The 57,671-nt window shown below is 40.0% G+C and carries 53 protein-coding genes; 13 read left to right on the forward strand and 40 right to left on the reverse strand.

Annotation, left to right across the window (positions count from 1 at the left end; genetic code table 11):
- Window positions 1–349: 349 nt before the first annotated feature.
- The 21 genes from ACPEH5_RS12375 to yceD all read right to left on the reverse strand — a co-directional run bounded on the left by ACPEH5_RS12375 (window position 350) and on the right by yceD (window position 20,441).
- Window positions 350–1,654, reverse strand: a complete 1,305-nt coding sequence (locus ACPEH5_RS12375; protein WP_042843456.1) for an NAD(P)/FAD-dependent oxidoreductase — start codon at window positions 1,652–1,654, stop codon at window positions 350–352.
- A gap of 410 nt (window positions 1,655–2,064) precedes the next feature.
- Window positions 2,065–3,684 carry a bifunctional metallophosphatase/5'-nucleotidase gene (locus ACPEH5_RS12380; protein ID WP_129466064.1) on the reverse strand — a complete coding sequence of 540 codons (1,620 nt, stop codon included), beginning with the start codon at window positions 3,682–3,684 and terminating at the stop codon, window positions 2,065–2,067.
- A 39-nt stretch (window positions 3,685–3,723) separates the two neighbouring features.
- Window positions 3,724–5,076, reverse strand: a complete 1,353-nt coding sequence (locus ACPEH5_RS12385; protein ID WP_281110785.1) for an OprD family outer membrane porin — start codon at window positions 5,074–5,076, stop codon at window positions 3,724–3,726.
- 1,379 nt (window positions 5,077–6,455) lie between these two features.
- The gene (gene nagZ / locus ACPEH5_RS12390) at window positions 6,456–7,478 is read right to left on the reverse strand and encodes a beta-N-acetylhexosaminidase (protein WP_042843453.1); all 1,023 of its coding nucleotides are present in this window, start codon (window positions 7,476–7,478) and stop codon (window positions 6,456–6,458) included.
- Between the two features lie 54 nt (window positions 7,479–7,532).
- On the reverse strand, window positions 7,533–8,384 hold the full coding sequence (locus ACPEH5_RS12395) for a phosphotransferase (protein ID WP_281110786.1): 852 nt from the start codon (window positions 8,382–8,384) through the stop codon (window positions 7,533–7,535).
- A gap of 13 nt (window positions 8,385–8,397) precedes the next feature.
- Window positions 8,398–8,976 (reverse strand): penicillin-binding protein activator LpoB, encoded by a 579-nt coding sequence (lpoB, locus tag ACPEH5_RS12400; protein WP_042843451.1) that lies wholly within the window; start codon window positions 8,974–8,976, stop codon window positions 8,398–8,400.
- Window positions 8,973–9,371 carry a YcfL family protein gene (locus ACPEH5_RS12405; RefSeq protein ID WP_042843449.1) on the reverse strand — a complete coding sequence of 133 codons (399 nt, stop codon included), beginning with the start codon at window positions 9,369–9,371 and terminating at the stop codon, window positions 8,973–8,975. The genes lpoB and ACPEH5_RS12405 overlap by 4 nt, the downstream gene beginning before the upstream one ends.
- An 18-nt stretch (window positions 9,372–9,389) precedes the next feature.
- Complete coding sequence (gene hinT, locus ACPEH5_RS12410; protein ID WP_042843448.1) at window positions 9,390–9,743, reverse strand: purine nucleoside phosphoramidase; 354 nt, start codon at window positions 9,741–9,743, stop codon at window positions 9,390–9,392.
- 48 nt (window positions 9,744–9,791) lie between these two features.
- Entirely contained in the window at window positions 9,792–10,583 is a 792-nt protein-coding gene (locus ACPEH5_RS12415; RefSeq protein ID WP_042843447.1) for a metal-dependent hydrolase, read from the reverse strand.
- Between the two features lie 12 nt (window positions 10,584–10,595).
- Window positions 10,596–11,588 (reverse strand): DNA polymerase III subunit delta', encoded by a 993-nt coding sequence (holB, locus tag ACPEH5_RS12420; RefSeq protein WP_272678032.1) that lies wholly within the window; start codon window positions 11,586–11,588, stop codon window positions 10,596–10,598.
- A 29-nt stretch (window positions 11,589–11,617) separates the two neighbouring features.
- Window positions 11,618–12,244 carry a dTMP kinase gene (tmk, locus tag ACPEH5_RS12425; protein WP_042843445.1) on the reverse strand — a complete coding sequence of 209 codons (627 nt, stop codon included), beginning with the start codon at window positions 12,242–12,244 and terminating at the stop codon, window positions 11,618–11,620.
- Between the two features lie 7 nt (window positions 12,245–12,251).
- On the reverse strand, window positions 12,252–13,274 hold the full coding sequence (mltG, locus tag ACPEH5_RS12430) for an endolytic transglycosylase MltG (protein ID WP_042843444.1): 1,023 nt from the start codon (window positions 13,272–13,274) through the stop codon (window positions 12,252–12,254).
- 52 nt (window positions 13,275–13,326) lie between these two features.
- Window positions 13,327–14,157: an aminodeoxychorismate lyase gene (pabC, locus tag ACPEH5_RS12435; RefSeq protein WP_071548161.1), complete on the reverse strand. Its 831-nt coding sequence runs from the start codon at window positions 14,155–14,157 to the stop codon at window positions 13,327–13,329.
- Between the two features lie 150 nt (window positions 14,158–14,307).
- Window positions 14,308–15,558: a beta-ketoacyl-ACP synthase II gene (gene fabF, locus ACPEH5_RS12440; protein WP_042843442.1), complete on the reverse strand. Its 1,251-nt coding sequence runs from the start codon at window positions 15,556–15,558 to the stop codon at window positions 14,308–14,310.
- A 77-nt stretch (window positions 15,559–15,635) separates the two neighbouring features.
- On the reverse strand, window positions 15,636–15,872 hold the full coding sequence (acpP, locus tag ACPEH5_RS12445) for an acyl carrier protein (protein WP_042843441.1): 237 nt from the start codon (window positions 15,870–15,872) through the stop codon (window positions 15,636–15,638).
- A 155-nt stretch (window positions 15,873–16,027) separates the two neighbouring features.
- Entirely contained in the window at window positions 16,028–16,762 is a 735-nt protein-coding gene (fabG, locus tag ACPEH5_RS12450; RefSeq protein WP_048607423.1) for a 3-oxoacyl-ACP reductase FabG, read from the reverse strand.
- Between the two features lie 7 nt (window positions 16,763–16,769).
- Window positions 16,770–17,702 (reverse strand): ACP S-malonyltransferase, encoded by a 933-nt coding sequence (fabD, locus tag ACPEH5_RS12455; protein ID WP_048607425.1) that lies wholly within the window; start codon window positions 17,700–17,702, stop codon window positions 16,770–16,772.
- 18 nt (window positions 17,703–17,720) lie between these two features.
- Window positions 17,721–18,671, reverse strand: coding sequence for a beta-ketoacyl-ACP synthase III (locus tag ACPEH5_RS12460; RefSeq protein WP_042844304.1), 951 nt, complete (start codon window positions 18,669–18,671; stop codon window positions 17,721–17,723).
- Window positions 18,672–18,680: 9 nt separating this feature from the next.
- Window positions 18,681–19,721, reverse strand: a complete 1,041-nt coding sequence (gene plsX / locus ACPEH5_RS12465) for a phosphate acyltransferase PlsX (protein ID WP_071548163.1) — start codon at window positions 19,719–19,721, stop codon at window positions 18,681–18,683.
- Window positions 19,722–19,733: 12 nt separating this feature from the next.
- Window positions 19,734–19,904, reverse strand: coding sequence for a 50S ribosomal protein L32 (gene rpmF, locus ACPEH5_RS12470; RefSeq protein ID WP_006660802.1), 171 nt, complete (start codon window positions 19,902–19,904; stop codon window positions 19,734–19,736).
- Window positions 19,905–19,916: 12 nt separating this feature from the next.
- Window positions 19,917–20,441, reverse strand: coding sequence for a 23S rRNA accumulation protein YceD (yceD, locus tag ACPEH5_RS12475; protein WP_048607428.1), 525 nt, complete (start codon window positions 20,439–20,441; stop codon window positions 19,917–19,919).
- Window positions 20,442–20,584: 143 nt separating this feature from the next.
- Here yceD and ACPEH5_RS12480 point away from each other — a divergent pair, with 143 nt between their 5' ends.
- A complete protein-coding gene (locus ACPEH5_RS12480) occupies window positions 20,585–21,169 on the forward strand; it encodes a Maf family protein (protein ID WP_129466068.1) in 585 nt (194 codons plus the stop codon).
- Window positions 21,170–21,224: 55 nt separating this feature from the next.
- Here ACPEH5_RS12480 and rluC read toward each other — a convergent pair whose 3' ends face one another.
- A complete protein-coding gene (gene rluC, locus ACPEH5_RS12485) occupies window positions 21,225–22,184 on the reverse strand; it encodes a 23S rRNA pseudouridine(955/2504/2580) synthase RluC (protein WP_129466069.1) in 960 nt (319 codons plus the stop codon).
- A 540-nt stretch (window positions 22,185–22,724) separates the two neighbouring features.
- On the opposite strand from rluC, the gene rne reads away from it, so the two are divergent.
- Both rne and ACPEH5_RS12495 read left to right on the forward strand, forming a co-directional pair.
- Window positions 22,725–25,994: a ribonuclease E gene (gene rne / locus ACPEH5_RS12490; protein ID WP_423727040.1), complete on the forward strand. Its 3,270-nt coding sequence runs from the start codon at window positions 22,725–22,727 to the stop codon at window positions 25,992–25,994.
- Window positions 25,995–26,196: 202 nt separating this feature from the next.
- The gene (locus ACPEH5_RS12495; protein ID WP_308809631.1) at window positions 26,197–26,568 is read left to right on the forward strand and encodes a colicin-like pore-forming protein; all 372 of its coding nucleotides are present in this window, start codon (window positions 26,197–26,199) and stop codon (window positions 26,566–26,568) included.
- Window positions 26,569–26,747: 179 nt separating this feature from the next.
- Here the strand turns inward: ACPEH5_RS12495 and ACPEH5_RS12500 are convergent, their stop codons facing one another.
- Complete coding sequence (locus tag ACPEH5_RS12500; protein ID WP_165568285.1) at window positions 26,748–26,921, reverse strand: hypothetical protein; 174 nt, start codon at window positions 26,919–26,921, stop codon at window positions 26,748–26,750.
- A gap of 178 nt (window positions 26,922–27,099) precedes the next feature.
- Between ACPEH5_RS12500 and ACPEH5_RS12505 the strand changes: the two genes are divergently transcribed.
- Window positions 27,100–27,390 (forward strand): putative quinol monooxygenase, encoded by a 291-nt coding sequence (locus tag ACPEH5_RS12505; protein ID WP_042843432.1) that lies wholly within the window; start codon window positions 27,100–27,102, stop codon window positions 27,388–27,390.
- 371 nt (window positions 27,391–27,761) lie between these two features.
- On the opposite strand, the gene ACPEH5_RS12510 is transcribed toward ACPEH5_RS12505, so the two are convergent.
- From ACPEH5_RS12510 to ACPEH5_RS12520, 3 genes are read right to left on the reverse strand one after another with little or no spacing between them, the layout of a single operon-like run.
- Window positions 27,762–28,577, reverse strand: a complete 816-nt coding sequence (locus ACPEH5_RS12510) for a dimethyl sulfoxide reductase anchor subunit family protein (protein WP_071548167.1) — start codon at window positions 28,575–28,577, stop codon at window positions 27,762–27,764.
- A 2-nt stretch (window positions 28,578–28,579) separates the two neighbouring features.
- Entirely contained in the window at window positions 28,580–29,128 is a 549-nt protein-coding gene (locus tag ACPEH5_RS12515) for a 4Fe-4S dicluster domain-containing protein (RefSeq protein ID WP_173424793.1), read from the reverse strand.
- A 2-nt stretch (window positions 29,129–29,130) separates the two neighbouring features.
- Window positions 29,131–31,461, reverse strand: coding sequence for a molybdopterin-containing oxidoreductase family protein (locus ACPEH5_RS12520; RefSeq protein ID WP_281110788.1), 2,331 nt, complete (start codon window positions 31,459–31,461; stop codon window positions 29,131–29,133).
- Between the two features lie 207 nt (window positions 31,462–31,668).
- Between ACPEH5_RS12520 and ACPEH5_RS12525 the strand changes: the two genes are divergently transcribed.
- On the forward strand, window positions 31,669–32,361 hold the full coding sequence (locus ACPEH5_RS12525; protein WP_042843428.1) for a helix-turn-helix domain-containing protein: 693 nt from the start codon (window positions 31,669–31,671) through the stop codon (window positions 32,359–32,361).
- Window positions 32,362–32,499: 138 nt separating this feature from the next.
- Here the strand turns inward: ACPEH5_RS12525 and tmaR are convergent, their stop codons facing one another.
- Together tmaR and ACPEH5_RS12535 are read right to left on the reverse strand one after the other, a co-directional pair.
- Window positions 32,500–32,832, reverse strand: a complete 333-nt coding sequence (tmaR, locus tag ACPEH5_RS12530) for a PTS system regulator TmaR (protein ID WP_042843427.1) — start codon at window positions 32,830–32,832, stop codon at window positions 32,500–32,502.
- 123 nt (window positions 32,833–32,955) lie between these two features.
- Complete coding sequence (locus tag ACPEH5_RS12535; RefSeq protein WP_042843426.1) at window positions 32,956–34,239, reverse strand: MFS transporter; 1,284 nt, start codon at window positions 34,237–34,239, stop codon at window positions 32,956–32,958.
- A gap of 333 nt (window positions 34,240–34,572) precedes the next feature.
- On the opposite strand from ACPEH5_RS12535, the gene sbcB reads away from it, so the two are divergent.
- Window positions 34,573–36,000: an exodeoxyribonuclease I gene (gene sbcB, locus ACPEH5_RS12540; protein ID WP_048607441.1), complete on the forward strand. Its 1,428-nt coding sequence runs from the start codon at window positions 34,573–34,575 to the stop codon at window positions 35,998–36,000.
- A 55-nt stretch (window positions 36,001–36,055) separates the two neighbouring features.
- Here sbcB and dld read toward each other — a convergent pair whose 3' ends face one another.
- From dld to yieE, 10 genes are all read right to left on the reverse strand, one after another.
- The gene (dld, locus tag ACPEH5_RS12545) at window positions 36,056–37,795 is read right to left on the reverse strand and encodes a D-lactate dehydrogenase (protein WP_048607443.1); all 1,740 of its coding nucleotides are present in this window, start codon (window positions 37,793–37,795) and stop codon (window positions 36,056–36,058) included.
- 163 nt (window positions 37,796–37,958) lie between these two features.
- Window positions 37,959–38,633, reverse strand: coding sequence for a hypothetical protein (locus ACPEH5_RS12550; RefSeq protein ID WP_048607444.1), 675 nt, complete (start codon window positions 38,631–38,633; stop codon window positions 37,959–37,961).
- Window positions 38,634–38,779: 146 nt separating this feature from the next.
- Complete coding sequence (locus ACPEH5_RS12555) at window positions 38,780–40,165, reverse strand: APC family permease (RefSeq protein ID WP_042843420.1); 1,386 nt, start codon at window positions 40,163–40,165, stop codon at window positions 38,780–38,782.
- Window positions 40,155–40,367 (reverse strand): hypothetical protein, encoded by a 213-nt coding sequence (locus ACPEH5_RS12560; RefSeq protein WP_042843419.1) that lies wholly within the window; start codon window positions 40,365–40,367, stop codon window positions 40,155–40,157. Before ACPEH5_RS12560 ends, ACPEH5_RS12555 begins: the two co-directional genes overlap by 11 nt.
- Before the next feature lie 371 nt (window positions 40,368–40,738).
- Window positions 40,739–42,721, reverse strand: a complete 1,983-nt coding sequence (locus ACPEH5_RS12565; protein WP_071548172.1) for a ligand-gated channel protein — start codon at window positions 42,719–42,721, stop codon at window positions 40,739–40,741.
- Window positions 42,722–42,982: 261 nt separating this feature from the next.
- On the reverse strand, window positions 42,983–43,771 hold the full coding sequence (locus ACPEH5_RS12570; protein ID WP_094301210.1) for an ABC transporter ATP-binding protein: 789 nt from the start codon (window positions 43,769–43,771) through the stop codon (window positions 42,983–42,985).
- A complete protein-coding gene (locus tag ACPEH5_RS12575; protein ID WP_370661204.1) occupies window positions 43,765–44,775 on the reverse strand; it encodes a FecCD family ABC transporter permease in 1,011 nt (336 codons plus the stop codon). Before ACPEH5_RS12575 ends, ACPEH5_RS12570 begins: the two co-directional genes overlap by 7 nt.
- 100 nt (window positions 44,776–44,875) lie before the next feature.
- Complete coding sequence (locus ACPEH5_RS12580) at window positions 44,876–46,015, reverse strand: ABC transporter substrate-binding protein (protein WP_042843416.1); 1,140 nt, start codon at window positions 46,013–46,015, stop codon at window positions 44,876–44,878.
- Between the two features lie 253 nt (window positions 46,016–46,268).
- On the reverse strand, window positions 46,269–47,759 hold the full coding sequence (locus ACPEH5_RS12585) for an amino acid permease (RefSeq protein WP_071548173.1): 1,491 nt from the start codon (window positions 47,757–47,759) through the stop codon (window positions 46,269–46,271).
- Window positions 47,760–48,041: 282 nt separating this feature from the next.
- A complete protein-coding gene (gene yieE / locus ACPEH5_RS12590) occupies window positions 48,042–48,905 on the reverse strand; it encodes a DNA-binding transcriptional regulator YeiE (RefSeq protein ID WP_042843414.1) in 864 nt (287 codons plus the stop codon).
- Between the two features lie 193 nt (window positions 48,906–49,098).
- On the opposite strand from yieE, the gene ACPEH5_RS12595 reads away from it, so the two are divergent.
- Together ACPEH5_RS12595 and nfo are read left to right on the forward strand one after the other, a co-directional pair.
- On the forward strand, window positions 49,099–50,178 hold the full coding sequence (locus ACPEH5_RS12595) for a YeiH family protein (protein WP_048607451.1): 1,080 nt from the start codon (window positions 49,099–49,101) through the stop codon (window positions 50,176–50,178).
- A gap of 100 nt (window positions 50,179–50,278) precedes the next feature.
- Window positions 50,279–51,124, forward strand: a complete 846-nt coding sequence (gene nfo, locus ACPEH5_RS12600; protein ID WP_042843412.1) for a deoxyribonuclease IV — start codon at window positions 50,279–50,281, stop codon at window positions 51,122–51,124.
- 95 nt (window positions 51,125–51,219) lie between these two features.
- Here nfo and fruK read toward each other — a convergent pair whose 3' ends face one another.
- Window positions 51,220–52,155: a 1-phosphofructokinase gene (gene fruK / locus ACPEH5_RS12605; protein ID WP_217008476.1), complete on the reverse strand. Its 936-nt coding sequence runs from the start codon at window positions 52,153–52,155 to the stop codon at window positions 51,220–51,222.
- Window positions 52,156–52,319: 164 nt separating this feature from the next.
- Between fruK and ACPEH5_RS12610 the strand changes: the two genes are divergently transcribed.
- From ACPEH5_RS12610 to yeiP, 3 genes are all read left to right on the forward strand, one after another.
- Window positions 52,320–52,757 (forward strand): nucleotide triphosphate diphosphatase NUDT15, encoded by a 438-nt coding sequence (locus ACPEH5_RS12610; protein ID WP_129466077.1) that lies wholly within the window; start codon window positions 52,320–52,322, stop codon window positions 52,755–52,757.
- A gap of 161 nt (window positions 52,758–52,918) precedes the next feature.
- Window positions 52,919–54,163: a tryptophan permease gene (gene mtr, locus ACPEH5_RS12615; protein ID WP_042843410.1), complete on the forward strand. Its 1,245-nt coding sequence runs from the start codon at window positions 52,919–52,921 to the stop codon at window positions 54,161–54,163.
- 151 nt (window positions 54,164–54,314) lie between these two features.
- Complete coding sequence (gene yeiP / locus ACPEH5_RS12620) at window positions 54,315–54,887, forward strand: elongation factor P-like protein YeiP (RefSeq protein WP_042843409.1); 573 nt, start codon at window positions 54,315–54,317, stop codon at window positions 54,885–54,887.
- A gap of 120 nt (window positions 54,888–55,007) precedes the next feature.
- Here the strand turns inward: yeiP and ACPEH5_RS12625 are convergent, their stop codons facing one another.
- Complete coding sequence (locus tag ACPEH5_RS12625; RefSeq protein WP_042843408.1) at window positions 55,008–55,352, reverse strand: hypothetical protein; 345 nt, start codon at window positions 55,350–55,352, stop codon at window positions 55,008–55,010.
- A gap of 326 nt (window positions 55,353–55,678) precedes the next feature.
- On the opposite strand from ACPEH5_RS12625, the gene ACPEH5_RS12630 reads away from it, so the two are divergent.
- Both ACPEH5_RS12630 and mepS read left to right on the forward strand, forming a co-directional pair.
- Window positions 55,679–56,278, forward strand: a complete 600-nt coding sequence (locus tag ACPEH5_RS12630; protein WP_042843407.1) for a YrbL family protein — start codon at window positions 55,679–55,681, stop codon at window positions 56,276–56,278.
- Between the two features lie 704 nt (window positions 56,279–56,982).
- A complete protein-coding gene (mepS, locus tag ACPEH5_RS12635) occupies window positions 56,983–57,567 on the forward strand; it encodes a bifunctional murein DD-endopeptidase/murein LD-carboxypeptidase (RefSeq protein ID WP_042843406.1) in 585 nt (194 codons plus the stop codon).
- The last annotated feature ends 104 nt before the right edge of the window (window positions 57,568–57,671 follow it).

Consider the following 57,671-nt stretch of genomic DNA (forward strand, 5'->3'; position numbering starts at 1 on the left):
TCGAAGTCGCCTGAAATGCATGATAAAATCATCGGCACATTCATAGAGCGGGAGTATTACCTATTGTGATGATCTCTATATTGAATACACGACCAGTAACTTAGACCTCTATAAGTAATGCCTGTAATATAATCGATCACCAACCAACTAAAATTGATCTAAATAGTTTTTATTACAAATATTAACGTTACTAAATAAAAATACTCTCATATACGATATCAATATGATTCTTTTATCATTGATTTTATTGGTTATTTTAACCACATTAAAAAATAATGCACCTAATCAAATTAATAACTAGGTGCATAAAATTTGATGAAGATCAATTAGATATGTTAACAAATCGCGGCTAGTGTAATTTCAACTTGGGTCGTATAATTCGGTTAATACTCCCTACTAACATCATTAAGCCCGTTTTGATATAACCATGTAAAGCTATCTGGTGCATACGATACAAAGAAATATACACAAAACGTGCAATACGCCCTTCGACCATCATATCTCCACGCATCAAATTCCCCATCAAACTGCCCACGGTACTAAAGCGTGATAGTGAGACTAATGAGCCATGGTCTTTATAAACATAATCTTTTAATGGTTTTTCTTTCATCATGGCTAAAATATTGTCATAACAACGACTTGCCATTTGATGTGCAGACTGCGCCCTTGGCGGTACAAAGCCCCCTTCAGGTTTAGCACAAGAGGCGCAATCGCCAATCGCAAAAATCATATCATCGCGTGTAGTTTGCAACGTAGGCTTAACTACCAGTTGATTTATACGATTTGTTTCTAAACCTGCGATGTCTTTCATGAAATCCGGCGCTTTGATGCCAGCAGCCCAAACCATTAGATCAGCAAATACTTTGCCGTCTTGTTTAGTATTCAAACCATCAGCATCAGCGCTAGTCACCATAGTTTTAGTCAATACATTGACACCAAGCTTGTTTAACTCCTGATGCGCAGCGCTAGAGATCCGCGGAGGTAAAGCAGGTAAAATACGCTCCCCAGCCTCAATCAGAGTAACATTGAGAGCATCGGTATCTAGCCCTTTAAACCCATAACTAGTGAGTTGCTCAACCGCATTATATAATTCAGCGGATAGCTCAACACCTGTAGCCCCGCCCCCAACTATGGCAATATTCACTTTTTCTTCTGCATTATCACGTACAGAATAGCGTAAGAACAGGTTTAGCATTTCATCATGAAAGCGATGAGCCTGCTGTGGATTATCTAAGAAAATACAATGTTCTTTCACACCTGGGGTACCAAAATCATTCGACTTGCTTCCCAGTGCCATCACTAAAATATCATATTCAAGCTCACGTAAAGGAACTAATAATTCACCATGTTTATCATATAGCTCACCAAGCACTATTTTTTTATTATCACGGTCAATATTAGTCAATGAACCTAACTGGAAATTAAATGCATTATGGCGCGCATGGGCAAGATAGCTAATCGCATCAACCCCATCATCCAATGAACCAGTAGCAACTTCATGTAACAATGGCTTCCATAAATGGCTTGGATTACGGTCAACGAGTGTGATATGTGCTCGTTTTTTCCGGCCTAATTTGCGCCCTAAACGTGTTGCCAGTTCCAAACCACCGGCACCACCTCCGACGACGATGATTTTTGGTTGAGATAAGGTCATAAATCCCTCGAAACAAAATATATTAATGTTATCTAAGCACTTTTATGATAAAAAACTTAGATAACATTAATTAGCCATGCCTTACACTATGAATGAAATAGAATAACATGACTGGGTAATTGGTAATACCAAATATTGATCCATATCAATTTAGTTGATTATTATGACAACCATCACATTCGTCAAATCATTTTTAACGAGGAATGAATCGAATCAGCTTGAGATCGTTCAAACAGTTAAGTTCACAACGAATTAACGATAATGAGAATTATTATCTCATTGTTTTTGATATAGACGCTACCGTTAATTGTTAACCCAAAGAAAAAGGGTCGAGATAAATGCTGAAACAAAGAAAAAACCCGAAGAGATTAAACACTTCGGGTTTTTAGTTGTTATATCGTTCGATTTAACTAGTTAATTTTTTTGATACGTACATCAGTTGGGACTGAAACTGGTGAGTTATCTTTAAAATAATGCATCAATGCTTCGTTATCAGGCACACTGTAAACGCGGTCTTTACCTTGATTAAACGCGCTGAATCGGCTACCACCCGTTGCTAAAAACTCATTGGCTGCAACTCGATAGCTTTTTTTCATGTCTAACGGTTTACCATTTAACTTCATTGATTTTTGAATGACTTTATCACCAACAGGTCGGCTATCATCCCATTCGTAATAAAAACCTTTAGAAACAGGCATTACTTGTGGACGCGCACGATCCCATTGTTGTTCTAACGCCTGTTTGATTTGCTCACCCGTTAAAGATTGAGTCACGACAACATTTGAGAATGGTTGAACAGTAAAAATATCACCATAGGTCAGTTCACCGGCTTTCAGATCAGCACGAATACCACCACTATTCATAAAGGCGATTTGCGCACCACCAGCTTCTTTACTTGAAGCGGCATAGAGTTGACCATCAGCGATAATTTTACCTAATGTAGAGTCACCCGCTGGCAATAATTTTTTGTCTGAACTCTCCGTCAAAGTTCCCATCACTTGTTGTGAAATAGGTAACGCAATTTGTTCATATCTTTGAACAAAAGTCGTTAACTCTGGGTTTTTCTCATAACGTTTTGTTTCAACAGGAATATTTTTCGCATTGATGCTAACAATATCTTTTGTATTTCTATCAATTTCAATATTTAACTGAGAAAGCAATGCGCCATTTGATTGTGCAGAAATCACGGTTTTACCATTGATTTCACAATTGTACGCTTGATGCGTATGACCACTGACCACAAAGTCTACAGCGCCATCTAGTTGGTTTACAATATCAACAATTGGGCCTTTGATATTATCACAACGGTTAATATCTTTAACTTTCGTATCAACTTGCTGTGTCGCCCCTTCATGGATCAGAACACCGATGCTATTAATACCTTGTGCCTTCAATAGCTTCACTTGGTTATTAATAGTTTCAACTTCGTTTTTAAACTCTAATCCAGCGGTACCGCTTGGCGTTACAATAGCAGGTGTGCCTTCTAAAGTTAGGCCAATAAACGCCATTGGAATACCATCAAATTCTTTAATGAAATATGATGGGAACAGAGTTTCACCTGTTTCTTTTACAATAACGTTAGCCGCTAAATAGTTAAAATCGGCACCTGCAAATGAGTCTTTACCAACACAACCCGCGGTTGGATGACAGCCACCATTTTGCTTTCTTAATAGCTCTTCTTTGCCTTTGTCAAACTCATGGTTACCAACTGCACTGGTTTCCATGCCTATTGCACTTAATGCTTCAATAGTAGGCTCATCATAGAACATCGATGACAATAATGGGCTTGCACCAACTAAATCCCCTGCACCAACAACAATAGTTTTATCATTCTGCGCTCTTAACTGGTTTACTAAGGTGGCGATTGATTCTATTCCACCTAACTTACCATCTCCTGGCGCTTTTAGTGCGCCATGGAAATCATTGATACCAATGACCTGAACTTTAACCGTATCCGATGTTTTCTGAGCACAACCGGCCAGTAAAGCACCTGAAATTAACAGTGTGAGTAGCCCAATTTTATGTTTCATTTATCTTACCTTTTATTGTAAATTTCACTCTGCTGGCAACTACATTTTGAACCGATAAGTGGTTGTCATTGAACCAGATAAGGAGTGCGCACGGCGTGAATGGCCATCATATAGCTTAGGCGTTGTATAATCGTTCTCTTGGCGGTGATGCCAACCTAAACCTCCGCTCAATGACACGGATAGGTTTTCAGTTGGTTTCCAATAGCTGAACAGACCCAATTGACCTTGTTTTAACCTTTCACCGTCATATTTAAATTCTGAGTAATTGGTACGAGCACCAACAGAAAGCTCTTTACTTACACGATATTCGGCAGCCATCGCGACCATAGTTTCCCCATCACGAACGTAATCGATATCCGCATATGCTGGCGAGTTAAAACGACCACGCGTATTACCAATTGGGTTACGTGCGAATTGACCGACACCATTTGCTTTTTTTGCTTGAGTGTAAGTTAAACCAGCGCGGAGTGTCCAAGGTGATTCTGGAATACGCCAGTCAGCGGTTCCTGCATAGTGCCATGCTCGTTTGTCGAAATTACGCTTACCGATAGCATCATTTTTTTCGGTGCGCTTACCATCACTACCATATTCATGATTGTAAATTTGCGTTCCAAGCGTAACATCTGAAGTTAACTTATATTTAGCTTCGAGACCTTGCTGACGAAATAAATCATCTGCCTGCCCATAGAAATAGTGAACAGTCAATGGCTTAGTATTGTAATTAATACCACCAGTGATCACATGATTAACCTTATGTCGTTTACCATTAGCATCAGTAAAATACATAGCATCAATATTTGGACTATCACGACGCATTACTTTTTTGTCGAGATAGAGTAAATCTAGGCTCCAGTCATCAATTGCTGTATTGGTGTAATAACCGCTATAACTGTTTAATGAAAGGCGTTGTGAATTAGTAAAAATACCTTTGTTTTTCAGTGTGAACCAACCCGCTTTACCGTGGAATTGAACAGGGTCAAGGTCGAATTTTACTTTCGCATAACGTTGTCCGATTTTGTTATAGCCTTTAGCGTGACCATCGTCGTTATATAAAATTGCACGGGAGGCGAAGTCTTTACTTGCACCGAGTTTAATACCACCATAGTAAGAAGCATCAAACCCGATTACGTCAGCAAAATAACCTGATTTGAAATCAGCTTGGAAGTTTTGCCCCCAAGCGTTAGCAACTTGTTTTCTATAGCGTTGCTCATTTTTATCAAAACGATTTTCGGTTTTTAAGTACTTCCACATGTTACGAGTTGACAGTTCTAACTCAGAATCCGCAATAAATGAATTTTCTTTAATTGTGTTTTCCCAATTGCTGGCATTTGCCATTGCGACTGCTAAACAGCAAGGAGAAAGCATTAATAGCGCAATATTTTTAACTTTCATTGAAATTAACCTAGTTAATGATTATTTGAATTAATTTTATGCTGCCTCATGTAACCATGAACAACAAAACACCATTTTTATTTTTAGCTTAATAAAACAACTTTACTTAAAGTCAAACTGATACATCCCTTTCAAACACATAAGTCAATTTTTAAAATAAAAAATTCAATACAGATATTTCACTGCATTAGTGTTTACTTAATTACCATAAATAAGGCGTTCTACTTATAGTAAAGACCTAATAGCCTTTAATAATTCACCACCATTACTTTACTCAAATTCCGCGTTAATTTTAGTTAAGAAACAATATTTCAGATATTATTTAAACAAGCGTTAATACACACGCCACTATATGTTGTGCTTCTATTTTCTTATTTAATAGGCAGAGTCATAGTCTGAGAAATGCTTATCTCAATCAAAGGAACATTATTTAACTTAAAACGCCACCATCCAGTTTATTGTTATTTTTATAATCGATTAGTTATTGCTCTAAATTGTCATAAAAAATTCATAATGTGGATGCTAACGTAATTTTACGTCAATTAAAACGATCACTGTCACAACACGTTACATAAGTTGCATTATTTAAACCAACTAATAGTGATTAAGATCACACTTGTTTTGGTGTTTATTTATCACTGTAAGCATTATTGACAATAAAGATAAGGGGACATTTGATAGCGCAGTACACCGTGAATAGTTAAAAAATAGACATTGCCCCTAAATAACCTTTAGATACTGATTAAAAAAAACTCATATGCATAGATTTTTTTAATACTTGTATAATTAATTTACTGTTAATTTATCTAGACATGAAAAATTTGAATAAAACTGTTTTTTTATACATTAGAATTAATGTTAATAATATTACAAAAAAGATAAGAGTATTTAAGCATTAGGGTTAATCGATTTTATTTAGCTATCCACTAATTTAAATTTATCTTAACTTTTATCATTAATAGCTATTATCACTTTCTTTTTACTTATAGGCGCTCTCACCAAAAGAAAGTGATACATAAGACAAATATCCGGCTGTTTATATTGAAAAAACACCTAGCAATATCAATATATGTATCCATTACAAATAAACTATGGATTATTATTTTGAGTTAACCTTTAAAAGACTACAGCTTAAATGAATAGAATAATTAATTATTTTTTTGAATGTAACCATTATGCTAGATACTTTACCATCACATTTTTAATATAATAATATGATGATTTAATCATTATATTAATAACGTTACGGGTAACTTTCAAAGTGGTTATACTTCCCTTTCATACTACTTATACGTCGTTATTTTTCACTTCAATGCGTATTTATGCAAAATAGCCGGTAAATAGTTTAATTTACCGGCTATATTTTATTCACCTTAATGTTATTGACGGTGTGCTTGCCATCTTTGGTGTAAATCCACTAATTGCCGATGACTTTCTTGCCAACGAGCCAACCCTTGTAACTCGGTCAAACTGTATTGACGGCCACTGTGATATAACTTAGAGGCTTGGCTATCATGCTGTTTAGGTAAGTTATCAAGTACACTTACCGCACCTTCGCGGTTATTGCACACCAAAACCATATCACACCCAGCATTTAAAGACGCTTGTGCTCTTTCTGGATAGCTCCCCATAATTGCTGCCCCTTCCATCGATAAATCATCAGAGAAAATGACACCATTAAAACCAAGCTGTTCCCGTAGCACTGATTTTAACCAAAATGGCGAACCACTCGCAGGGCGTTCATCAGCTTGAGTGTAAATGACATGCGCTGGCATAATTGCATCAAGTAATTCACGTTGGATAAAATCTTTAAAAATCGACATATCTTTACCTCGGATAGTTTCCAATGTACGGTCATCACGAGGTGTTTCTTTATGCGAATCAGCTTTAACTGCACCATGCCCAGGGAAATGTTTCCCTGTTGTCTTCATCCCCGCACTGTGCATTCCTTTAATAAAACGTTCTGCCATCATCATTGCCATTTCAGGATCTTTATGGAACGAACGCTCCCCAATCGCGATACTTTGATGGCCAAGATCCAACACTGGGGCAAAACTAATGTCAATATCCATCGCTATCATTTCTGCTGCCATTAACCACCCCGCTTCTTGTGCCAACTTAGCACCGTCCATAGGGTTATTTAGCTCAGCAAAAGCCTGTGCCGAAGGTAGCGCAGTAAAACCATCACGAAAGCGTTGTACTCGCCCACCTTCTTGGTCAACAGCAACCAGCAGACGGTGCCTTGACGCATCACGTATTTGGCGCACAAGCTCTCGTAATTGTGCAGCATCATGAAAGTTACGGGTAAATAAAATCAAGCCCCCCACTAATGGGTGAGCCAATATTTCGCGCTCTTCGTTATCTAATTCATAACTTTGAACATCCAGCATTATCGGACCCATAACATGCCTCACTTATTTAACTAAATCAAAAATTATTCGTTGATAACTTTATTATCAACCCAACAAACCGAAGTAGTGGCGTAATGACTGCGAGTGTACCAAAAAATGCGATAATTGACTTTTATTCCACTGCACTTCATACCACATTAACGTCATATATTTTACCCATGGTTCCCATAACTGGCAGTGCTGAGCTAATTGTTGTTTATCCCGATAAGCACTTCGCACATCACAGTATTGCATGAGAAAAAAATGACGCTGTTTATCTGTCAGACTATTAAATTGAAAATAGGTTTCTAACGAAAATGCAATATCAGTATTTGCGGCATATTCCCAATCCAATAGCATTAACTCCCCTGTATGAGTACTAATGATATTTTTAGGATGAACATCCATATGTGCAGGGGCCAACTTCAACGTTTTTGGCAATGCAGTAGAGAGGAAATGACGATGTAGTTTTTTCCAACGTGGTGACAAACGTTTGGTATCAACCAAATAACCATAATGCGCAATTTCATCGCGCAGTTGCAAGCGGTAGCCGAATAGTGCGCTGCAGTGTAATTGTGCAAGCGTATTTGCTAGTTGGCATTGAAAATCAGCGGATAAAAATGTGGATGGGCCCGGATGCAAGCCTTCACACCACGCCAACAATAACCATTGAGCGTTATAACCAACGACAGTCGGTGCAAATGTGTATGGTTGCAATTGTCTTAATATACGCGCTTCTTTCCGGCGATCCACATATAGACAAGACTGAGTCTCACCATTAGCACGAGCCACTAATTGAAGTGTGCGATTAGACTGCACACACTGCAATAAATAACTCCCACCTGACAACCCTGTTAACGGCGTTATTTCCCAGTGACTTGATTTAATCTCTGGGAAATAGGTAGATAACAGCGTCATAAGTGACTGTCTGTTAATCAATACTGTGCTTTCCAGTCCAAATAATTTCGCCTGTTTGCACTTCCATTAGTTGCATTTCAAGGCTCTTATCTTTATTTGAACCTGACATAACACTGTAAATCACGTAATCAGCTTGTACATAACGCCCTAGACCAATCGCCTTACTACGCGTCACTAAGCTATCTTCTTGTGATAAACCTAATGTTTTACGTGCAGAACTTACCACACTTTGAGGGACTACTTTGAAACGATTGGTATTTTCAACTGCGCTAGCCATTGTTGATGTAATAGTCTGTACAGGTAATGAGCCATTCGTATTGTTTTTCACTGAATCAACTAATAACACTTTGCCACTTTCCACGCCATCCGCAGCAACCATTTGGCCAACCAAAGGTGTTATCGATGCAGCCCAATCAGTTGTTTGCTGTTTTGGCGGTGTCGGAACGACATCCGTTGGCGGTGGTGTCACTTCTGGTGGTTGATCCGGCTCAACAGGAACAATCGGTGGTTGTGTTCCCGGCTGTTGAGGTGGATATGATGGGCAACCTGCTAAGATTAAAGCTGCTACCGCAACCATTAAGATCCGTTTCATTGTTTTTCTCCGGCCTTAGGTGATAAAAACACATGGACACGCACATTGCTAGCGCGTGATGAGGAGGTCATGGCTTGAATAGTTTCTGTTGAATTCGCTGCAATTTGCTGATGTAAGATACTCGAAGTATCCACCTTCAACCCTTGTTTATCGTACCAATATAAACGATACGCAATCTCTACGGCATCAGGCTGCAAATTACTCATACTAAGCGTGGCAACAGTTTGGTGGTTTTCAACACTAATCACGGGGGACTCAACAATGACCCCTTGGGCTAAAACTGCTGGTTCCATAATAACGCGCTGCTGCTCATTAAAAACTAACCCTTGAGGTTTGTTATTTAAACAGCCAGTTAATAACACAGCCATCAGCCCAAGTATTACTATGCGGTTCATTGTATGAGCCCCTTCCTATTATGATTTAGCCAATAAAGGCCCTAATGGGCGACCACCCACTAAATGCATATGAATATGGAATACCTCTTGTCCAGAATGCTCATTGCAATTCATAATCAAACGATAGCCATTTTCAGCAATGCCTTCTTCTTTGGCAATTTTAGCTGCCACCGTAAATAAACGCCCTAACGCCAGTTCGTCATCCACCGTCACATCGTTTACTGTGGGGATTAATTTATTGGGGATAATTAAAATATGTGAAGGCGCTTGTGGCGATATATCACGAAATGCCGTGACAAGCTCATCTTGGTAAACGACATCCGCAGGGATTTCGCGACGAATGATTTTACTAAAAATTGTTTCTTCTGCCATATCAATTCCCTTACTAATCCAATAGTTAGTTTATATATTGTTAACAAGTTACCCGTTATTCGAGCCAACATTCAAATGAAATAAACGATTGAAATTTTGTGTTGTAATTTCAGCCATTTGTTCAACGCTAACCCCTTTCAGCACCGCCATGTATTCAGCCACATCACGTACGTATGCAGGCTGATTTTCTTTTCCACGATGCGGTACTGGGGCCAAATATGGGGAGTCTGTTTCGACCAAGATTCTATCTAGGGGCACAATACGCGCCGCTTCTCTGATTTGTTCAGCATTGCGGAATGTCACAATCCCTGAAAATGAAATATACATTCCTAAATCGAGCAATTCGCTAGCTGTCGCTTTGTCTTCAGTGAAACAGTGTAATACCCCACCACACTCACTAACTTGTTCTTCACGTAAAATTGTTAGCGTATCCTTTTGCGCAGCACGCGTATGTACGATCACGGGTTTATTTACTGCTCGGCCGATACGGATATGCTGACGAAAAGACTCTTGCTGCAATGCAGCATTCTCTTGTTGATAGTAGTAATCAAGCCCTGTCTCACCCAGTGCCACAACCTCAGGGCCGGCGGCTAATTGCGCTAAGCGCTCAAAGTCATAGCCTTCGTCTAAATTAAGTGGATGAATACCACATGAAAAAGCAATATTGTCACGTAACCCAATGAGCTTTTTCATCTGTTCAAAACCGGGCAGCGTTGTTGCCACGGCAAGCATGAAACGGACATCACGAGCCGATGCCTTAGCGATAACATCATCGACATTAGTGTGTAATTTTTCATAATCTAAACAGTCGAGATGGCAGTGTGAATCAACAACAAACATATTTAACTCTTTTTAAAATGAAGGTGAAGCCAATAAGGCTTCCCATTGTAATAATTGATTGGTCAGAATAAGTTCCTGATTAAGCGCAGGAACTGTCAATAATTGATAACGACAATGTAGCCACTGTTCATAAGCCTCCAATAATTGAGAACGGTTCATGGTACTGGCCAATTGCATAACTTGTGCAAGATGATCTTGGTTAATACAGAACGTTGTCGCACCTTGCTGTACTTTAACTGCATCGGAAAGTAAGGTTAATAACCAACTTAGGGCAGCTGAAGCTTCTTCAATATTCAATCGTGGCAATAAACTTAGCATATCCCGCGTTTGTAATGCTGTAGAGATACTTTGGCATAATGCATTCCGTTTTTGCCAAAGATGTTCTTCTAACAGAGCCAGAGCGGCTACTGGAGCACCTTGACAAAGTTTCAATGCGGTTATTGCGTGATCAACAACTACATTTGGCTGTTGTTTTTGTAACCAATACAACGCAATTTGTGGCTCAGGAGCTGGCAAAAAATGACTTAAACAACGGCTACGAGTTGTGGCAAGTAAATTCTCTGGTTTGTCACTACTTAATAGAAAATAAGTGTCTTTTGCAGGCTCTTCCAGCGTTTTTAGTAACGCATTCGCCGCAGCATCAGTGAAAGCTTCAATTCTAGGAATATACACCACTTTATTGCCACCTTGTTGAGAATGACTACTCAAGGTTTCAATTAATTTCCTAACAGCATCAACACTGACCGTTGATTTACCTTTTTCAACGTCAATAACATGATAATCGGGGTGTGTTCCTGCTAGCATTAATCTGCAGCTATGGCACTTCCCACAACTTTTCAGCCCTTCACGCTCTTGGCAAATAAGCCAACGACTAATACCATAGCAAAGTGCATCGGCCCCATTTCCAGGCAAAGAATGAAGTAGTAAGGCATGGTGCCCTCGCCCACTTTGATAGTTCGCTATAATTTGCCGGTAAGGTTCATTTAACCAAGGATACCAATTCATGTTATTAACACCTTACTTTTTGCCTATCATTATTTAGCTAGCCATTGGGTCAGTGTTTGGCGAATATCATATTGTACTTGCTCAATATTTTGGCTCGCATCAACCGTCAGTATTGTTTCATCTTCCGCTGCCAGTTCAAGGTAGCGGTGACGGGTCCTTTCAAAAAAGGCTAACGATTCTTTTTCGATTCTATCTAACTCACCGCGGGACCTTGCACGTTGTAAGCCCAATTCTGGCGATAAATCAAGATACAAGGTTAATGATGGTTTAAACTCACCAAGTACCAAATCACGTAACGACTTCATTAACTGGTGGTCGATTTCCCTTCCGCCGCCTTGGTACGCCTGTGATGACAAATCATGGCGGTCACCAACAACCCATTTACCTGCGGCTAAAGCCGGTTTAATCACTGTTTCAACGAGTTGAACTCGCGCTGCATATAACATTAATAACTCAGCTTTATCAGTGACTTTATCGCCTTCAATCCCTTGTTTGATCAGCTCTCGTAGCTTTTCGGCTAGTGGCGTCCCACCCGGTTCCCGAGTGAAAACGATATCCGTAATACCCGCCTGATTAAGTGTATCTACCACCGTATTGATTGCAGTCGTTTTGCCTGCACCTTCTAATCCTTCAATAACAATAAATTGATTTTTCATTTTTTTATCATTTTTGCTGTTCAAATTGGCGATAAACTTTGACCGCCCGATTGTGTTCATTCAAGTTGCGACTAAAAGTATGACCGCCTTTACCATCTGCGACAAAATAGAGGTAATCCGTTTTAGCTGGGTGCGCAGCCGCTTTTATTGATGCCAAACTTGGCATTGCTATCGGTGTTGGCGGCAACCCATCAATTTTATAAGTATTGTACGGTGTGTAATTGTCTAAATCACTACGATAAATCTTACCATCATACTTATCACCTAGGCCGTAAATAACTGTTGGGTCGGTTTGTAAGCGCATATTTTTCTTCAAACGATTAACAAACACCGATGCAACTTGCGACCTTTCACTCTCTACACCGGTTTCTTTTTCAATAATTGAAGCCATAATCAGCATTTCATAAGCATTTTTATAAGGTAGGTCTCTATCTCGCCCTTGCCATTCTTCTTCAAGGCTACTTTGCATGCGCTTATATGCACGCTTTAAAATTTCCGTATCTTTTGTCCCCGCCGTATATAAATAGGTGTCAGGGTATAACCACCCTTCTAGTGTACCTTCACCTTTGAACCCGATAAACGCATGAAGTTCTGCTGGTGTCATCTCTGTCGATGTATGTTCTAAGTAAGGGGCATCACGTAAAATGTTACCCCAATCATTCAATCGGTTACCTTCAATAAAACGAATAGAAAATTGAGCTTCTTTACCGCTAACCACTAACGATAATAATTGTTCTACGGTCATGTCAGGTTGTAAACGGTATGTCCCCGCTTTTAATTGAGCGAGTTCCGGCCGTAATTTTAATAACCATTGAAACTCATTCCCCTGCTCAATCATATTTTCTTTGACTAGCAAGGCTTCAAATGCAACTCGCCCGGTCCCTGTAGGAACCGTTAAAATTTTCTCTTGAGTCAAGTTAATGGGGGTTTTCGCATAGTTCATGACTTGACGATATTGTAAATATACGGCAACGGCTACAACAGCAGTAAGAGTCACAGTAATCAGAATGATTTTTTTGGCTAATTTCATTTATTGACCATTTCAATAAGTGTTTAGGTAATAGTGATATAGTTTTTAGATACTAGATTTTGCAGCGCAAAAAGAGATACTCAAATAATTCACGCGACATGAATTGTAATGGCGACTGCCCTTTGCTTAACTGAATGCTTTGTACAGGTAACACTGGCATCAATGCATTACAAATAATCACTTCATCACAATAATTCAAAATAGAGGCAAACCGCTCAACTTCTTGAAAATGGTACTGACTATCTTGCAGTAGTGCTATGATCTTTTGTCTCATTAATCCATTCACACCACAATGAGATAATTTTGGGGTGTAGACTGTTTGACCAACTCGCCAAAAGACATTGGCACTACAACATTCAACGATAACGCCGTTGGTATCAAGTACGATGGCCTCATCCGCGTTATACTCATCAATTTCTTGTCTGATAAGAACTTGCTCTAACCGGTTGAGGTGTTTCATACCTGCTAATAATGGGCTACGTGCCAATGGGATCTCACTTAAGATTAACGCAGCCCCTTTACATTGTAGTTGAACATAGTTTTGTGGAAAGGGAGAAACACTGACAATCACTGTTGGTGAATTAAAGCCTCTAGAACTATAACCCCGTCCCCCTGCACCACGGCTAATTATCACCTTTAGCACCAGTTCATCTTCTACTTGCTGCGCGCAAATATGCAATAAATGCTGTTTCAGCATACCCCAGTCAGGCTGAGTTATTTTCAACCGCTGGCTGTCATGCTGCAAACGTGCAATGTGCTCATCTAACATTTTAGCTTGCTGATTAACGACATGTACGGTCGTAAAGCAGCCGTCCCCAAAAGAGACTGCACGATCAGTTACGCTTATTTGCTGGCAAACTTGCCCATTAACCCAATATGACATTGATAATACTTATAATAAAAGCTGATAAATCAGACAGTAAACAAGATGAGTCATCATAAACTAAAGCGAATGGCTGTGCAAAGAGATGGGCAAAATAAAGCCCTAGTCACTTTCAGCGACTAGGGCTAATTAATAACGGTGATAGATTATTTACTCGCCGTGATAACGACGGAAAATCAATGAACCGTTTGTACCACCAAAACCAAATGAGTTACACAGAGCATACTCCATGTTCTCAACCTTGCGTGCATGACCTGGGACAAAGTCCAGTTTGCATGCTTCATCTGGGTTATCCAGATTAATGGTTGGTGGAACAGTTTGATCACACAATGATAAGATGGTAAAGATTGACTCAATAGCACCCGCTGCACCTAAAAGATGCCCTGTCATGGATTTAGTTGAGCTAACGAGTACATCAGTACCCTCACCAAATACAGACACAACAGCCTGTGCTTCGGCTAAGTCACCCGCAGGTGTCGAAGTACCGTGAGCATTAATATACCCTACGTCACTTGCTTGAATACCTGCATCTTTCAGTGCGTTTTCCATTGCAAGCGCTGCGCCTTCCCCATTTTCTGGAGGCGAAGTCATATGGTAGGCATCACTGCTCATCCCAAAGCCTGCAATTTCGGCATAAATTTTCGCACCACGCGCTTTGGCATGTTCATATTCTTCAAGAATAATGATACCTGCACCATCACCAAGAACAAAACCATCACGGTCTTTATCCCAAGGGCGACTTGCTGCTTGTGGGTCATCATTACGAGTTGATAACGCTCTTGCTGCGCCAAAACCCGCAACACCAAGCGGGGTTGTTGCTTTTTCAGCACCGCCTGCAACCATTACTTCTGCATCACCATAAGCAATCATACGCGCCGCATGACCAATATTATGCACACCCGATGTACAGGCTGTAGCAATAGAAATACTGGGACCACGGAAACCGTACATAATACTTAAATGACCAGCCACCATATTAATGATGGTTGACGGTACGAAGAATGGGCTAACTTTTCGAGGACCACCGTGTAATAGAGATTCACAGTTATCCTGAATTAACCCTAACCCACCAATACCAGAACCAATCGCTGCACCAATCCGAGTAGCATTGGCTTCTGTTACTTCCAACCCTGCATCTTTAAAGGCCTGAAAGCCTGCTGCGATGCCGTATTGGATAAATGGGTCCATTTTTTTCGCATCTTTACGAGAGATGCCAAAATCTTCGTAATTGAAATCTTTTACTAAGCCAGCAAATTTAGTTGCGTGGTTAATAGTATCAAAATGCTCAATTAGGCTGATACCACTCTGTCCGTCACAAACAGCTTTCCATGATGACTCAACTGTGTTGCCGACAGGAGATAACATGCCCAGTCCGGTTACGACTACACGACGCTTAGACACGTATTTCCTCCAAGGAGGGAAAAGTTACAAAGGAAACATAGGCGATCGAGTGATCGCCTAGATAAGTTTTCGTACAATTATTTAGATGCGTTGCCGACGTAATCCAACGCTGCCTGTACTGTTGTGATCTTTTCAGCTTCTTCGTCAGGGATTTCGCAATCGAACTCTTCTTCTAGAGCCATAACCAGCTCAACTGTGTCAAGAGAATCAGCGCCCAAGTCATCAACAAATGAAGCTGTATTTACAACTTCTTTCTCTTCAACACCCAGTTGTTCAACGATGATTTTCTTAACGCGTTCTTCGATAGTGCTCATACTATTAAAATTCCTATCAAAACTCGCTTTCGCGATGGTTTTCGTAGTTTATGAAATACAGGAAAAGATACAACCCAATCCCGACTGTTGGAACCATTATTTTGCATTATTTAGCGTTGGATAACACTAATAATGCAAATAGTTCCATCATTTCTTTAGATCATGTACATGCCACCATTGACATGCAATGTTTCACCTGTGATGTAAGCCGCTTCATCAGAAGCTAAAAACGCTACAGCACTGGCAATTTCTTGTGCATCACCCAGTCTATCAGCAGGAACCTGAGATAAAATGCCTGCACGCTGTTCATCTGTCAATGCTTTAGTCATATCAGTTTCGATAAAACCAGGTGCAACGACGTTGACAGTAATACCACGAGAAGCGATTTCACGAGCTAATGATTTACTAAAACCAATCAGCCCAGCTTTCGCTGCCGCGTAGTTTGTTTGCCCCGCATTTCCCATCACCCCAACAACAGATGCGATAGAAATAATACGACCATAACGTTTTTTCATCATGGCACGCAAAACGGATTTAGACAAACGGTAAACGGATGAAAGATTGGTGTCAATAACATCTTGCCATTCATCATCTTTCATACGCATCAATAGGTTATCACGTGTGATACCTGCATTATTAATCAAAATGTCAATTTCACCAAATTCTTTACGGATCTTGGTCAAAGTTTCTTCGATTGATGCTGCATCAGTCACGTTTAACGCTAAACCTTTACCTTTACCATCAAGGTAAGCGGTAATAGCTTCTGCGCCTTTTTCGCTTGTTGCTGTCCCAATAACAGTTGCACCGCGTGCGATTAAGGTTAAAGCTATCGCTTTACCTATCCCACGGCTAGCACCTGTTACCAGTGCAATTTTTCCTTCAAAGCCCATGTCTTCCTCAGCTATTTTCTAAAGCAGTGCTCAATGATACAGGATCATTGATTGCTACGGCAGTTAAATTAGAGACAATTCGCTTGGTAAGACCAGTCAATACTTTACCCGGCCCTACTTCGATAAGGTGTTCAACACCTTGATCTGCCATCAATTCTACTGTTTCCGTCCAACGGACTGGATTATACAGCTGACGGACTAAAGCATCACGAATATTTTGCGCCGATTGCTCTATTTTAACATCAACATTGTTGATAACTGGATAGTCTGGCTCACAAAAATCAATTTTTTCTAACGCATCGGCTAATTTATCAGCAGCAGGCTTCATTAATGCACAGTGAGAAGGAACACTCACAGATAACGGCAATGCACGTTTTGCTCCTGCTTCTTTACATGCAGCCCCTGCACGTTCTACTGCAGCTTTTTCACCGGCGATAACGACTTGCCCAGGTGAATTAAAATTAACCGGAGAAACAACTTGGCCTTGTGCAGATTCTTGACAAGCTTTTTCAATGGATTCGTTATCTAAACCGATAATGGCATACATCGCACCCGTCCCTTCAGGAACAGCTTCTTGCATTAATTTGCCACGTAATTCAACAAGTTTAATTGCTTGTTTAAAATCAATAACCCCTGCGCAAACCAACGCGGAGTATTCACCTAAGCTATGACCCGCCATAATCGCTGGCATCGCACCATTTTTGTCTTTCCAAATACGGAAGATAGCCACGGATGCAGCTAACAATGCGGGCTGAGTCTGCCATGTTTTATTTAATTCTTCTTCTGGCCCATTTTGTACTAGTGCCCAAAGATCGTAACCCAATGCTTCCGATGCTTCAGCGAATGTCTGCTCAACTAGCTGATTTTCCTCAGCCAGTGCCGCTAACATACCTAAAGACTGAGAACCCTGTCCGGGAAATACCATAGCAAATTGTGTCATGTCTATTTTCTCAGTTAATTAAAAACGAACTAATGCAGAGCCCCAAGTGAAACCACCACCAAAGGCCTCTAAAAGCACCAGTTGACCACGTTGAATACGGCCATCTCGAACCGCTTCATCCAAAGCGGTTGGAACTGATGCTGCAGAAGTATTACCATGACGGTCAAGGGTGACAACAACTTTATCCATTGTCATATCTAACTTTTTAGCCGTCGCAGATATAATTCTTAAATTTGCTTGATGTGGCACTAACCAATCAAGTTCTTCTTTTGCAATACCACTTTCAGTCAATGTTTCATCAACAATATGGGCTAATTCGCGCACTGCAACTTTAAATACTTCATTACCCGTCATCGTTAAATACGCTGGGTCTTCAGAACAGCGACTGCGGTTAGGCAATGTTAATAAATCACCATAACGACCATCCGCATGCAGATGAGTAGAAATAATACCCGGCTCTTCAGATGCACCAATAACTACAGCCCCTGCTGCATCACCAAATAAAATAATAGTACCACGGTCTTCAGGGTCTAATGTTTTTGATAATGCATCAGCGCCAATCACCAAGGCTTTCTTCGTCATACCTGTTTTGACAAACTGATCCGCAATGCTGATTGCATAAGTAAAACCAGCACAAGCTGCGGCGACATCAAAAGCAGCGCAATCATTAATACCTAACAGTTGCTGTATTTGGCAAGCTGCGCTTGGAAAGGCATGCGTCGCTGATGTTGTTGCAACAATAATCAAGCCTATTTCAGCCGCCTCAATTTGAGCCATTTCTAGCGCATTTTTTGCAGCATGTAACCCCATCACTGAGACACTTTCGTCTTCGTTTGCAATTCTTCTTTCGTGTATTCCAGTGCGTGTCACAATCCACTCATCAGAAGTATCAACCATTTTCTCCAGATCAGCATTGGTGCGCACTTGCGCTGGCAAGTAGCTGCCTGTTCCTAAGATTTTACTGTACATAGCCATAGGTTATTGATCACTCCTGGGTAAAACAATATTTAGTCGCGCTGTTATTCTTTCTGGGACTTGCTTTTCAACAGCTTGTACTGCGCGGTCAATTGCGGCTTTAAAAGCGCCTTCATTCGCTGCACCATGACTCTTGATGACAATACCTTTTAATCCTAACAGAGTCGCACCATTATACTGGTCGGGGTTCATATCCCCAAAACGCTTCATTAAACGTTTTTTTAGCCATTTTTTCGCCAGTTGCATCAACCAACTGCGTTTTTTATTTTGATCACTTGATGATTTTATCAATGAAAGGATCACTCGGATGACACCTTCCATTGTTTTTAAAGAGACGTTACCTGCGAAGCCGTCACATACTAATACATCAGTTTTGCCTGTCAGTAATTCATTACCTTCTACATAACCAATATAGTTAATTGACGTTGTTTCTTTTAACACGGAGGCGGCTTCGCGGATATTATCTAGCCCCTTGCTCTCTTCTTCGCCAATATTGAGCAAAGCGACTCTAGGTTTAGAAATATTGACCACTTCTTCGGCCATAACTGAACCCATTACAGCAAATTGCACTAACATATCACTACTACAATTGACATTAGCGCCTAAATCAAGCACAACCGTTTGGCTTTTTTGCTGATTAGGTAAGATGGTCATTAACGCAGGACGTTCAATGCCGTCTATCGACTTTAACATCAATTTAGCTAACCCCATCAGTGCACCGGTATTGCCTGCACTCACGCACGCTTGTGCCTGCCCAGTTTTTACCAACTCCAAAGCCACTCGCATTGACGTCCCCTTACTTTGTCTTATGGCATTCGATGGCTTAGCATCATTTGCGATAACACCGTCCGCAGGGATTATTTCGACACGCGAAAGTTGCTCTGCACGGCATTGTGCAAGCAAAGGTTGAATGGCATCGGGTTGACCGACTAGCAGTAATTTTAGCGCTGGATTAGATGCCAGTGCCTGCAATGCAGCAGGCACCGTGACGCGGGGACCAACATCCCCGCCCATAGCATCTAACGCAATGGTTAGATTAGCCAAGGTAACAACAAATTACTTGCTGATAACCTTACGGCCACGGTAGTAACCATCTGCAGTCACGTGGTGACGCAGGTGAGTTTCACCGGAAGTTTTATCTACAGAAACTAGGGTAGCAGTCAGTGCATCATGTGAACGACGCATACCGCGTTTTGAACGAGTTGGTTTATTCTGTTGTACGGCCATTGACCTTACTCCTTAAGTACTTTTCTTTAAACTGGCTAATACGGCAAATGGGTTTGGTTTTTCTGCCTCAGGAGGCAGTTCACCAAAGACCATATCCGCTTCGGACACTTCACAGTGTTCAGAATCATGAACCGGAACCACTGGTAAGGAAAGAATTATTTCATCTTCTATCATTCCCAGCAAATCTATTTCACCAAATTCATCAATTTGAATTGGCTCGTAGAGCTCCGGTAATGCTTCGGCCTTTTCGTCATTGACGACAGGACTAAAACAATACGATACGTAGACATGATGCTTGAAATCAGTTCTGCAACGTTGACATTTTAAGGTGACATCCACTTGGGATTTCCCCTCAATGACAGTCAAACGCTGATTATCAATTTTAAATGATAATTCGGTTTCTACATCACTATCTACACTGACTACTGATTCGGCAATACGTGTAACTTGCTCAGGTGTATAACTCCCGACATAGTCGAGGTTTTTCTGAGCTGCACGCTGCGCATCGATAGTCAGGGGTAATTTTACCTTTTGCATAAGGCGCGCATATTAACTTTGTAATGAGCTATAGTCAAAGAAAAAGGCGGGGTAAACTCGCCTTTTCACCAAAAAATCGCAGGTTTTGCGTTTTATAGTTTAAAATGAGTTAACCCTTTTGGCTACGAGTTTCGAGAAAAATCATGAAATCGATTATTTTGGCGTCAACTTCAGAGTTCCGACAAACCTTGCTAAAAAAATTAGGATTACCTTTTTTAGCGGTTCCACCTAACATTGATGAATCGCCTATTTTACATGAGTCGGCTCAAGAACTGGTCATGCGGTTAGCCCATGCAAAAGCCGCCGCTTTAGCGAACCAATACCCACAACACCTCATCATTGGTTCCGACCAAGTCTGTGTCATTGATGGAAAAATAGTTGGCAAACCTCATAGCTTTGATAACGCCTTCAAACAATTACAAGCCGCATCAGGAAATAAAATTACCTTTTATACCGGTTTATGTTTACTTGATACTGAAATAGGTAAGTTTGATGTGCAATGTGAATTGTTCGATGTCTATTTTCGCCAACTAACGGATGACGAAATCACTCATTATTTGCATAAAGAAGAACCTTTCCAGTGTGCTGGTAGTTTTAAATCTGAAGGATTGGGCATTGCTTTGTTTGAACGGCTCGAAGGAAGAGACCCTAATACATTAATCGGGTTACCTATCATATTGTTATTAGAAATGTTGAGAAAGTGCGGTGTTAACCCCCTAAGCGATTAACTAAATAGAGCATGGCGCAGTGACAGGGGTTCACTCTCTGTCACTGCCAAAACTATTAAATTGCTGTTTTACGGTTACGCAACACTTTTAAGCAACGGGTTAACCCTGTATCCATAGGTGCCTGTAAGCGCATTTCTTCCCCTGTATTTGGGTGTGTGAATTTCAGCGCACTGGCGTGCAGAAATAAACGGTTTAAACCTGTATCCGCCAATTGGCTATCAAATTGCCTGTCACCATAGCGGTCATCAAATGCAATGGGATGCCCCGCGTATAAAGTATGTACACGGATTTGGTGAGTACGCCCTGTCACTGGGCTAGCCTTAATTAAGGTTGCATTTTCAAAGCGCTCTTCAACTTTGAAACGCGTTTCTGAAGGCTTACCTTCACTGTTAACTTTTACTACTCGCTCACCACTTTGGAGGATATTTTTTAGTAGCGGCGCTTGAACGACCTTAGTATGCGACTGCCAATTTCCTCGAACTAGCGCTAAATAATCTTTTTGCATTTGCTTTAAGCGCAATTGTTCGTGTAATGCCCTAAGGGCTGAGCGTTTTTTGGCCACCAATAAAATACCTGATGTATCCCTATCAAGGCGATGAACTAACTCAAGAAAACGAGCTTCTGGGCGTAGCGCTCTAAGCCCTTCAATCACCCCAAAACTGAGCCCACTTCCGCCATGTACCGCCGTTCCAGAAGGTTTGTTCAGCACTAAGATATAATCATCTTCAAATAAAATACAGTCAGCAAGCGCTGCCACTTTCCCTAATTTAGCTGATACTGGCGCTGTTTCACGCTCAGCAACCCTAACTGGCGGTACGCGAACTTGGTCCCCTTCCAGCAATTTATATTCTGGTTTTATCCGCCCTTTGTTAACACGCACTTCCCCTTTACGGATAATGCGATAAATCATACTTTTTGGCACACCTTTGAGTTTGGTGAGCAAAAAATTGTCGATGCGTTGCCCAGCTTCGTCATCGCTGATCTCAATAAATTGAACTTGGTTTTGTATATTCATTCGGGAATGCGTTAACTCTAATTGATTAAAATATGCTCTTATTCGCTCTCTCTATCATACCGACTCCACAAAATTTTTTATCTTTTTTTTTAATTTGTCTATTTTCTGCCTGATTTATCCTATTTCTAAATAAAATTTCCATATAACTTCCGTATCGACTTGCTATAATGTCTATGGCAATGGAATAATACGAAGTCGCCGAAATGTTTAAAAAACGAAAATTGGCGTTATATAGGATTTCTTATTTGATGACGTAACAATGCAGCAATGGCGTAAGACATTTAGCAACATCAAATAAATTAGCGAGCAACGAATTTTAGCTTATTGGGTTAGGAACTTCCGTTTTCAATAACATACGGCATCCTGATTAAGAACGCTGAATTTTTAATCTAAAAATCAGGTTCACCGAATACTGCGCGTCTCTATACGAACGACTGCCGCGAGGCAGACGGTTTTGTAAAAATCACGAGGCCATCGGTTTACAGTAGCTCATTCTTTCGCTGCTCTTTATTTAAAGAAAATAATTGAGTAAGTAATAACATGAAAAGAATGCTAATAAACGCAACTCAACAGGAAGAGTTGCGTGTTGCCCTTGTTGACGGGCAACGTCTTTATGATCTGGATATCGAAAGTCCAGGTCATGAGCAAAAAAAGGCCAATATTTACAAAGGTAAAATCACCCGCATTGAACCCAGTCTTGAAGCCGCATTTGTTGACTACGGCGCTGAAAGGCACGGTTTCCTTCCTATCAAAGAAATCGCTCGTGAATACTTCCCAAGCAACTATCACTCTCAGGGCCGTCCTAACATTAAAGATGTGTTAAAGGAAGGCCAAGAAGTTATTGTCCAAGTTGATAAAGAAGAACGAGGCAATAAAGGTGCAGCACTAACGACCTTTATTAGTTTGGCTGGGAGCTATTTAGTTTTAATGCCAAATAACCCTCGCGCAGGGGGGATTTCCCGTCGTATTGAAGGTGAAGACCGTACAGAACTTAAAGAAGCTTTGTCTTCTTTAGAAATTCCAGATGGTATGGGGTTAATTGTCCGTACAGCAGGTGTAGGCAAATCAGCAGAATCACTGCAACAAGATTTACTTTATCGCTTACGCCATTGGGATGCTATCCAAAAAGCGGCTGAAAACCGCCCTGCACCGTTCCTTATTCATCAAGAAAGTAACGTTATTGTTCGTGCGTTCCGTGATTATCTACGCCCTGACATTGGTGAAATTCTTATTGATAACCCGAAAGTGGTCGAAATGGCTCGTAACCATATTGAAGCTATCGGTCGCGGTGATTTCGCCAGCAAAATTAAACACTATAGTGGTGATGTTCCTTTATTTAGCCATTATCAAATCGAGTCGCAAATTGAGTCTGCATTCCAACGTGAAGTTCGTTTGCCTTCAGGTGGCGCATTAGTCATCGATACGACTGAAGCATTAACCGCTATCGATATCAACTCCTCACGGTCAACCCGTGGCGGTGATATCGAAGAAACTGCATTCAATACCAACTTAGAAGCGGCTGATGAGATTGCTCGCCAGCTACGTCTACGTGACTTGGGCGGTTTGATTGTCATTGACTTTATCGATATGACACCGGTTCGCCATCAGCGTGAAGTTGAAAATCGTCTACGTGAAGCCGTACGACAAGACCGTGCGCGCATTCAAATTGCACGTATTTCTCGTTTCGGTTTACTGGAGATGTCACGTCAACGTTTGAGCCCTTCTCTTGGTGAGTCAAGCCATCACGTCTGCCCTCGTTGCATGGGGACAGGGACAATTCGTGATAACGAGTCACTATCGTTGTCTGTGCTTCGTCTTATTGAAGAAGAAGCCTTAAAAGAGAATACCCATGAAGTACACGCGATTGTGCCAGTCCAAATCGCGTCTTATCTACTAAACGAAAAACGCAAAGCAGTCAGTGATATTGAACAACGCCAAAGCCATGTGCGTGTGGTGATTGTCCCTAATGACCAAATGCAAACGCCTCACTTCCATGTGATCCGTATTCGTAAAGGCGAAGAAGTTAACACTCTAAGCTACAATTTAGCGCAATATCATGAGACAGAAACGTTAAATCAAATTGATGAAACGACTGCAGAGCGTAAACTTCCTGAGCAACCAGCGATTTCGGCTTTTGCCCTGCAAGAACCTGTCGACATGCCTGCGGTGAAACCTAAAGAAACCGTTTCAAAAACCCCAGCAAAACCCGTGACAACAGAGCAGGCAACGCCAGGCTTATTCAGTAAAATTGCGGCCTTCTTCAAGAAGCTATTTGGTGAGGAAGAAGTAAAGGTGGTTGAGAAACCAGCACCGAAACCTCGCAATAATAATGACCGCCGCCGTAATAACGATCGTCGTCGTAACAATGATCGCCGTAATAATAACCGTCGTGACCGCGATGATAATGAAAATCGCGAAACTCGCGACAATCGCAATAATCGTAATGCGACTGCGGATGAAACCAACAATCGTAATAAAGGCCGTAATAATAAAAATACGAGCCAACAAGATGAGCAAACAACTGATAGCAACAATCGCGATAATCAGCAACAACGTCGTGAGCAACGTGCAGAGCGTCGTCGCCGTCAGGACGAAAAACGTCAGCAGCAAGCTGCAAAAGCACAACAAGATGCTCAACAAGATAACGTCGAAAATGTTGCGGAGAAAGAGGAACAACAACGCCCTGTTACACCTCGTCGCCAACGTCGCCAGTTATCACAGAAAATCCGTGTTACCGATAACGACCAAGTTGAAACATCACAGGAAGTGGTGGCTACGCAACCTCTTGCCGCATTGCCTGTCGTTGTAACGCCTGTCAATCAGTCTGAAGGTGAAGTTAAAACAGAAGACCTGCAAGGCGTAAACACTCATGCAGATGACGAAGAAAAGCAAGACACCATCATTCCTCGTCGTTCACGTCGTTCGCCACGCCACTTACGCGTAAGTGGGCAACGTCGTCGTCGCTACCGTGATGAGCGTCATTTGAATAAGTCGCCAATGCCATTAATCGCTGCGGTTGCCTCACCTGAACTAGCATCAGGTAAAGTATTTATTCATTATCCTATCGCCCAACCACAACAAGAAGGTATGGCGATCATTACTAATGAAGAAATGCTGGAACAACAAAGTGTTGATGAAGCCTCTTCGGCTGAAAAAACAAAAGTGACAGCGTCACAATCAGAGGTTATTGTTCCTGCTGTAACGGCTACCGCTGTTGAGGTTGCTCAGGTAGAAGTATCAGAAACGGTTGCATCCCCTGTTGTGGAAGCTGAAGTTAAAGCCCCTATCGATGAACAACCAGTAGAAGCAGTACCTGCTGAGATTGAGGCCGTTGAAGTGACTCAATCTGAAAACACACTAACTGAAACTACAGCAATCGTCGAGAAAGCGCCTGAAACAACAGAGCAAGTGATTGAGTCTCCTGTTGAATCTGTTGTTAAGTCAGAAACAACTGAGCTCGTTGTAGAAGAAGCTTCCGCTCAAACTGAAGCTGTTGATGAAACTGTGACTAAATTCGTTGAAGAAACATCAACGTCTGAGGTTATCGTTGAGACAGCAAAAGAGCCCGTAATAGTTAAAGAGGTTGAACCCGTTAAGGTCACCGAATCAACTGTTGTCGCTGTAAGCTTACATAAACGCCATGCGTATTCACCAATGACTAAAGCGCCTGCCCCTGAAACCTCGGGTGCGCCATTTGAAATTAAAGAATACCTACGCGATGCCTCAACCTTTGAAGGTAAAGGTGGCGCAGGTGGCCATGTTGCTTCAAACGTCGCAACCTCTGAAATGGCAAAACCTGCTGATTTCTAAGAACTAGCTAGCTGTAAACATAAAAGCCTTGATAGGAAACTATCAAGGCTTTTCTTATTTACAGCTGATTTTTATAAAGAAGTTTTTAATACTTACGGTGAAAATGCAGAGAAATTGGCTAAAGCTATGGAAGACAAGCTAAAGGAAAAAAGACCGTGATGTTGAGGATGCATTAAAAGCTTATAATAAGTATATCAATAATATCAGTAGGAAAATTGATGCAAAAGATCGCAAAGCCATTACAGCAGCATTAAAGTCAGTTAAAGCTGAAGATATTGCAAAAAATTTCAAAAAATCTAGTAAGGGTATGTTATACAAAAGCCGAGCAATTGACTTTATTGATTGGTCAAATGAATTAATAAAAGCAATCGACACTAATAATTGGAGACCTTTTTTTGTTAAAACAGAAACAATAGCGGCTGGAATGACAGCTACAGCTCTTGCTGGATTCGCTTTTAATGCATTGCTTGGCGGGCCTATTGGTATACTAGGATATGGCTTAATTATTGCAGGGACAGGCGCATTAATTGATGATAGTTTAGTCGAAGAAGCAAATAATTTGATTGGTATTTAGCCATAAAATAGATGCTATTTACTTCGCTGACAATCTTGTTATAAATAGAGTTATAATAAAAACCAACGTAATTGGAATAGATAATAAAAATACGACACCACCATATATGGCTAATCCTCCAGCCTTACCCGCTGTGTCCATAAATAAGCCTCTATTCCAAAATTCTCTAGTGGTAAACATTAGAAAAAGCTTTCAACTGCCCATTTTGCAAATGGGAAAATGATAATACCAACAACACTAATAAATAACATCAGTGACTTATATTTGAGTTCACTACCCAAATAAGAATATAAAAACAAATCCCCCATAAACCAGCCCCAACACATATTTTGAATATAATATTTTTTATTCATTAACCATTTCCTTACTTTACTTTGGAGTATGATGGCAAATCCCATATGAGAATAAGAACTCATATTAACTCTAGTTATTAGTATATATTGATATCTTAAAGTCACTGATTCATCAGCACTTAATAATTACTTTGTGTTAATGTGTGATTACCTATCATTCATTACAAAGGATGGCATTATGTTGAAAGTCATTGCAGAAGATTTTATCCAAAACGAAGCGATTGAGATTGTTATGCCGCTATACCGTGAATTGGTCGCTGCGACCAAACAAGAACCATTGTGTATCAGCTATGACCTTTATGTTGACCAAAAAGATCCTGGGCACTTTATTTTTATCGAGGAGTGGCCGAACCAAGAAGCGCTAGATATTCACTGTGCCAGCGAACATTTCAAACGTCTCGTTCCCCTAATCAACAGCTATAAACGTTCTGATCCTATTATCATACTGATGAATGGTGCCTTTGAATAAGTGCATGAGCTAAACATACCCCAGCATATGGCGAGAACCCATGCACAACACTACAGGCCGAATTCTAATATCGACAAAACCTAGATAATCCTCTATATAGTTCAACTTGTCCCTAGGCGGCAAACTAAACGAGGCCCTAAGAGCATACATCAGTATGTGATTAGGGCGAGCGTGTGAAGCCAACAACGCTACATCCCTAAATAAAGTACAAGTAGAATACCTAAATAAATTTCAAGTAAATTAATCCTCTATATAGTTCAACTTGTAGCTAGGCGGCAAACTAAACGAGGCCCTAGGAGCATACATCAGTATGTGACTAGGGCGAGTGTGTGAAGCCAACAACGCTACAAGGTGAAATATGACGAGGATTTTTAGAACCAAGGTGCTTGGATCATCACCGAACCATAGAACAGCGCACGGCCGGCCAATTCTCCGCTAAAAATCGCCAACATCACCAAAACCATTACCATAACCGATGGTCGTTCCTTATATGCTTTCATTGCCACAATACATGGCAATAGCATACTCATTACAACTTGCCACCACAGTAAATAGCTTCCTCCTTGGCTAGCGGGTAATTGCAAGCGAATGATTTGCGCAGCTAATACCAACATAACACCTATCAGCACCCCTACTTTGATAATGGATAGTAATGGTTTCCCTTGTCCAATAACGAATAAGGCAACTAGACTAAAACCAAGGACAATCGCACTACCAATGAACGCGATTTGCGTCGCTGGCGTGTGCCATAATGGATGCGCAACCATTTGATAATACACTTGTGCAGTTACAAAAATAGCCGCAATACCACCAAGAGCGCTTAACCAGCCAAGTAACTGATTTCGCACATTCACTTGGGGTGATACCCAACACGAGAGTGCCCATAACGTGACAAGACCATTTAATAAAATAAATGTCACCGCTTCACGGCTCAACCATGAATGGCTTAACCCAAGTATGGAGCGATACGCTTCTAGTGGTACTCCTAAATGCCCCATTGACATAGAAGAGCCGATCACCTCGATTAACCAAATCGCTAATACTGCTCTGCGTAGCACTCCGCCTGATAAAATATTTTCCTTGCTAGCATTCATTTGATAAATAGTTAATGCAAGAATAGCGCCAATTCCCCACTGGCTCATTACCGTAAAAAATACCAGAGGAAGTTCCATATATTTAATATCCATGATTAATCCTCCATACCAATAATCACAATATTTGGATTGCTGATAGTGTGGTCTGGCATATTGTAACGTTGTTCTAACAGCGTCCAATTTGTTGTGTGTTTTTTACGTAGTTCTGTAATTTCACCGAATTCGATAGCCCCTGTTGGACAAGATTCCACACACCTTGGTAATAACCCTTCATCTAACCGTTCCGCACACATATTACATTTGCTGGTTTTACCTTCTACTGGGTCAAATACAGGCGCGTGATATGGGCATGCCATAATACACATCTGGCAACCTATGCACTTTTCATGGTCTTGGACGACTATGCCATCTGCTCGTTTTGTATAGGTATCCGCAGGGCAAACCTTTAAGCATTGAGGGTCATCGCAGTGATTACAAGACATCGTAATAAATGCTTGGGTATTTGGAGCATCACTATTAAACTCACGAACTCGGCGCCAAAGTACTCCTGGTGGTGTCACATTTTCCGACTTACACGCCATTGAACAAGTACGGCAACCGTAACAATCTTTAGTATTGATTAAAAAACCATATTGTTTAGCCATGACTAAGCCTCCCTTCTCACATCAACCAACGTACTATTGCAGCAATGCCCGGTTCCTAAATGTTCCACTTGGTCATTCGTGACATGACTACTACTTCCCCCTTGCTGCTCCCACCAGCCATTATCGAGAGAAATAACCCCTTTTTTAATATGAGTAGTCACTACCGCGATAGCGCGATGCTCGCCTCGGTCATTGAATGTAATTGCCCATTCACCATTCTTAATACCTCGTTGTTTTGCATCTTCTGGGTGGATTAACACATTAGGCTGGTTGCGCTGAACCTCAAGTATCCATTCATTCATGCCATGGCTTGAGTGTACACTCCGCGCCAACTTACGTTGCACCGCCATTAAAGGATATTTTTTAGCTAACTCAGGGGAACCTTTCACCGATTCAGTCACTTGGTAGTAAGCAACGACAGGTGAGAAATTTTTCTTTTGCCAATCTTCAATAAACAAATGTGCTTTCTTGGTTGATGTTCTAAAAACACCATCTTTGAACGGTATCCAATCCCCTTCAACAGGCCGTACAGGCCCTTTTTCCAGCATCTGACGAGTGATCCCAGAACCAGCTAAACAAGCATCGATATAATGTTCAATCGGTTGATTAAATACCTCACCAAAACCAAATCGTTCTGCTAAGCGGGCAAAAATCCAATAATCAGGTTTTGCTTCCCCAGCTGGTTCAACGGCTTTTTCCATTAATTGTACATATTGGCTGCGAACTCCGGCCATTAGGCTGGTATCTTCGAAGATTGTAGTGACGGGTAATACAAGGTCTGCATACAGTGCCGTGGAGCTCATTAGATTATCCGCTACCACAACAAATGGGACTTTCTTCAATGCTTCTCGAACCTTATTCGTGTTAGGTAATTGCGTCATTACCCCCATGGTCATAATCCACCAAAAATTAATCGGATGAGGTTTATCATTCACAATATAGTCGCCGACTTTAGCAACAGGAATAGGGGTAATTTTTTTGGCATTCGGTGCAGGTGGCACTATCGGGCTAAAATTCGCCATTTGCCGAGCACCACCCGCATCACAAACACCTGCCCCGCGCTTACCTATATTCCCTGTCAGTAGTGCAAGATAAAACTGGCTAGCAGCCACATAAGCCCCATGTTCTGTGCGCTGAGCACCGGACATATTTTGTACAATCATTGAAGGTGTAATCGATGAATAATCACGAGAAAGGCGTACGATAGTTTCAACGGGAACATCGGTTTCTTCACTAACACGTTTGACATCCCAACCTTTTGCCTGCTGGTAAATTTGCTCAAAGACCGTGGTGTAACCCAGGTTATCCGGTAATTCATTTTGGAATAATGCGGGTTTGATATTCGGTGTGTCATGGCGAGCCAATTGCCCACTTAACAGGTCAAACACTAAGTAACTGTCTTTATCGTTATTATCTTGCCTAACTTGCTGTTGTTTATCATCAACTAAGTACACGGCTCCAGTATGAGCCCTGAGAAAATCCTCATCGATACGGTTTTCTTCAATGATAATTTTGATCATCCCCAAAGCAAGTGCGGTGTCAGTACCCGGTATAATCGGTATCCACTCATCTGCTTTTGCTGCGGTTTCATTAAAACGAGGGTCAATCACCACCAGCCGAGCTCCATTTTTTCGGGCTTGGTTATAGTTTTTAAAATAGGCTTGCATCGTCACTGCTGGGTTATTCCCCCAACACAAAATATAACGACTATCCGCGATGGTATCCCGCGTATCGGCATAACGTAGCCCTAGCATCGGTATCATCGCAGCAGTGACTGCCGAGCAACATAAAGAGCCCGCTTGCTTTGTTGAGCCACCTAAATAATCAAAAAACGCTTTACCCATATCATTTTTAATAGAATCCATATTTCCGGCATGGGTCGATATGAATAGCCCTTCATTTCCATATTTGGTAATCGTTTCTCTGATATTTTTTTCGATAAGGTCGAGAGCTTCATCCCAACTTATTGGTTTGAACTCAGCTTTCCCTTTTTCACCGACCCTTAATAGTGGTGTTGTTATGCGTTGGTCATGATAAACCCATTTAGTCCTGCTCATTCCTCTTAAACAACATTTAACATTAAACCCTTCAGTTGCTTGTATTTTCATCAACTTACCTTGGTATGTATACGCTGTAAGGTTGCAGTGCAAACATTCCATAGCACAAGTTGATCGAAAGGTTTTGTAGTCAGATAGTTTTAATCTCACCCTAGGTAAAGGTTGATTATTATTCGCCTCAGCGAAAGAACAAGGAGCTATGGTAGCTAAACCAACCACGCCGAGCCCTTTTAATAGAGTTCGGCGTTTTATTCGTAATTCATTTATTGTTTTCATTATAGTAAACCTCGACATTGCTTTTTAAAGTTCACTATATATATACCTCATTCACAAATGGTGAACTTGAGTAATATCAAATACACTCATTATTTATGAGTAAAAATTAACTACTTCTTTAGTATTAGTATTCTATGCGTGATGGTTGTTAGCGGCTTAGGGCAACTCATGGTAAAATATGAGGACTTGTTAAACTGAGGTTTATCTATGTATTCTCTGCAAGGTGTTAATTCTGTTGATATAGCGGTGAGCATTTTAAATTATATTGCTCAAAATGGGGGCATTGCGCGCGCAGCTGATATATCAAAAGGCTGTGACATATCGAAAAGCCGTTTACATAAATACTTGGTTTCATTGTGTCGCACACAAATGTTATATCAAGACACACAAACAAGCCGGTATGGCTTAGGGCGTAACTTAACTTTTTTAGCTAATTTTGTTAAACCTGAGAGTTCTTATCTAGAAACCATCAATAAAAGCTTGATTCAATTTCGTGATGAGCAAAACGTTTCGACTGGTGTCGCCACACGTTTAGGAAAAGCACTCTCATTAGTGACGTACAACCGTAGCTTTAAAAATGTTGAGATTGATTTTTTACCCAACACCCCATTACCGATAGAAAAAAGCGCGGCAGGGCTGATTTACTCTGCGTTCGATAACCAATTTCAATCAAATTATTACTCCCCGCAAGAGTTGGAAAAAATCATCAAGCAAGGCTATGCCGTGCGCTATCAACCAACAGAGGGGATCCCTGGGGCGCAATCAATCGCATGCCCTGTCTTTAATAGTGAAGGTCAGTTGATTGCAGCTGCGGTAACGATGGGTTTTATCGATAAAAATGAAATGGAGCGATTAGCTCAAGAATTGATTAAACAAGTTAATACTTTGATTTTACAGTAGTTCAACGATAAATACTTGGGGCTACTTAGTTTTTGACTCGCCCCCATGCTAAAGTGACCATACTGTAACATATTATTTATATTCAATATGTTACTTTGATAAGCCGAGGTTGCCTCGGCTTATCACTTATAATATCACTTACTTAACATCAATCCTCGGTAACTCCCCCATCTCTTTTAGCTTTTTAGAGATTTCACGGCGTTCTTTGGAGAGCTCTGCATTTTTGATGATATAATCATCAACACGGTCATCATAGTCGCTACGCATATTTGCAATAATTGCTTGGATCTCTTCAATTGACATCCCAGGCTTAATATATTCGCTTAAGTTATCCAGTAACAAAACTCGTTTCTGGTTATCACGAATTTTTTTCTCATTGTCAGTAATTTCACGACGGATCTTGTTTTTACGACGAAACATACGCACAAATTCCAGTACATTTTGGAAAGACGGCTTGCTAGCGTTGTCCATGTTTAAAACCCTCTAGTCAATATTTAAAACCTATTATCTATTAACACAATACATTCTAATCCTACCGCGTTACAAGTACGTTTCGCATATTTATCTAATTATTCGTTCGAAAAGTACCTTGATTTATACTTTTAGCACTAAATTTTCTTCATCGCTTTTATCTTGGGCGTTTAATTGTTGCGCATTATCTATGGGTTGATCGCCAATATCGTCACTTCTAAGACAAAAAGCAGACAATATCGTTGTCACCACCACAAAAGCCCCCATCACAAGATAAGTATCCGCAAAGCCAATTTTGTCATAGCCCCATCCTGCTAATGGCGATAAAATGCTTGCAACAATCGAAGTTACACAACTGAACCCAACTAAATACAATGTTGATGATAAACGTTTATCAAAATGGCGGCTGTTATATTTAAAAATAGCGATTAACAAGATGGGAAGCTCAACCGCATGTAATAGCTTCATTGCTGATATCATGATTGGTCCGTCAACTAAGCCAGAACCTATGATCCGCAAAGCCATCACTGAACTCGCAAATAACAAGCCATTTTTAGCACCAATACGGTTAACAATAAACGGCGCTAAAAACATCCCCCCAGCCTCTAGGAAAACTTGCAACGAATTTAGATAACCGTACATCTCATTGCCAAATTGCTCATCTGGAAATTGATGGGCAAAATACACCATAAATTGCTGGTCATAAACACTATAAATACAGGTCCCCAAGACAAACAGTATCAATGCCCAAAAACGGGGTAAAGCCAATAATTGCAATGCGTCACCTACCGTTATTGCTGAAGGTTTCCCATGTTCAAGGCTATTATATGCATCCGCATTAGCTGTCTTTAAATTAAGTAATATGGCTAAAAATATTAACCCAGAAATGGTCGCCATAATGAAATTATAGTCAGGGTCAATATTAATATTACGCCCCGCAAAAAAGGTCGCAGCAGCCCACCCTAAAGACCCCCACATTCTTGCCTTACCGTATTCAAAATTTCGTAAGCGCCCCACTCTTTCAGTGTATGACTCAAGAACGCCGATCCCTGCATGGAATGTCATCCCAATAAATAGCCCGCCAAGAATACTACCAAGCACTAGGTTCCATTTTAATAACGACCCAAAAACCATAAAAAATGGCCCAGAAGCGATTAATAATATAGCAATAAATAATAGTAAGTTTTTCCGTAGCCCTAGTTTGTCCTGTATAAAACCGTATAAAGGTTGAGCGCAGAGAGCGACAAGCGAGATACAAGAAAAAATAAACCCCGTATCTGACCCCTCTAAGCCCACATATTTACGTAGCCATATTGCAACCACCGAAAATGTAGATGACCATGTAAAAAAGAAAAAAAACAATAATGCACTCAAAGAGGCATAATACTTTTTTGAGCCACTATTCATATTTAATCACCTATCAATAATTTTTATTGCCGCAATGTTAAGGTTAACATTTTCATGAAACTACAAAAAACCTTGCCATTTGTGATGTTACTCACTTTTGTTAACGTTAACAATAAATATTCGTGACTAAACTCACAATAAAAATAGAATGAAGTTCGAGTACTAAATAGCATTATCCCATTGTGGCATGACCTCATTGTCCCACACTAAATCAGGCGGTCTGAGTTTAGCTTTCACAGCAGATAAGGTATCATTAACTCACAAAGCATAGTGAATACCAACAAAATCATCACTATCAGAACCAACTTATAACCCATCAAAACGGTGAAAACGTTGCAAGATAATAAAAAACAGCCCACTTTTTTTATTCATGACTATGAAACCTTTGGTAAACGGCCTGCATTAGATAGGCCGGCCCAATTTGCGGGTGTTCGTACCGATTTAGAGTTTAATATCATTGAAGAACCTGAGGTTTTCTATTGTGCACCTGCTGATGACTATCTGCCACAACCAGAAGCCGTCATGATCACAGGTATCACGCCACAACTTGCATTATCCGAAGGGGTTAATGAAGCTGAATTTGCTAAGCGTATCCACCATGCTTTCAGTGTGCCGAATACCTGTATTATGGGCTATAACAATATTCGTTTCGATGATGAAGTGACTCGTAATATTTTCTACCGTAATTTTTATGACCCATACGCTTATAGTTGGCAGCAAGGAAACTCTCGCTGGGACTTACTTGATGCCTTGCGAGCTTGCTTTGCACTTCGCCCTGAAGGAATTGAATGGCCAGAAAATGAAGATGGCCTACCAAGCATGCGCTTGGAGCACCTAACCAAAGCCAATGGGGTTGCCCATGAAAATGCTCACGATGCGATGTCTGATGTACTGGCTACAATCAATATGGCCAAGTTATTGAAAGCCGCTCAGCCTCGGATGTTTGATTATTTTTATCAGATGAGAAACAAAAACAAAATAAGCCAACTAATCGATATTGTTGATATTGCCCCGCTTGTTCATGTTTCTGGAATGTTCGGTGCATTACGCTCTTATATAAGCCTAGTTGCTCCTCTCGCATGGCACCCAGACAACCGCAATGCCGTGATTATGTGTGACTTATCTGCGGATATCTCCCCATTACTCGAATTAGATGTGCAGCAATTACGTACCCGCCTGTATACGCCTAAGGCCGAACTTGCGGGAGCGTCTCCTGTCCCAGTCAAACTTGTGCATATTAATAAGTGCCCAATATTAGCACCAGAAAAAACGCTTCGACCCAATGATGCACTACGCACAGGGATAGACCGTGACCTCTGCATGCGTAATTTAGAAACCCTGCGTAAAAACCCTGATATTCGTAATAAACTAATAGAGCTATTTAGTGAGCCACAAATCTATGACGAAGTCACTGATGTCGATGCACAAATATATAATGGTTTCTTTAGCCCGTCGGACAGGTCAACCATGGATATTATTCGTGAAACACCTCCACAAAAATTACCTGCTTTAGATTTAAGTTTTCAAGATAAGCGAATGAAGGAATTATTTTTTCGTTATAAAGCACGTAATTTCCCAACGACCTTATCCTATGATGAGCAACAACGCTGGTTACAACATCGCAGAGATTACTTTAGTGAAGCACGCTTAACAGAATATATGCAACAAATACAGATGTTACTTGCTGAACATCAGCACGATGAAAAGCGTTGCCAGCAATTAAAAGCACTGGTGAATTATGCAATGGAGTTGGCTAGCTAAACTGTAAAAAAATGGGCAAAATCGTTGCCCATTTTTATTTTAGATTAATGTGGTTTTAATGTTCATTAGAATGGCTACAACCGCAATCCCCTTCCCAATTTTTCCGTTTCGTTGTTTTCCCTAAACCTGGGTTCATCGTATTCGTTGGGTCCGCTTGCTTATAGAATGATTTTAACTGTGGTGCCGCTTTATATAAGTGACCAACATTATGTTCTGCTGGGTATTGCGCCCCTCGTTCATCTAATAGCGCTAACATTTTTTCTTTTAATTCTTTTGGGTCCACACCTTTTTTCAACACATAATCTTGGTGCATAACATGGCACATAAAATGACCACAATACAGTTTATGGACTAATAACTTTTCAATTTCCGGTGGTAACGTTTCAAACCAGTTTCTATCATTGCGTCGTAACGCAATATCTAACGGCAAAACATCTTCTACGTCTTTATTATGTACCGCATGGTATCGTACTGCTGACCCCGCAGCTGCAAAACGATGTAAGAAAGCTTTCGCACCTTCTTCTGGGGTACATTCAAAATAACCACCATCCGCGGTTGCGAAATATGACTTTAACCAAACTTTAGCTTCATCAATCCCATCACCTGCCATTTTTAGCATTAGATGATGTTCATAACGGTCACGAAACTCTTTCATTCGCGGCGGCAAATGGGATGGCCATAATTTACTCAGTACTTGCATAGTACGGTCAATTAAATTAGAGGGTAAAAATGGGACTTTATTTAATACCGCATCAATACGGCCTTTTATCGTGAAAAACATTGGCATTTTATCCGTGCCAAATTTATCTATCATTAAAAAGGTATCTTTACCGTAAATTTCTGCAATATCGAAACAACCACGGTGCATATATTCACCCGCTACGGGTAAATTTTTAAACTCACTCAAAATATAGCGACGAATATCTTCTAGAACATCGGGGTTATTTGAGCCAATATAAAATACTTGTGTTTTTTTATCCGCTGGAAAAGTATCCAAACGAACTGCAAATACTGCTAATTTACCGGCACAACCGGATGCTTCAAATAAACGGCGTTCATCAGCATTAAAGCGAGACGGCGTATCTGCATCAACATCACGAACACGCTGTGCATATTCATGATCAGAAGCTAGTTTTTCGCTAACATGGACATCTTCGCTGCTATAACCCCGGTTTTGTAAGTTAGTCAGTATTTCTTCTGGGGTATTCCCTAAATCAATACCTAAATGGTTCACAAGTTCCACTTTACCATCATCATTTACTCGGCCATACAACGCAAGCTCGGTATAAGCGGGGCCTCTACGCACTAAGGAGCCACCAGAACTATTACAAATCCCGCCCACAACAGATGCACCAATACAAGATGAGCCAATCAACGAATGTGGTTCACGCCCCAAGGGTTTAAGAATCTTCTCTAAGTCATATAACGTACTTCCCGGCATCGCAACCACTTGATTGAATTCAGGAAGGACTTGTATTTGGTTCAAACGTAGTGTACTGATGATCACAATATCGCGATCATAGTCATAACCGCTTGGTGTTGAGCCTTCTGTCAGCCCGGTATTTGCCGCCTGCATTAAAACAATTTTATCGGCTTCAACACACGCTTTAAATACATGCCATTGCTCAAGCAGTGTTGTAGGGAATACAACCGCTATTGCATCCCCAACGCCAGATCGAAAACCTTTGCGATAACGTTCTGTCTTATGAGGTTCTGTTAGAATGTTTTTCTTACCAACAATATTCCTGAGGGTGAGTAATAATCGTTGATTCTCAGGTTTTTTTACATCATTCATTTGTGTGCCTTCTTAATCGAATTCATGTTTATGATGATTTGTGAACTATTCATTGTAACAACAGTATCACATAATATTATGATGTTGATAGGCTACACGTTTTATCTTAAATAATTCTTAACAGGCAAAAAATACCTGAGCCTATTTACGCTATCACTGTATGTCAGTTCACATTTTTAGCTCCACGTTTTCTTTGATCTTCAAAATCAAAATGGTGTTTACCCAACTCTTTTAGTGCATTGATAAGGTAATCTTTCTCTTGGATCAGTTTTAATGGGATGATGACTTCATCATACTCTGCGGTATATTTACCTTTTTCAGTTTTAGGGGGGCAAAAAGCAAAGACTAAGCTAGTATCGTAGACTGCAACATAGTGCAAAGCATCCCAGTAAAGGCTCATATTTTGATTAAATTCATTAAATACAAAGCCTTCAGAGTAAAAAGTATAGTGATTAATATCCTCCTCTTTAATTAATCCTTTGCTAAGATATGATTCTTGTAATGATACAGCCCCCTTTAACCCAATTTTAAACGCTAATATAAACAACCCAAAAATAATAAATGTGATACCCACTGTTTGCATTACTGTGTGGTAATAAGGTATGTTTTTATGAAAATATTGCGGGTCATCAAACGTAAAGCGTATAAATGATGCTGCGATTAAAAATAACTCAATAAATACTACCCACCTAATAAGTTTAAACTTTCTTTTATAATTACGAATTAAGTTATTTTTAAAATCAGTTATCATTTCTTTATAACTTGAAGGGGTGTATTGAATATCAATTTTGTAAAAAGGCTGTTCTTGTGTAGTAACATCAAAATGGAAGGGATTCATAAATTCTCCTTAAAATTCTTATAGTTGAATTATGAGGAGTTGGGTATATCAGTCAATAAGAATATTCGCGATAACAAGTTACAACTTGCATACATTATTGAAACAAAAATAGCGCCAAAAGGCGCTATTCCATTAGTAGAAAATAACTAGATATCACTCATCTGCGGCATCGGTCTCTTAAACATGCGAGTCAGTATAGCCATATAAACTAAACCAACCGCTGTCCAAATCAATCCATAAACCATTGAATCTTCTTCAATATTTAACCATAAAACGCACACTGTTAGTGTACCTATAACAGGTAAAATTAAGTAATTCAAAATATTTTTGAAGCCTGTCATCCGACGTTCACGGATAAAGAATTGGCTAATCACAGAAATATTAACAAAGGTAAATGCTATTAATGCCCCGAAATTGATTAATGCGGTCGCAAAATCCATTTCAAACCAAATTGCCCCTAACGCTAAGAAACCGACCATCAATACGTTATATGCCGGTGTACGCCATGTTGGACTAACATAGCCAAAAACTTTTTCTGGGAATACCCCATCGCGGCCCATTACATACATTAAACGAGCACTACCTGCGTGGGCTGCCATTCCTGAAGCTAATACTGTCACGCATGAGAATACCAAAATAATTGACTGGAAGAATGCACCAGCAACAAAGCGCATAATATCTGGCTGAGTTTCATTGATATTCTTAAAGCGTGATACGTCTGGAAAATATTGTTGTAAGAAGAAGGAAACCGTAATAAAGATAACCCCCCCAATAAGTGCCGTTAAGAAAATAGCACGAGGGATCACTTTACCTGCGTTTGGCGTTTCTTCTGACAATGAACTTAAACCGTCAAAGCCTAAGAATGAAAAACACAAAATGGTAGCCCCAGCTATCAATGGGATCATTTCAGTTTTTTCATTACCAAATGGGTTAAAGGTCCAAATTTCTCCCGACCCCTCGCCATTTGAAACACCGTGGATCACTAAGCCTGTAAACACGGCCATTACCCCAATTTGGATAATCGCAATGACTGTACTTAGGTTGGCGATTACGTTGATACCACGTAAGTTAGCCGCGGTCATTAAAATAACCAGCCCAACGACAAATATCGCTGGCTCCACATTGGGGAAAATGTCTTGCAAATAAATTTTAGCCAATAATATGTTAATCATTGGCATGAAAATGTAGGACAACAAAGATGTCCAGCCCACCAAGAAGCCGATATGCGGGCTCATTGATTTTTGAGCATAAGTATACGCTGAGCCAGCAGATGGGAAGCGTTTCACCAGCTTACCGTAGCTCAGAGCCGTAAACAGTATCGCCGCTAATGCAATAATGTATGAAGTTGGAACGTGTCCACCGGTCTTATCTGATACCATACCGAAAGTATCGAAGATGGTCATCGGTTGGATATAGGCGATACCTATCATGACCACTTGTACAAGCGTTAACGTTTTTGCAAGTTGTACGCGATTATTCGCACCGGTTTGGTTGTGACCAATGTCTAATGGAATTGGAGTATTATTTGACATTATCAAGCCCTCCCATAACTTTCGATTGCATACTACTTCGGCTTAATCGACAGTTACTGGGAAGACTTTGCATCTGCCTATAGGCAGAGAAAAACGAAGAAAGGGAGAAAGGCGTGTGAGCGAAGCCACCGAGAGCCCCGTAGTCATCGATACGGCAGCCGCCAGCGCCTGGCCCTGCTGCGAATGCGAAAAAGTAAGCCATAAAAGCATTCCTCAAATCGGTAGCGTAAAATGTTTGCTACACGTAAATATTAAAATTATCTCTCCGGCTCTATGTCCGGCCCCGCTAGAATGAACGTTCCTAAAAACAAAAAAACCGATGCTTCATTTGATTAAGCATCAGTTATTTTTTAGTTCGCGCATTTTGCACGCCATAACCACAAATAGCAAGTTAAATTGTTAACAAATCACCCTATTTTCGATGAGAAATTTTGATTATTTCTGACTTTTTGCCCTATCTGCTTATAACTTTTTTTTCTTATGGTTTTAATCAGGTTTTAATCAGGTTTTAATCAGCAAAAAACCCTTTGGTAGAAGCCAAAGGGTTTGGATTAATCGAGATTAATTATACGATTAGAAGTTGTAGTTGATACCGATATTGTAACGACGGCCTTCTAATTCAGCACCGTAAGTCGCATTATCGATTCGGCGATCTAATACGTTATAGACACCACCAACAATGTTCGCGTTCTTGTTAAGCTGATAACTCGCACCTAAATCAAATAAAGCATAAGATGCTGTACCACTTGACATTTTTTGTCCACGACCTTGGTATTCAGAGGTTTTACCACGGAAATTCATACGCGTCCATGTTTCTAAATCTTCAGTAGTTTGCCATGTCAATGTGGAGTTAGCCATATGTTTAGGCTGTTTATTTAATGGCTTACCTTTATTTACACCACTTTTTTGTTCAGTATCAGTATAGGTGTAGTTAGCTGCAAAGCTTAAATCATCCACAATACGCCAGTTGAAGGTGAGTTCAACACCACGCATTCTTGCTTTATCAACGTTCGCTTTATCGCTGATGAAACGATACGGTTTGTTAGGCTTGTCACCTTCACCATCTTGAGCTACTGTACATGCTCTTACTGTACTACTATTTTCTTCACAACGCCTAATTTCAGTAATTTTATCTTTAAAGTCAGTGTTATAGATAGTTATCCCAGCAGTAATATTATCCTGATTGTTCCAAATAACACCTATTTCTTCAGTAATACTTTTCTCTGGTTTTAAATCAGGATTACCATAAATAACGGCATTTCCTGCACTACCGCCTGTTGCTTGTCCCCAGTTTGCGGACGATTCACGCAAGCTTGGTGCTTTATAACCTGTAGTTACCCCACCTTTAATTGTCCACTGTTCATCAGCATGCCACACACCATATAAACGTGGAGTCCAGTGTGAACCGTAGTTTTCGTCTTTATCCATACGAATACCACCGGTTAACGCAAAATCATTGGTCATTAACCATTCATCTTCTGCAAATAACGCCCAGCTATATCGTTCAAGCTTATTATACTGTTTAAATTTATTACCTTCGTCTTTCAACTTCTCTTTACGATATTGACCACCAAGGCTTAAACTATGATCACCCAATAAAAAGACACTTTGATTACGGAAAACAAGGTCTTCTGCCGTCATTTTACGGCCTGGGTTTTTTGTCTCATCGTATTGAACATAGGTATCTGTTGATGCAATATCATAAATACCCGTATGGGTTAATGCCATATGAGTCAACTCATATTTGCTAAAACCGCTACCGTCGCCTCTTTTGCTGGTATAACCCTCACGGTCATCACGATGTTGGTTATCACGTTTAAATTCTGCGTCGAAGGTATTTTTGTCATCTGGAGTCAACGATACCGTTGCTCCACCACTCGCCATGATTTGGCGATTAAAACCATTAATGATTTTATCTTCACCACGATGCGAATATTGGCCTTGTAGTTTCACACCAAGTAAACCATCAATTAATGGACCTGAGGTGTAAAAGCTGCCTTGCCCTGTATTACCTGAATTTTTGCGTTCAGTTAGTGTAGTATCCGCTCGTAAACTTGTGGTCCACTCTTGTTGAACACGGCGAGTGATAATATTAATTACCCCACCCATCGCATCCGAACCATACAACGATGACATTGGGCCACGTACTACTTCAATACGCTCAATGGCGGGTAATGGTGGTAACCAACCTTGTTCAATACCAGAACCATCACTATTTGGGCGAGTGCTGCGTGTATCAATACGTTTACCATCGATTAAAATCATGGTGTATTTAGCATCCATACCACGAATGCTAATATCAGAGCTACTGCCGCCACCGGTAACTAAAACACCCGGTACATCTTTTAAAGCGTCAGTCACATCACGGTAAGCTTTAGTTTCAAGTTGTTCGCGCGTTACTACTGAAATGGATGCTGGGGCATCTTCAATTTTTTGCTGATAACCTGATGCAGTCGTTACATAGATTTTATCTTTACTGTCATCAGCAAATGCAGGTGTCGCAGCGATAGCGGCAATTATGCTAATTGCAACTTTTCTTTTATTAAAAACAACCATTCCCAACTCTCCAAGAGATATTTTTTTATATATGAATTGATTTGCTCACATTGATTGCATTAAATTTTAAAACGCTTTTTATTATTTGGATATTTAAATACCCATAAGAAATTCATGGTAAAAAACCATTTATAAATCAATTAAATTTCCTGTGGGTAATTAATCTTAATATTTAATTCGTTTGTTTTTTTATATTGCCCCTTTTTCTTTATTAATGTGCTTGCCGCACGACGCCACAAGCACATCATTTATTGTGCGGTATTAACTTGCTAATTTATCAACTAGCCCATCAATTAACACTTGAGGTACCCCTTGCGAACACCTTTCAATACGCCCTCTTACACCGTAAACCTCTGCAAGGCTTTCAGGCGTGATAACCTCAGCAGGCTCTCCCTGTGCGATGAGTTTCCCTTGCTTAAGCATTAATACATGTTCCGCATGTCTTAACGCAATATTAATATCATGAACAACCACAACGGTAATTATATTTCGACGTTTAGTTTCCTTTGCCACTAAATCCATCACATGATATTGATAATTTAAATCTAAAGCGCTTAAAGGTTCGTCCAATAATAATAAATTTGGTTGACGAATTAATGATTGTGCCAAACCGACTAATTGTTTTTGGCCACCTGAAAGTTGATCTAAATAACTTAATGCCAAATGTTCAATACCAAGTTGGCGTAATAAATGCATGACTTCGTCTTTATTATTTTGATTACTCAAACCACCCGAGGCACGCTGAGCAACAATCACAGACTCTAAAACATATAAGTGAACCCCCGCAGGTAATGTTTGCGGTAAATACACCACATTTTGCGCACGTTGAGCAAAATTCTGCTGCGTGAGATCCAAGCCGTCCAATAATAACTGCCCCGTTGCCTTATTTAAGCCAGCTAAAGAGCGTAATAATGTTGATTTACCACTCCCATTTGGCCCAAGTAATACCGTGATCTTTCCTCGGGGTAAAATATCGGTCGATAAGTTTTCAATCACTGCACGTTTTGGGTAGCCTGCATTAAATTGGTTAATAATCAAACCACTCATGATACATTACCCCGATGACGTAAAATAATACTTAAGAAGAACGGAACACCCACTAACGATGTCACAATACCCACAGGAATAATCACACCTGGAATAATGTTCTTCGAGGCAATAGATGCCATCGATAAAATTAATGCTCCAATTAATGCACTTGCTGGCAGATAAAAGCGGTGATCTTCACCAAATATCAAACGGGCAATATGTGGTGCAACCAGCCCAATAAAGGCAATCGGCCCAACAAACGCAACCGCCAATGCAGACAAAATACTGATCCGCAATAACGTTGTCAGCCTTAGCCGCCGGACATCAATACCGAAGCTAATAGCCCTATCCTCACCGAGCCTTAAGGCCGTTAACTTCCATGAACTCATCATCGCAATTGGGAAAACTAAGGCGAAAACTAGCGCCATCACGCCCAGTTTTACCCATGTCGCTTTTGAAAGGCTCCCCATCGTCCAGAAAACAAGCCCTTGTAAGGTATCTTCCGTAGCAATAAATTGCATCATGGAAACCAATGCATTAAATGTAAATACCAAAGCTATACCAAATAAAACCACACCGGAAGTAGCAACTCGAGTCCAGCGGGTAACCGCATCTAGCATCAACGCTGCTAGTAGTGCAAAAATAAAGGCATTTGCCGATATTACCCATTGGTCAGGCACCCCTGGAATTGCGATACCTGAAACAATGGCTAGAGCAGCACCAAAAGCCGCCGCATTTGATACACCTAAAGTAAATGGGCTCGCCAGCGGGTTGTTTAAAATCGTTTGCATCTCTGCCCCAGCAAGCCCTAATGACATACCGATAACAACAGCCATCAATGCATATGGCAACCGAATATCCCAAACAATAACCCGAGTCCCTGCATCCACCGTTTCTGGTGTTACCAAGGTTTGCCACAATCGTTCAAGAGATAAGCCCGAAGGGCCCAACGTAAAATCAATAATTAAAGATAATAAAATTGCAGCAACAATAACCCCAATCCATGTTAGCCTACGGCGTAACATATTTTGATAATGCTGCTTCACACCATTATCAGCTTGTTTGATGGCTTGCTCTGCAGCTGCTATCGGTTCACTTGTAATACTCATTAATTCCCACCTACTCTCATTGCTTTTCGCTGACCCAATATACACCACTTGGTTCTACAGCGAGAAACTCACTGTGCAGCTGTTCAAGTGTTTTTTGCGGGTCTAAATCCGCAAATTGCTCAGGATAAAACCATTTAGCAAATACTTGTGTCGCAATCACATTGTATGGAGAGTTATAGTAGTTATGCCAGATAGCGTAATCTTGCTTATCTTTAATGGCTGATAATGAATTAATGCCTTTACGTTCTGTGACCCTTTTTAGACTTTCTTTCGCATCAATTAAAGTACCTTGAGCGCCTAATTGAACACCAACATCTTTGCTACCCGGTGCTTTGACACCAGATGCGATATAAATACTGGGGTCTGATGCAATGACCTTCTCAAGGTTCATTGTACCTAATGCGCCGGGCAATACCCCCTTAGCAATATTTTTCCCACCCGCTAAGTCAATAAAGTTCCCCATGTTACCGTCACCTGCAGTACCACAACAATCTTCAAAAGCACCGGCTCTTAATTCAATGAACACCGTCGGTTTTTTATCTTCCGGAACTTTAGCGGTAATATCGGTGACTAGCTTTTGGTTTTTTTCATAAAAATCGATATATTTATTGGCTACCTGTTCCCGATTTAACGCTTGACCGAGTAAACGCATACTCGGCAATGTATTTTTCAATGGGTTGTCACGGAAATCGACAAAAATGACAGGCACACCCGCTTTTTCTAACTGGTTCACTAATTCACTATTTTTGCCCGGACCATGCCCTGACAGACCAAAAATGGCGATATCGGGATTTAGTGTTAATACTTTTTCTGAACTGACACTATCGGCACTGGTATTACCAATTAGAGGAATATTATCAATTTCTGGAAATTTCGCTTTATAAACCGCATACGTTTGCGGGTCTAATTTACGCAAATCCCCTTGCCAGCCTACGATACGTTCAATGGGTTTATCACCTTCAAGGAGAGCTATAGCGCTAAATAAACGCCCTTCGCCAAGTAAGATACGGTTAACATTATCAGGGACTTCAACAGTACGGCCTGCAACATCAGTTACAGTAGCGGCCCACGAGTTCAAACTTGCACTCACTAATAATGCTAAACTTATTCCTTTTACTACCGACCTAGCTACTGATTTCTTGGCTACCGACGACATAGTATTAAGCTCCACCATCAACCTCATTGACTGAATTTTTTATTGCGGTAACAATAAAGCAAATAAGAATACTTATCAATACGATTATTGAATCTAACATGACTTAACTCAATGAAATTGTGTGAGCCATATCGAAAAGTTATGCATCTTGCCAAATTAACCTGCTAATTTGGCACTTCTAACATTTTATTCTGGCGTGATAAAAAAATAGCACCTCAATGGAGGTGCTATTTTAGTAAACAAGATACGAATTTTATTTATCTAAATTTTCTTTGTAACTTGGAAAGTTCATGTCTTTATAGCGAATAAATGTGGTTTTTCTGGCAATTTTATAACCAAACCATATGGCTAAAAATAGCGGAATTCCGATATAAGTCGCGGTTACCCCAACCCAATCAATCCTATCTTCTAAGAAGGCTTGATAGTTCTGACCTAACGTAATCGTTAAACATAAAATAAATGCAAAAATAGGGCCGACCGGGAAGAAGCCTGAGCGATATGGTAAATCGTTAAGATCTTTACCTTGTGCGATGTACCCTCTACGGAAACGATAATGGCTAATCGCAATTCCTAACCATGCAATAAAACCCGTCATTCCCGACGTATTCAATAACCATAAATAAACGGTTTGATTACCGAACATCGAACTTAAAAAGCATAGACCGGCAATAATTGTTGTAGCTAATAAAGCATAGCGTGGTACGCCACCTTTTGATAGGCGGGCAAAAATACGCGGAGCTTTACCTTCACGCGCTAAGGTATACAACATACGGGTGGATGCATACATCCCTGAGTTACCCGCCGATAAAACCGCGGTTAAAATGACGGCATTCATTACTGCCGCTGCGGAGAGTAAACCTGCATTTTCAAATACCAATGTAAATGGACTTACACTGATATCTTTAACGTCATTACGCAATAAATTAGGGTCGGTATAAGGAATGATCAAACTAATAATCAGAATTGCAAAAATGTAAAATAACAGAATACGCCAGAAAACCTTGCGTACCGCTTTTGGAATATTTTTTGCCGGATCTTTTGATTCCCCTGCAGCAATACCGATTAGTTCAGTACCTTGGAAGGAGAAACCAACAATCATTGCAACACCAATCATCGCTGAAAAGCCACCAGCAAAAGGTGCATCACCGATTTCCCAATTATGCCATCCTGCATTTTCTGCACCATTCATGATGCCGAAAATCATTAACACGCCCACGACAATAAAAATAATGACGGTAGTGACTTTAATTAAGGAGAACCAATATTCAGCCTCACCAAACCCTTTAACTGAAATAAAGTTTAGCAAGAAAATAATAGCAAGGAATATTGCACTCCAAATCCAGCCGGGGGTATCTGGGAACCAATAAGTCATCACTAATTGCGCTGCTACAAGGTCAACCGCAATAGTGACCGCCCAGTTATACCAATAGTTCCAACCTAATGCGAAACCAAAGCCTTCATCAACATACTTAGCACCATAGGTCGCAAATGAACCTGAAACTGGCATATAAGCAGCTAACTCACCTAAGCTGGTCATTAAAAAATAAACCATTAAACCGATGATAGCGTATGAAAGAAGTGCCCCACCAGGACCTGCCTGTGCAACGGTTGCACCTGATGCGACAAATAAACCGGTACCGATTGAGCCCCCGATAGCAATCATCGCAAGGTGGCGTGCTTTTAATTCACGGCGTAGCTTTTGTGGGCCGCCTTGCGAGATAGTATTGGTATGTTGTTCTGACATTTGTTCCCTGTATTTTATTATTCAGCTAATATCGGAGGAATTCTAGCAAAATAGACTGCCAGAACTAAGCAACTCTTTGCTGTTATAAGATACCTTCATAATCCGTAGCAAATTATAAGTAAAACGCGTTATCGCAATCACAACACATTCATTGCAATCCTCTAAATATTTTGGCTTGTCGCTAGACAGCAAATGAGACTATCCAAGGAGCATACACCAGTATGTGACTTGGATAGTCGATTGCAGCCAACAACGCGACAAGTTAAAAGATGACGAGGATTTTTAATTACAGTAGGCTAGCAAATTAGTAATCGCGTTCGAAAGGTGCTTTTGACGATGGTAAATCAAATATAAGGTTCTTTCTAATTGCAGTTCTTCTATTTCTAATTCCACTAATGAACCATTTTCCAATTGTTCTTCAATAACACGCCTTGATAAACAACTGATCCCCATACCGAAACGAACAGCATGTTTAATCGCTTCTGAATTTCCAAGCTCCATTAAAATATGAAACCCGGGAAGGTGAGCAAATAATAGTTGGTCAAGAACGTCTCTTGTCCCTGAGCCCCTTTCCCGCAAAATCCATGGAGCATCTTGTAAATCTTTTAGTGATACTTTTTTATTTGCTAGTGGGTTTTGTGGTGAAGCAAAAACAACCAATCCATCTTTTAACCACGGTTTAGAAATCAACTCAGGGCTATGGCAAACCCCCTCGATTAAACCGACATCGGCTCTAAACTCCATGACACCTTTGATAACTTCTTCTGTATTACTAATAAACAGTTCCAAAGGAATATCAGGGTGGTCATGACGATAACCCGCTAAAATTTCCGGTAGCATATAGTTGCCAATCGTCGTACTTGCTGCGAGACGCACGGCGCCCATCTCTTTCTTAAATAATTGCTCGACTTCTAACCCTTGTTCTAATAATGCTAATGCTTTAGGGTATAAAAGCCTTCCGTGCTCGTTTGTAACAAGTCGTTTACCCACGCGGTCAAATAGCTGAACACCTAATTGACCTTCTAAATCCGTTAGCGACGCACTTACTGCAGATTGAGAAAGTGCTAATAATTGAGATGCTTGCGTCGTGGAGCCACTTTTTAATACTTCCGTGAAGACCTCAAGTTGCCTAAGTGTAATTCGCATAAAGGTAAGCCCCAACGTGATTTTTAGTATTTGTAATAATATTGTTAATATTAATGATTTATTAGCAATATTCCAGAAGAAACTTATAATCAATTTTTTCGATAGATTATACACAAATAATGAATTTAAATTATTATTGATTTTATTATATGCTTATTACCAAATCTTATAAGCGGTAATGAAGAGCATTGTCATGAATAAAAGTGAAGCTAACAGCTTAGAGCAAAATAGCCTGCATCCTATTTTTAAATTAATACCTGGCATTATTTTAGCTGGTATTTTAACGGCTATCTCAATTTACCTCGGTGAACAGCCTTGGTTTATGGATATCGGTTTAGGTGCATTAACCCTTGCTATCTTATTAGGCATCGTTGTTGGTAATACTTTTTATCCTGTTGCGAGCAAATCTTGTGACAGTGGTATTAAATTTGCTAAGCACTATTTCCTTCGAGCGGGGATCATTCTGTACGGGTTCCGTCTTACTTTTCAGCAAATTACTGATGTAGGTGCAACAGGCGTCATCATTGATGCCTTAACATTAACATCGACATTCTTATTAGCTTATTGGCTGGGTAAAAAAGTATTCGGTCTTGATGAAGAAACAACATTGCTGATTGGTGCAGGAAGCAGTATTTGTGGTGCTGCAGCAGTCATGGCAACTGAACCGGTGGTAAAAGCCTCCGCAAGTAAAGTCGCGGTTGCCGTTTCAACTGTCGTCATATTCGGGACAATCTGTATATTTGTCTACCCTTGGATGTACCAATTAAATGCCCACTTTGGTTGGTTCCCTGCGACTGAAGAAACATTTGGTATTTATATTGGCTCAACGGTTCATGAAGTTGCACAAGTTGTTGCTGCTGGTCACACCATAGGTACTGACGCAGAAAATGCATCCGTGATCGCTAAAATGATCCGTGTCATGATGCTTGCACCGTTCTTAATTATTTTATCTGCCTTTTTGAGTCGAAAAGCAAGCCACAATCAAACGGCAAGCAACCAAAAAAGCAAAATTACTATTCCTTGGTTTGCTGTATTCTTTATCGTTGTAGCAGGTTTTAATTCATTACACTTATTGCCTAGTGTATTAGTTCAACAAATCATCGCATTAGATACTATTTTACTCGCAATGGCGATGGTCGCATTAGGCTTAACCACCCATGTTAGTGCCATTCGCCAAGCAGGTATTAAGCCGTTACTGATGGCATTGATTTTATTTGTTTGGTTAATTGTGGGTGGGTTATTAATTAATGTGATGATCCAAAATATCTTTTAACGATTTATATTCTTATTATTAGCCACCTTAACCGGTGGCTTTTTTGTTGATTTCATTTATTAGCTTATTAATGGCATACTCCCACAAAAAGGAGTCAAAAATGAAATATATTGGAGCACACGTCAGCGCATCTGGTGGCGTTGATCAGGCTGTTATTCGCGCCCATGAACTCGAAGCAACGGCTTTCGCGTTATTCACTAAAAACCAACGCCAGTGGAAAGCCGCACCACTAAGTGAAGAAGTGATCCGCAAGTTTAAAGATAACTGTACAAAATACGGTTATGGCAAACAGCAAATTCTCCCCCATGACAGTTACTTAATAAACTTAGGTCACCCAGAGTTTGAAGCTTTGGAAAAATCACGGGTTGCATTTATTGATGAAATGCAACGTTGTGAACAATTAGGCATCGGTTTACTTAACTTTCATCCTGGAAGCCACTTAAAAAAAATTGAGGTTGATGACTGCTTAGCTCGAATTGCCGAGTCGATTAATATTGCTCTTGCTGAAACAGAAGGTGTCACTGCTGTTATTGAAAATACGGCAGGGCAAGGTACTAACTTGGGGTTTGACTTCACTCACTTAGCTAAAATTATTGAAGGTGTAAAAGATAAAAGCCGTGTTGGCGTTTGTATTGACACTTGCCACGCGTTCGCAGCAGGTTACGATTTACGCACGATTGAAGATTGCGATAACACCTTTACACAATTTTCTGACATTGTCGGTTTTGAATTTCTGAAAGGAATGCACCTTAATGATGCAAAAAGCGAATTCGCCAGCCGTGTTGACCGCCATCACAGTTTAGGTGAGGGAAATATTGGCTTCACACCATTCACCTACATTATGCAAGATAAGCGTTTTGATGGTATCCCTTTGATTTTAGAAACGATCAACCCAGATATTTGGCCGCAAGAAATTGCATGGTTGAAATCTCAGCAACAAAACTAATACTTTATTGTTAAGCTCTAGGTTAACCCTAGAGCTTGACTATAATATCGAAAACACCACATTGTTAATGCCGCGAACTGGCTATTTTTCACCAATTACAATGATTTCATCTCAATTTTAGCCATCATATCCGCTAATTTATTACGATTTTTTAGCCCAACATCGGGCTGAGAAACTGATAACGCGGAAATAGCCGTCGCCATACGTAATGTATGCTCACTCGACTCCCCATTGAGTAAACCATAAGCAAGCCCAGCAACCATTGAGTCCCCAGCCCCTACCGTACTTATCACATCACAATGAGGTGGTTTGGCCAACCAAGACCCTGAGGCATTTACCCACAAAGCCCCTTCTCCTCCTAATGAAATGACAACATGAGAAATGCCCTTATCACGTAATTCATGGGCTGCTGCAATAACATCTTTTAAATCAGGAAGTTTTCTACCAACCCAGCTCTCTAATTCATGTCTATTCGGTTTTACTAACCAAGGTGATGCTTTAAGACCGGCTTTCAAGGCCTCTCGGCTACTATCAAAAATAATACATGGGCATAATTGCCGAAGTCTGGTCATCCAACGAGTAAATTCTTCAGGGTCAATACCATTTGGTAAACTGCCGCTAACGACAACCATATCAAAATGGCCTAGCCAATTTAATGACTCTGTAGAAAAGCGGTTCCAATCCTCTTTACTTACATCAAAACCTGAAAAATTAAAATCTGTTGATTCCCCATTATTTTCAGTAAGTTTTACATTAATACGTGTACGTCCCGGTACCATACTAAAACGATTAGCCATCCCATTTTCACTGAAAAAATGTTGGAATTCTTCTTGGTTATCCTTCCCCATAAAACCACTAACTGTGATATCAATGCCTAAATCACGCAGCACTTTCGCTACGTTTACACCTTTACCACCCGCATTGAGGCTAGCGGTTTTGACTAAATTGACTTCACCAACTTCGATTGTAGAACACAGCCCTACAAGGTCGTAAGCAGGATTTAATGTAATTGTAGCAACCCGGCGAGTCATAACCACTAATCTCCCTTATCATGATTATCGTATCTTAAAATATAATCATAGTTATAACATTAAAGCATATTGTTTTCAGTGATATTTGTATTTTTCCCTGCTTGTTTTTCTGTTGTACCATGGCAAAATCAGCGCGCTAAAAAATAAAATAATCAGGAGAAAATATGTCTGAGCCTGTTAACGTCGTCGTCGGTGTCGGTGTGATCATCACCAATTCGCACGGGCAAATACTCATGGGTAAACGCAGCAGTAAACATGCCCCTTACTGGTCAATTTTTGGGGGTCATGTTGACCCTGGGGAAACTTTCGAACATTGCGCTATTCGTGAAATAAAAGAAGAAATCGGTATTGATATTCAAGCACCAACCGTATTTGGTATCAGTAATAACTTGCAAACTTATCAACAAGAAGGGAAGCATACGGTCTCTATCTGTATGCATGTTGAATACAATGGTGAAGTTGCACCTCAAATAATGGAAACAGACAAATGTGAAAGCCTAATGTGGGTTTCACCTGATGCATTACCTGAGCCTCACTTTGAAGCCAGCCGCAATGCCATTGACCTTTGGCTAAACCAGAATCTTTATCACCATAAAGCCTAATATTAACCTTTAACGTATAAACGATTTTGTTTGTACGTTTTTTATTCATCTCTTTCTTATTACTCGCTTTTTCCTATTTAATTGCCTTTACCATATTTACAACGTCATGTGCTTACCGTATCATTTAGCTAGTACAGTGAAACATTCTATTAGGAGCCACCATGGCCGTTGATACTACAACACAACACAAACGCCCTTCCATCTTGGGTGGTGCAATGATTATCGCAGGGACTGCAGTCGGTGCGGGTATGTTTTCAATTCCAATGGTGACTTCAGGTGTATGGTTTTCAGGCTCAGTCGTGCTATTAATCTATACATTTATTTGTATGTTACTTTCGGGGTTAATGATCCTAGAAGCAAATATGAATTACCCTGCTGGAGCCAGTTTTCACACTATGGTCAAAGACCTGTTGGGAACAACTTGGAATTCAATTAATAGCTTATCCGTCACCTTTGTTCTCTACATACTGACTTACGCCTACATTTCCGCGGGTAGTTCTATCATTACCGCAAACTTGTCAGGTCATATACAAATTCCACAAGCGGGTGCAGGCTTTATTTTTGCTTTCATCGTCGCTTTTATTGTTTGGCTTTCTACTCGTGCTGTAGATAGGTTAAGTACTATTTTAATCGGTGGTATGGTTATCACATTTATCATGTCAATTGGTGGGATGATCTCAACGGCATCTCCTGCCATTTTATTTAACCAAGTTGAACAAAGTGATCATCAGTATTTACCTTACGCTCTCGCCGCATTACCTTATTTATTAACCTCTTTTGGTTATCATGGCAATGTACCTGGGCTAGTTAAATATTATAATAAAGACAGTCGCAGTGTAGTCATGAGTTTAGTGTTTGGAGCAACTATTACGGTTGTTATCTATATCTTGTGGCAGTATGCCATCCAAGGCAATATCCCACGCTCTGCCTTTATTGAGATAAGAGAAAGTGGCAATAATATTGATGCCCTGTTGACTCAAATGAATATCTCGACGAAAAACAGTTTTATTTCACAATTCCTAAACTTGTTTTCTTATATGGCGTTAGCCAGCTCATTCTTAGGTGTCTCTCTTGGCTTATTTGATTTTATTGCAGACTTCTTTAAATTTAAGGACAATCAACAAGGGCGTTTCAAATCTGTTTTAGTCACCTTTGTACCGCCTACCATCCTTGCGTTAATTTTTCCAAATGGTTTTATTTATGCCATTGGTTTTGCAGGGCTAGCAGCAACCATCTGGGCGGTAATTGTCCCTGCTCTAATGGCAAAAGCGAGCCGTGTACGCTATCCAAATAATAGTTATAAAGCACCTGGTGGAACATTTATTATTGTTTTCGTTATCTTATTTGGTGTGATTAATGCTGTAGCACATTTGCTATCTTTAGCTGGTTTACTCCCTATTTATTAACGGCCTTTGGTGAATATCGCTTTTACGCAATATTCACCATTCCCTTTCCCATAAAATTTTTCACCGAAAATTAACCGCAACATCTTGCCTAATCGCTTATCTGCGAGTAATTTTGTCGCACTCTTTTTGACAATCCCAAAGAAGGTTATTTATGGCCAAGGCCAATGAAATTAAACGCGGTTTAGCAGTTAACTATAATGGCAAATTACTACTTGTAAAAGATATTGATATTCAAGCACCTAGTGCTCGTGGCGCAAGTACCTTGTATAAAATGCGTTTTACAGATATCAAAACTGGCCAAAAAGTTGAGGAACGTTTCAAAGGAGATGATATTTTAGAAACGATTTCGTTAACACGCCGTGGAGTGACTTTTTCTTATATTGACGGTGATGAATATGTTTTTATGGATAATGAAGACTATACACCTTACATGTTCAAAAAATCAGATATTGAAGAAGACCTATTGTTCATCCCTGAAGAGGGTTTGCCAGGAATGCAAGTTCTTACCATAGAAGGTCAAGTCTTGGCTTTAGAACTTCCTCAAACCGTTGATATGGTCATAATGGAAACAACACCTAGCATTAAAGGTGCATCAGCGAGTGCCAGAACTAAGCCTGCGACTATGGCTACAGGGCTTACTATCCAAGTTCCTGAGTATTTATCGAGTGGCGAAAAAATTCGTATCCATATCCCTGAACGCCGTTATATGGGGCGTTGTGATTAATTACAATATGTTATCTAACCTATGACCTTATATGCCTATGAATTAATTGTTCATAGGCATATGCCACAATCACTTAGCATTATCCCCTCCTAACGACCTGCTCTTCGGCTTCACTCATGTTTAATCATATTTAATCGTATAGATTCCCAATGTATGGTCTTTGTTTATCCAATTAAACTCTTGAGTTCCCTTTGAATTAGGAAGTAGTGTTGTTTGCCCTCTGAGTTTTCGAATATCAACAGACGTCGTTTTTTCATCTCCAGTATCACTCCAACATTTGGTTATCACACTTTTAGGCGTTGCTTCTATCATGCAAGGTGGCGCGACAATCGCTCCTGTAAATAAAATGACACCAGAGCTAGCACGTTTCATCCCACTATTTTTTGATGCTACTGCCGAAAAACTTGAAACCAATACTGTTACTGTAAAAATAGTCGCTACAATTTTTTTTACTGAGTTATCCATAAGAATCGCCCTCTTAAAGTTAAGTTATCGTCACTTTTCGTGATTTATTTATACTTAAAATATTTTTCACTCTGCGTGACTGAGGACGACATACTAATCTCAACGAAATATTAGTGATTTCATTTATAGTCGTAGTTTTTTATTTTTTTGAATCGTTATTACTCAAAATAAAATCACCTATTTAAATGACTTTTTTATTACCACACGAAATGCAACATCTTTAGAATTTTATCTATTAAAATCAGCCCTATATATTGTAAAAAACGTCATATTTATTGTTTACAAATCATTTTTGTATTTAACTTATAAAATGAGTATTTATTAATATGAAAAAAAACCTTGCTACTAAAATTTACCTATCCCCCAAACAGTTGATAGCTGCGGGTCGGCAACGTGCTTGCTATCAACATCCAGAGTATGATGATTTATGCATCAAAGTGCATTTAAATGGGAGAAGTGATAAAGAAACGCTACGAGAAATACGCTATTACAAGCGGTTATATAAAAAAAGTTTAAGTACCAACACTATTTCTCATTATTATGGAACCCAAGAAACTAATTTCGGCTTAGGGTATGTTTTCCAACTCATTAAAGATAAAACAGGGAATGTTTCACATACATTAGAGTATTACCTAAAAAATAAAAACATACTTTTAAAACATAAAAAAAATATGAGAATTGCCTATGAACAATTTAAAAAAACAATCTATGAAGAAGCCATAGCAACAATGGCACTAAAAACTTATAATATTGTTTATCAATTAGGCTATAAACCTCACGGCCAATTTTTTATTATTGATAACCTTGGTTCAGCCAATTTGATCCCCCTAGATTATTTTTCAACCACTATTGCGCGTTCAACATTAAATCGTCGTTTCGCAGATTTTGAAAATCGGCTTTATAGAGAATTTCAAATCAAAATATAGTTTTCAATACCTGTCTTACTACCATTCATTTTTTAGATTTAAAATTAATCAAAACTTCAATATAAGTATTTTTTGTTATCAGAATACTGATAAATAAACAGTAGCTATGATTTTTTAAAGTCAATCACCTAACGGCCACCTATAATTAGTGCATGACTTGATGACTAAAAACCTTTCTAACTTAGATAAATTTAAACTTCTTTACATTAGAGGTGGATGTTAGGCATTTACTTCGTAAATAGACTGAAACAAGACGTAAGAAAATGTGAACAAGTTCATACTTTATTTACTCAAAACGGTGCAATACCGCGCAAAATGCCCTTACATATGATAGAAATCACATAAACCAATAGTGAATAGGCAGTTCTATCTAATGTTTTGTAAATTATAGACCTATTGCCTCGCCATTTCGGCTTTGTTTATGTATGCTCTTTAAGGTTTATTTTCAGGCTTGTTAGGCTACCAATTCACGTAAAATTCTTTTAGTAAATATTGGTATCTGTTCTATACTCAATAAGTCATTGAAAATGGCTAAAGCGTACAACACCTAGTTTGGGTTGTTTGCTATAAATTGTTGTCATAAACATTTCTTGCGAAAAACACACTCTTATCGTCAAATGCGTTTTTCACAAGGATAGGTTTTATTTTGTCGTGTCTATTTACACGATAATGCGATAAAAAAATGGTAAGGGATATATATAAGAATGTTAACATCTGAAAAACTTAAGCGCTATGCTTGGCGCATTGTACCGGCAATTGCTATCGCCGTGACACTCTCAGCATGTACCAATCCTAAGTCAGCTAAGAATACACAAAATACTGCTAAATCAGATGTACGTATGTTAAATGGTTCCGCGGGGGACTCTTTAACTATGGCATCTCAAGATGAATTCGAAGAGCTAGTACAAAGTGTTGACACTAAATCCAAAATCATGAACCAATATGCAAGCTGGAAAGGTGTTGCTTATCGCCTCGGTGGCACAACCAAAAAAGGTGTGGATTGTTCAAGCTTTGTTCAGCGCACATTTTTTGAACAGTTTGGTGTGGAACTCCCTCGCACAACCTCAGAACAAGAGTACTCGGGTAAAAGCGTAAAACGTAATAATTTAAAAGTTGGCGATATCGTTTTATTTAAAACAGGTCGCACAATGAAGCATGTTGGGATCTATATCGGCGATGAAAAATTTGTTCACGCCTCCACAAGCAGTGGCGTTATTGTTTCTGAAATGACGAATTCCTACTGGAGCAAAAGGTACTACGCTAGCCGTCGGATCATTAACGGGTCCTAACTTTCTGCCATACCTTATCCCCTTACCAATAAAAAAGCTTCCAAGTAACAGATACTGGAAGCTTTTTTATTGGTAATTCATATTTAATTTCTGAGCCTAGCGGT

The organism is Providencia sp. NPDC089933 (assembly GCF_049545585.1).
GTDB lineage: Bacteria > Pseudomonadota > Gammaproteobacteria > Enterobacterales > Enterobacteriaceae > Providencia > Providencia huashanensis.

What these genes read in the sequence shown, in the direction of transcription:
- ACPEH5_RS12395 (WP_281110786.1), bottom strand. Translation starts at nt 8,384, where the DNA reads ATGACGCTGTTATCTACCTATTTCCCAGAGATTAAATCAAGTCACTGG.
- ACPEH5_RS12550 (WP_048607444.1), bottom strand. Translation starts at nt 38,633, where the DNA reads ATGAATCCCTTCCATTTTGATGTTACTACACAAGAACAGCCTTTTTAC.
- ACPEH5_RS12505 (WP_042843432.1), top strand. Translation starts at nt 27,100, where the DNA reads ATGTTGAAAGTCATTGCAGAAGATTTTATCCAAAACGAAGCGATTGAG.
- mtr (WP_042843410.1), top strand. Translation starts at nt 52,919, where the DNA reads ATGGCCGTTGATACTACAACACAACACAAACGCCCTTCCATCTTGGGT.
- ACPEH5_RS12380 (WP_129466064.1), bottom strand. Translation starts at nt 3,684, where the DNA reads ATGAAACATAAAATTGGGCTACTCACACTGTTAATTTCAGGTGCTTTA.
- ACPEH5_RS12415 (WP_042843447.1), bottom strand. Translation starts at nt 10,583, where the DNA reads ATGTTTGTTGTTGATTCACACTGCCATCTCGACTGTTTAGATTATGAA.
- ACPEH5_RS12535 (WP_042843426.1), bottom strand. Translation starts at nt 34,239, where the DNA reads ATGAATAGTGGCTCAAAAAAGTATTATGCCTCTTTGAGTGCATTATTG.
- tmk (WP_042843445.1), bottom strand. Translation starts at nt 12,244, where the DNA reads ATGAAAAATCAATTTATTGTTATTGAAGGATTAGAAGGTGCAGGCAAA.
- acpP (WP_042843441.1), bottom strand. Translation starts at nt 15,872, where the DNA reads ATGAGCACTATCGAAGAACGCGTTAAGAAAATCATCGTTGAACAACTG.
- ACPEH5_RS12555 (WP_042843420.1), bottom strand. Translation starts at nt 40,165, where the DNA reads ATGTCAAATAATACTCCAATTCCATTAGACATTGGTCACAACCAAACC.
- ACPEH5_RS12375 (WP_042843456.1), bottom strand. Translation starts at nt 1,654, where the DNA reads ATGACCTTATCTCAACCAAAAATCATCGTCGTCGGAGGTGGTGCCGGT.
- mepS (WP_042843406.1), top strand. Translation starts at nt 56,983, where the DNA reads ATGTTAACATCTGAAAAACTTAAGCGCTATGCTTGGCGCATTGTACCG.
- ACPEH5_RS12585 (WP_071548173.1), bottom strand. Translation starts at nt 47,759, where the DNA reads ATGTCAGAACAACATACCAATACTATCTCGCAAGGCGGCCCACAAAAG.
- ACPEH5_RS12630 (WP_042843407.1), top strand. Translation starts at nt 55,679, where the DNA reads ATGAAAAAAAACCTTGCTACTAAAATTTACCTATCCCCCAAACAGTTG.
- ACPEH5_RS12610 (WP_129466077.1), top strand. Translation starts at nt 52,320, where the DNA reads ATGTCTGAGCCTGTTAACGTCGTCGTCGGTGTCGGTGTGATCATCACC.
- holB (WP_272678032.1), bottom strand. Translation starts at nt 11,588, where the DNA reads ATGAATTGGTATCCTTGGTTAAATGAACCTTACCGGCAAATTATAGCG.
- yieE (WP_042843414.1), bottom strand. Translation starts at nt 48,905, where the DNA reads ATGCGAATTACACTTAGGCAACTTGAGGTCTTCACGGAAGTATTAAAA.
- ACPEH5_RS12520 (WP_281110788.1), bottom strand. Translation starts at nt 31,461, where the DNA reads ATGAAAACAATAAATGAATTACGAATAAAACGCCGAACTCTATTAAAA.
- ACPEH5_RS12575 (WP_370661204.1), bottom strand. Translation starts at nt 44,775, where the DNA reads ATGTTACGCCGTAGGCTAACATGGATTGGGGTTATTGTTGCTGCAATT.
- rpmF (WP_006660802.1), bottom strand. Translation starts at nt 19,904, where the DNA reads ATGGCCGTACAACAGAATAAACCAACTCGTTCAAAACGCGGTATGCGT.
- ACPEH5_RS12560 (WP_042843419.1), bottom strand. Translation starts at nt 40,367, where the DNA reads ATGGCTTACTTTTTCGCATTCGCAGCAGGGCCAGGCGCTGGCGGCTGC.
- rluC (WP_129466069.1), bottom strand. Translation starts at nt 22,184, where the DNA reads ATGAATATACAAAACCAAGTTCAATTTATTGAGATCAGCGATGACGAA.
- ACPEH5_RS12385 (WP_281110785.1), bottom strand. Translation starts at nt 5,076, where the DNA reads ATGAAAGTTAAAAATATTGCGCTATTAATGCTTTCTCCTTGCTGTTTA.
- rne (WP_423727040.1), top strand. Translation starts at nt 22,725, where the DNA reads ATGAAAAGAATGCTAATAAACGCAACTCAACAGGAAGAGTTGCGTGTT.
- lpoB (WP_042843451.1), bottom strand. Translation starts at nt 8,976, where the DNA reads ATGAAACGGATCTTAATGGTTGCGGTAGCAGCTTTAATCTTAGCAGGT.
- pabC (WP_071548161.1), bottom strand. Translation starts at nt 14,157, where the DNA reads ATGTCATATTGGGTTAATGGGCAAGTTTGCCAGCAAATAAGCGTAACT.
- yeiP (WP_042843409.1), top strand. Translation starts at nt 54,315, where the DNA reads ATGGCCAAGGCCAATGAAATTAAACGCGGTTTAGCAGTTAACTATAAT.
- mltG (WP_042843444.1), bottom strand. Translation starts at nt 13,274, where the DNA reads ATGAAATTAGCCAAAAAAATCATTCTGATTACTGTGACTCTTACTGCT.
- fabG (WP_048607423.1), bottom strand. Translation starts at nt 16,762, where the DNA reads ATGGGCTTTGAAGGAAAAATTGCACTGGTAACAGGTGCTAGCCGTGGG.
- ACPEH5_RS12525 (WP_042843428.1), top strand. Translation starts at nt 31,669, where the DNA reads ATGTATTCTCTGCAAGGTGTTAATTCTGTTGATATAGCGGTGAGCATT.
- ACPEH5_RS12510 (WP_071548167.1), bottom strand. Translation starts at nt 28,577, where the DNA reads ATGGATATTAAATATATGGAACTTCCTCTGGTATTTTTTACGGTAATG.
- fabD (WP_048607425.1), bottom strand. Translation starts at nt 17,702, where the DNA reads ATGACACAATTTGCTATGGTATTTCCCGGACAGGGTTCTCAGTCTTTA.
- ACPEH5_RS12480 (WP_129466068.1), top strand. Translation starts at nt 20,585, where the DNA reads ATGAAATCGATTATTTTGGCGTCAACTTCAGAGTTCCGACAAACCTTG.
- hinT (WP_042843448.1), bottom strand. Translation starts at nt 9,743, where the DNA reads ATGGCAGAAGAAACAATTTTTAGTAAAATCATTCGTCGCGAAATCCCT.
- ACPEH5_RS12595 (WP_048607451.1), top strand. Translation starts at nt 49,099, where the DNA reads ATGAATAAAAGTGAAGCTAACAGCTTAGAGCAAAATAGCCTGCATCCT.
- ACPEH5_RS12580 (WP_042843416.1), bottom strand. Translation starts at nt 46,015, where the DNA reads ATGTCGTCGGTAGCCAAGAAATCAGTAGCTAGGTCGGTAGTAAAAGGA.
- ACPEH5_RS12565 (WP_071548172.1), bottom strand. Translation starts at nt 42,721, where the DNA reads ATGGTTGTTTTTAATAAAAGAAAAGTTGCAATTAGCATAATTGCCGCT.
- ACPEH5_RS12500 (WP_165568285.1), bottom strand. Translation starts at nt 26,921, where the DNA reads ATGAATAAAAAATATTATATTCAAAATATGTGTTGGGGCTGGTTTATG.
- ACPEH5_RS12460 (WP_042844304.1), bottom strand. Translation starts at nt 18,671, where the DNA reads ATGTACAGTAAAATCTTAGGAACAGGCAGCTACTTGCCAGCGCAAGTG.
- ACPEH5_RS12405 (WP_042843449.1), bottom strand. Translation starts at nt 9,371, where the DNA reads ATGAACCGCATAGTAATACTTGGGCTGATGGCTGTGTTATTAACTGGC.
- dld (WP_048607443.1), bottom strand. Translation starts at nt 37,795, where the DNA reads ATGAATGATGTAAAAAAACCTGAGAATCAACGATTATTACTCACCCTC.
- yceD (WP_048607428.1), bottom strand. Translation starts at nt 20,441, where the DNA reads ATGCAAAAGGTAAAATTACCCCTGACTATCGATGCGCAGCGTGCAGCT.
- fruK (WP_217008476.1), bottom strand. Translation starts at nt 52,155, where the DNA reads ATGACTCGCCGGGTTGCTACAATTACATTAAATCCTGCTTACGACCTT.
- nfo (WP_042843412.1), top strand. Translation starts at nt 50,279, where the DNA reads ATGAAATATATTGGAGCACACGTCAGCGCATCTGGTGGCGTTGATCAG.
- ACPEH5_RS12515 (WP_173424793.1), bottom strand. Translation starts at nt 29,128, where the DNA reads ATGGCTAAACAATATGGTTTTTTAATCAATACTAAAGATTGTTACGGT.
- ACPEH5_RS12625 (WP_042843408.1), bottom strand. Translation starts at nt 55,352, where the DNA reads ATGGATAACTCAGTAAAAAAAATTGTAGCGACTATTTTTACAGTAACA.
- tmaR (WP_042843427.1), bottom strand. Translation starts at nt 32,832, where the DNA reads ATGGACAACGCTAGCAAGCCGTCTTTCCAAAATGTACTGGAATTTGTG.
- nagZ (WP_042843453.1), bottom strand. Translation starts at nt 7,478, where the DNA reads ATGGGTCCGATAATGCTGGATGTTCAAAGTTATGAATTAGATAACGAA.